Source organism: Bradyrhizobium sp. 159 (assembly GCF_023073795.1).
Lineage (GTDB): Bacteria > Pseudomonadota > Alphaproteobacteria > Rhizobiales > Xanthobacteraceae > Bradyrhizobium.
In genome coordinates this window covers 169,405-227,075 of sequence record NZ_JADPKE010000085.1, presented here as the reverse complement: position 1 = coordinate 227,075, position 57,671 = coordinate 169,405, and the positions used below count along the sequence as shown (strand labels likewise).

Here is a 57,671-nt window from a genome sequence, read left to right as displayed (position 1 = left end):
GCTGTCCGACGACGACAGGCTCGCCCTGCAGGCACTTGGCGAGGCCCTGAGGGCAAGAGGTCAGCTGCGGCCGGAGTTTCCGGGGCGGTCAGTGACGCTGAACGAGTGGCTGGACCAATGCTTCAAAATCGGGGGCGTCAGCCCGGTCGCTGCAAAGCCGATGCGGGATCTGCACCGCCGACAGGTGAAACTGCTCGCCAATAGATTGATCCTCGTTCAGGACCAGCTTGTGCGGATTATCGACCAGACGGCAAACGCCCATGCTGCAATTCCCATGGCAACACCCGCCGGACAATTTCCGCCTATCCCTCCGCGCCAAACCTGACCGGACCGGGACCGCCGTACCGCCCTTATAGGGGGGCGGTCCGGTCGGTCCGTATGGCCGGCGGCAGACCGGTCGGACCGTGGTCCGTGTTTGGTCCGGTCGGTCCGTTACATTTCAATGATTTAGAATTTCAACATCAAAATGAGGTGGAGAATGTATCATCAATTACGACCTCGTGGCTTTTGCTCGATAGCCCGACGTAGCTTTGTCTCCATACATCTGACAGATCATCTCGCCCTTACCTGCGGGTGGCGAGAGGACGACAAGTTGTTCCGGCGTGAACTCTTGTTTGCAGTGATCGCAATGTGCCTTTGCAGCCATGTTTTGCCGCCTTCCAAGCTGTTCATCGGCGCGAGCATCTTCGAATTCGCACCGGTTTTCTAGCGCCTTCGCGCCCACTCGCGCGACATCCGTTGCCGACTAACGGATTGTATATCTTCTACTCACATGCTAATATGCTGAATTAGCGTACCTTTCTAAAACATGATGCGCCTATGTTGCGCCCCTGGCCGGTGATGCAGGTCGAGGGCGCAATTCACATTGGAAAAATGCGAATGAAATCCGGCCCCAAATGCACCGTTTGCAGCCACGACGAAAGATGGCGAATCGAATTGCTGCGCGCAGGCGGCGCCTCGCTCGACAGCCTGGCTACGAAGTTCCGCTTGTCCAAGGATGCCATCGGCCGGCACTGGCACAATCACGTCAGCGCCGAAATGAAGGCATCCTATCTCGTCGGGCCGGCGCAACTGGCCGACCTGGCAGCCAAGGCAGCCGACGAGGGCGCCTCTGTGCTCGACCACTTCCGGGCCGTGCGCACCATGCTCATGTCGCAGCTCGCCGCCACCACCGAGGCGGGTGACGCCCGCGGCGCCGCGATCGTGGCCGGCCAGCTTGTCGGCGTGCTGGAAAAGATCGGCAAGGTCACTGGCGAGATCGCCACGATCGCGCAAGGCACCATCAACATTCAGAACAACGTGGCGATCGTGAACAGCCCGCAATTCGCCAAGGTGCAGGCAGCCATCCTGCGAGCCCTGGCGCCGCACGGCGCCGCACGCGCGGCCGTGGTCGCGGCCCTGCACGAACTTGACGCCGAGACGGCTGAGGGGGGCAGGGCGCCCATGGTGATCGATGCCATCGCCTTGCCGCCGCCGTGTCCTGTACCGCTGCCGGAGCCCATCCAATGACCAGCATAGCCGCCGCGCTGGCGGACGCATTGGAGGACGGCGGATGGCACGCCAAGGCCCGTCCGAGCCAGCTACCGCCGCCGGGTGACTGGAACGGGTGGATGATCCTGGCCGGCCGCGGCTTCGGCAAGACTCGAGCCGGGGCAGGGTGGGTGCACGATCTGGTCGACACTCGGCAGGCCGGCCGCATCGCCCTGGTCGCCGCCACTGCCGCCGACGCGCGCGACACGCTGGTCGAAGGTGTCTCAGGGCTGCTCAACACCGCGCCGCCGTGGAACAGGCCGATCTACGAGTCGAGCAAGCGCCGGCTGACCTGGCCCAATGGTGCCGTCGCGACGACCTTTTCCAGTGAGGAAGCTGACCGGTTGCGCGGCCCGGAGCACGACGCCGCATGGGCCGACGAGCTGGCGGCGTGGACGGACGTGCAGGGCACCTGGGACATGCTGCAATTCGGCCTGCGCCTCGGCAAGCGCCCGCGCTGGCTGGTCACGACGACGCCGCGGCCGATCAAGCTGCTCAAAGAGCTATTGGCGCGGGAAGGGAAAGACGTCCTGGTTACCCGCGGCTCGACCTTCGAGAACGAGGCCAACCTTGCCCCGACGTTCCTCGCGGCTATCCGCCAGCGCTATGAAGGGACGCGCCTTGGTCGACAGGAGCTGAATGCAGAATTGCTCTCGGATAACCCGGGCGCTCTCTGGCAAATGGATTGGCTGGACCGCGATCGCGTTTCGGCGGCACCGGAGCTGCGCCGCATCGTCGTGGCGATTGATCCGGCCGTGTCCAACAACGAAGGATCGGACGAAACCGGCATCGTTGTAGCCGGTGTGACTCAAGATGGAGCAATCTACGTTCTCGAAGATTGCTCTGGCCGCTACGCGCCCCACGAGTGGGCGGCGAAGGCGATTGCCGCCTACCGGCGCCACAAGGCGGACCGGATCCTAGCCGAGGTCAACAACGGTGGCGCGATGGTCGAGGCGACCATTCGAGCGCTCGACTCGCGTGTGAGCTTCAAGGCGGTGCATGCCAGCCGCGGCAAGGTGGTGCGCGCAGAGCCGATTGCTGCACTGTACGAGCAGCGCAAGGTTCACCACGTCGGCGGATTCGATGTGCTCGAAGATCAGATGTGCGCGTTCACGTCGGATTTCGATCGCGCCAAGGTCGGCTATTCGCCGGACCGCGTGGACGCTCTGGTGTGGGCGCTCACTGAATTGAGCGAGCCGCTGCACACGGTGATTAGGACCGAGCTGCGGATTTGATGCGCCCATGACGGGTCATGTGGGCCGCTTGCCTTCGATAATCTCAGCATCCGCGTGCTGCAGCCACTTGTCTCGCACGCCCGATTGCTCGTTCCAGTATGTCCGCAGCTTTTCAACATCGGTCGGACGAACAAAAGGCTGATCTAAGTGTTCGAACTGGTCAAATTGTGGAGTAGGGAGACCTCCCGCACCGTTTCCGTAGAGGATCGTGCCTCCAACGGTATGAGCGATCTTTACGAGAATCCTTTGGGCAGCCTCAATCTGGTTCAGACTAGCGTGGACTAGATTGTCCGGCCGATTCTCGGCGTCGGCCGCATGGGCGATCAACTTGTGCCGTAACTGCAACAGCCCTTTGATGCTGGGATCATCTAGCCCTGCGGATAGTGCATCAAACACTGTGACCTGAATCAAGTCGTCGCGCGATCGATCCGCGGCAGCAACGCCACTCAAACGATCGAAGAGTGCGTGCATTCTCTGCGTGATACCCCACGCCTCCGGGCCTGTCGTCGACGCCCAACCTACCTTGGGGCCAGGCGTCGACATTAGTGCAGAGTAAAAGCGCTCTCTTGCCGGCATAGGATCATACGGTAGTCCATCGTTGCAGACGAAGATTTCTCGGGTGAGGAGTGACCGATGATCTATTAAATCATCGACGAGTCGTCTTATTGAAATGATGGTTTTTTGAGGCTTCGATGCGTTGCGCTCCACCAACTTTGAAATAGCAAGCACTTGAGTTGATAGATAGCCGACATCGAGAAACTCTCCCAGGATCGGCGCGACTGCTGCCGTTGGAGTTTGTCGGGGGGCAAGCCGACGTGCCTCGTTGAAGCACCTGTAGACAACATCATTCCACTGCATCGCGCTGAGTTGTTGCGAAATCGAGTGTATCGGATCTTCGTCCAATAAGCGCAGCCACTCGGATCGCTTGGCTCGGTATAAAATCAGGCGATCCTTGCGAACAACATCGCATGCTTCCGGAGCAAAACCGTAGTCTGACATTAGCGGTCGGTCCTTGGTCTATCCCGCTGCTTTGCCGGATTCGATCGTCACTCGAAGCGAGCCGTCCTCGCCATAGGCTGCCTGCATCCTTTTGTTTAAGTCCATTTGCAGTTCAGCGACAGCAGGATCTCCGGCCACGCTCTTGATCGCCAATGGAAGGTTGAACTCACCCTTGAATAATGCCGCCATGCCGATTCTGATCGCGTTTGCATCTTCCTCCATTTTCCCATGGGCATTCGGGAAATAGATCCGGTTCATTTGGGCCGCGCTGAATGAATAGCCTACTCGTTGACCGATCGCCGCCAGCAGCTTCGTGAAAAGATCGATTCTGCGTTGACCCCACAGGGCATCCACTTCAGTACTCTTCGTAAGGTGCTCGAAGTATTCTTCCCATGCGTCGATGATCGGTTTGTCACCGTAGAAATCGATTGGCACTGCATTTATCGCTTCGACGTGCGCAGCTGTTAGGTTGGCGGCGCGTGTCGCCATGAGGGTGCGGAAGATGTTGAATCTACGGTCCCGCTTTTCGCGATAGCCCTCAATCCACTTCTGCGCCTGAACGGCCAGAATGGGGCCGATCAGTGTGCATGCGGCGATAACAATGTCTGACATTTTCAAAAATGAAGCGGCTTCCTCAGCCATGGTCCTCTCCGGCGAATCAACGAGTGGATAGTGGCACCGACGGTGCGCACCTGGTCCAGCATCATTGCGCTATCCGACCTATTCACAGGCTTGTTGCGCCTCGTGTCGCGCCGAGTCGCCGGGAGTTGTTGGCAGTCCTTGGAATTATTGAGGAATTTTGTGCAACAAGCGCAACACAAGATCGGCGATCATTATTGCCTTAAATACTTGATTTTATTGGCGATCCCGGCAGGACTCGAACCTGCAACCCGCGGAGTAGAAATCCGCTACTCTATCCAGTTGAGCTACGGGACCGTCTTCAGCCGCCCCGGTTTTGAGGGCCGGCTGTTCACCTCCATGCCAATAGGAAAATTCTTGCCTTTCGCCAAGTCTGAACCGAACCGTTTTCCTCAGAGCGGCGACAAAGCGGAACGGTGGCGTGTCAGGGTGCCGGGTCGAGCGGCAGCGCGACGGACGATGGATCACATCTCCGGGAACGCTGAATAGCTTCCGGGACACGGGCGCCCCCCGACTGGTCTCTGGTATTGATGCGCCGTCAGGACACGTGCGCGGAGGTATCTTGATCGGTCTCCTCTGAGCTTGCGTTGTCATGGCGAAGCGACGATTTGCACCCTTGGTTCCATCGCCTTGAGTCCGTCACCTTTCCGCGCACTTCATTTTGCCGCCGCGGCGCTCGTCCGCGATTTCCGGGAGTCCCTCATGATCGGTCTGATCCGCGCCGTCACACTCTGCGCCACGCTGGCGCTCGGCCTTGGCGCAGCGCAAGGAGCCGACAAGGCGTTCAAGCGCGACGATCTTGCCGATTCCGCGATCAAGCTGGAAGCCCAGATCAAGAGCGAGGCGGGACCGGTCGCCAAGTCCATTGCGACGCTGCGCACCGACGCCGACGCCGCATTCCGGCGCAACGACTATCGCACCGGCCTTTCGGTGCTCGGGCAGATTGCGGCGATCACGCCGGAGGATACCGGCAACTGGCTGCGGCTCGCCAAGGTCATCTTCCAGATCTCGCCGAAGAGCTCGAGCGAGCAGACGTTCCTCTGGGAGCGTGCGTCGACCGCCGCCTACATCGCCTATATGCGTGCCGGGAATTCGGGCGAGGAGGCCGACGCGCTCGCCGCGCTCGGCAAGTCGCTGGCCGAACGCAAGCTGTGGCGGCCGGCGCTGGATGCGATGCGGCTGTCGCTGGACATGCGCGAGGTCGCCGACGTCCGCGGCCCGTATGAAAAGCTGCGCGATGAGCATGGTTTTCGGCTGCTCGACTATACCGTGGACTCGGATTCGGCGAGCCCGCGCGCCTGCTTCCAGTTCTCTGAGGAGGTGGCCAAGCGGACCGACTTTGCGCCGTTCCTGGCGTTGGCCGGCACCGACAGGCCGGCGCTGTCGGCCGAGGGTAAGCAGCTCTGCGTCGACGGGCTGAAGCATGGCGAGCGCTACAACATCAACCTGCGCGCCGGGCTGCCGTCGGCCGTGAAGGAGGGTCTGCCGAAATCGGCCGAATTCAATGTTTATGTGCGCGACCGGAAACCCTTCGTGCGCTTCACCAGCCGCGCCTATGTACTGCCGAGGACCGGCCAGCGCGGCATTCCCGTGGTCAGCGTCAATACGCCCGCCGTCAGCATCAACGTGTTCAGGATCGGCGACCGCAACCTGATCAACACGGTTGTGGACAGCGACTTCCAGAAGACGTTGTCGAAATATCAGCTCACCGATCTCGGCGACGAGCGCGGTGTCAAGGTCTGGTCCGGCCAGCTCGCGACCGCGACGACGCTGAACCAGGACGTCACCACCGCATTCCCAGTCGATCAGGCGCTCGGCGAGCTTCAGCCTGGCGTGTACGTCATGACCGCCGGGGCCAAGGGGCCAGGCTCCGACGATGATTACCAGCTCGCGACGCAATGGTTCATCGTCTCCGATCTCGGTGTGTCGGCCTATTCCGGCAACGACGGCATCCACGTCTTCGTCAACTCGCTGGCTTCGACCGATCCGGTCGGCAAGGCCGAGGTGCGGCTGGTTGCCCGCAACAACGAGATCTTGGCTAGCCGCAAGACTGACGACAGCGGCCACGTGCTGTTCGAGGCGGGGCTCGCGCGCGGTGAGGGCGGGCTGTCGCCGGCGCTGCTGACCGTAACTGGCGACAACGCCGATTATGCCTTCCTCAGCCTCAAGACGAGCGCCTTCGACCTTTCCGACCGCGGCGTCTCCGGGCGCGCGGTCCCGGCCGGTGCCGACGCCTTCGTCTATGCCGAGCGCGGCGTCTACCGTTCCAGCGAAACCGTCTATCTCACTGCGCTCTTGCGCGACGGACAGGGCAATGCCGTGACCGGCGGGCCGCTCACGCTAGTGATCGAGCGTCCCGACGGCGTCGAATTCCGCCGCGCCGTGCTGTCCGACCAGGGCGCGGGCGGCCGCACGCTCGCCGTGCCGCTCAACTCGGCCGTCCCGACCGGGACCTGGCGAGCGCGCGCTTTCACCGATCCGAAGGGCGCCTCGGTCGGCGAAACCACCTTCATGGTCGAGGATTACGTCCCCGATCGGATCGAATTCGACTTGTCCGCCAAGGACAAGCTGATCAAAGCTAATGCTCCAGTGGAGCTGAAGGCGGACGGTCATTTCCTCTATGGCGCGCCGGCCTCGGGCCTTCAGCTCGAAGGCGACATGCTGGTCGCGCCTGCGAGCGAGCGTCCGGGCTTTGCCGGCTACCAGTTCGGCGTCAACGACGAGGAGACCACCTCGAACGAGCGCACGCCGCTGGAGAACCTGCCCGGGGCCGACGCCAATGGCGTTGCGACCTTCCCGGTGACGCTGGACAAGCAGCCGGCCTCGACCCGGCCGCAGGAGGCGCAGATCTTCGTCCGCATGGTCGAGACCGGCGGTCGCGCCGTCGAGCGCAAGCTGGTGCTGCCGATCGCGCCCGCGACCGCCATGATCGGCATCAAGCCGCTGTTCGGCGACAAGAACGTCGCCGAAGGCGACAAGGCCGAGTTCGACGTCGTGTTCGTCTCGCCCGAGGGCAAGACGCTCCCCCGCGACGGCCTCCGCTACGAGCTCCTGAAGATGGAGTCGCGCTATCAGTGGTATCGCCAGAATAATTACTGGGAGTACGAGCCGGTCAAGTCGACCTCGCGCGTCGCCGACGGCGATGTCGTGATCGCCGCCGATAAGCCGTCGCGGATTTCGCTGAACCTCCAGCCCGGCCGCTATCGGCTCGATGTGAAGTCGAACGACGCTGACGGCCCGGTGACCTCCGTGCAGTTCGACGTCGGCTGGTACTCTGATGGCAGCGCCGATACGCCGGACCTGTTGGAGACCTCGATCGACAAGCCGCAATACGCCTCCGGCGACACCATGACAGTGTCGGTCAATGTGCGCAGCGCCGGCAAGCTGACCATCAACGTGCTCGGCGACCGCCTGCTGACGACGCAGACCATCGACGTCAAGGAAGGCACCGCGCAAGTCAAGCTTCCGATCGGCAAGGACTGGGGCACCGGCGCCTACGTCGTGGCGACGCTGCGCCGTCCGCTCGATGCGGCCGCCCAGCGCATGCCGGGCCGGGCGATCGGCCTGAAATGGTTCGGCATCGACAAGCAGACTCGCACGTTGCAAGTGAAGCTGACGCCGCCGGCGCTGATCCGGCCGAACTCGACGCTGAAAATCCCGGTCAAGCTCGACGGGCTCAATCCGGGCGAGGACGCCAAGGTCGTCATCGCCGCAGTCGACGTCGGCATCCTCAACCTCACCAATTACAAGCCGCCGGCGCCGGATGATTACTATCTCGGCCAGCGTCGCCTCAGCGCCGAGATCCGCGATCTCTACGGGCAACTCATCGATGGGATGTCGGGCACCCGCGGCCAGATCAAGTCCGGCGGCGACGCCGGTGCGGGCGAGCTCCAGGGCTCGCCGCCCACGCAAAAACCGCTGGCCCTGTATTCAGGCATCGTCACGGTCGGCGCTGACGGCACCGCAGGAGTTAGCTTCGACATTCCGGAGTTCGCCGGCACCGCGCGCGTGATGGCGGTGGCGTGGACCGCCACGAAACTTGGTCGCGCCAACACCGATGTCGTGATCCGCGATCCCGTGGTGCTGACGACGACCCTGCCGCGGTTCCTGCTCAATGGTGATCGCGGCACGGTCAATCTGGAGATCGACAATGTCGAGGGCCAGGCCGGCGACTATGTCGTCAACGTGAAGGCGGGCGGCCCGGTGAAGATGACTGGCAATCCCGCCATCACGGTCAAGCTTGTCGCCAAGCAGCGCAACGCGTTCTCGCTGGCGATTGATGCAACGGCCGCGGGGCAGGCGACGCTCGACGTCGACATCAAGGGACCGAACGGCCTTATGCTCGCGCGTCACTATGCGCTCGACGTCAAGGCGGCGACGCAGGTGTTGGCGCGGCGCTCGATCCGTACCCTGGCGAAGGGCGAGAGCCTGACGCTGACCGCGGATATGTTCTCCGATCTCGTGCCGGGCACCGGCAGCGTCTCGGTGTCGGCCAGCCTGTCGACCGCGCTCGATGCGGCGACGATCCTGAAAGCGCTCGACCGCTATCCCTATGGCTGCTCGGAGCAGATCACGAGCCGCGCGATGCCATTGCTCTATGTCAATGACCTCGCCGCCGGGGCGCACCTCGCCATGGATACCGAGGTCGACCAGCGCATCCGCGACGCGATCGAGCGGCTGTTGGCGCGCCAGGGTTCGAACGGTTCGTTCGGCCTGTGGTCGGCCGGGGGCGACGATGCCTGGCTGGATGCCTATGTCACGGACTTCCTGACCCGCGCCCGCGAAAAGGGCTTTGCAGTGCCGGACGCGCTGTTCAAGAACGCGCTCGACCGCATCCGCAACTCCGTCGTCAATGCCGACGAGCCAGAGAAAGACGGCGGCCGGGAGCTCGCCTATGGCCTCTATGTGCTTGCCCGTAATGGCGCAGCTCCCATCGGACACCTCCGCTATCTCGCCGACACCAAGCTCGCCAACCTTGCGACGCCGATTGCGAAGTCGCAGCTCGCGGCGGCGCTCGCGCTGGTCGGCGATCGTAACCGCGCGGAACGCGTCTATGGCGCCGCACTCGATAGCCTCGCGCCGAAGCCCGCACTCGAGTTCGGCCGCACCGACTACGGTTCGCAGCTCCGTGATGCTGCGGCGCTGGTCTCACTCGCCAGTGAAGGAAACGCGCCGAAGGCGACGCTGACGCAGGCGGTGTCGCGGGTCGAGACCGCGCGCGGGCTTACGCCCTACACCTCCACGCAGGAGAATGCCTGGCTGGTATTGGCGGCGCGCGCGCTCGCCAAGGAGAACCTGTCGATGGAAGTCGACGGCCAGCCGGTGAAGACTGCGCTCTATCGCAGCTACAAGGCTGCGACGCTGGAGGGCAAGCCGCTGAAGATCACCAACACTGGCGATGCGCCGGTGCAGGCGGTGGTCTCGGTGTCGGGCTCGCCCGTGACGCCGGAGCCGGCGGCGTCGAACGGCTTCAAGATCGAGCGCAACTACTTCACTCTCGACGGCAAGCCGGCCGACATCAGCAAGGTCAAGCAGAACCAGCGCTTTGCGGTGGTGCTGAAGATCACCGAGGCCAAGCCCGAGTACGGCCACATCATGGTGTCGGACTATCTGCCGGCGGGCCTCGAGATCGACAATCCGAAGCTGGTCTCGTCCGGCGATAGCGGTACGCTGGACTGGATCGAGGACGGCGAGGAGCCTGAGGATACCGAGTTCCGCGACGACCGCTTCACCTCGGCTATCGACCGCGCCTCGGACTCAAAGTCGGTCTTCACAGTCGCCTATGTCGTGCGCGCAGTCTCGCCCGGCAAATACGTGCTGCCGCAGGCCTATGTCGAGGACATGTATAATCCCTCGCGCTACGGCCGTACCGGGACGGGCACCGTCGAGGTGCGGGCTGCGAAGTGAGCAACGAGGATGAGTGACGCTCTGAACGCGCCAAATTCTCCGCCGTCATGCCCGGGCTTGTCCCGGGCATCTACGGCTTTTGGTGCCGCGGGCAAGAACGTGGATGGCCAGTACAAGCGCGGCGATGACGTAGCCAGCGGCAAGGGCCATCGCGTCCTCTCAGCCGTCGCCCTCACACTCATCCTCGCCATCGTCGGGTTCGTCGCCTGGGTCTACTCCCTCGGTCCGCTGCCACTCGACGAGGCGCGGCAGGTCTCGACCACCATCGTCGACCGCAACGGCAAGCTGCTGCGCGCCTATGCCATGGCCGATGGGCGGTGGCGGCTGCCCGTCGATGCCAGGACGAACGTTGATCCGACCTATCTTAAACTGCTGCTGGCCTATGAGGACCAGCGCTTCTATGCGCATGACGGCATCGACCCGCTGGCGCTGGGCCGGGCCGCATTGCAGCTTGCAACGCGCGGCCACATCGTGTCGGGCGGCTCGACCATTACCATGCAGCTTGCGCGGCTGATGGAGCCGCGGCGACAGCGCTCGCTCTATGCCAAGCTGCGGCAGATGGTTCGTGCGATCGAGATCGAGCGGAGCTTGAGCAAGGACGAGATCCTCGACCTTTATCTCGCGCTCGCGCCTTACGGCGGCAATCTCGAAGGCATCCGCGCCGCGTCGATCGCATATCTCGGCAAAGAGCCGAAGCGTCTGTCGCTGGCCGAGGCCGCGCTGCTGGTCGCACTCCCGCAATCGCCGGAGACGCGCCGGCTTGATCGGCATCCAGAGACAGCCCGCATTGCGCGTGATCGTGTGCTCGACCGCATGGTCTCGGAGCATCAGGTCAGCGCGGAGGATGCAAAGCAGTCCAAGGCCGTTGCCATTCCGAAGCTGCGCAAGCCGATGCCGATCCTGGCGCCGCATGCATCCGACACCGCGCTTTCCACGGCGAAGGACACGCCGGTCATCAGGCTGACGCTGGACGCGAACTTGCAGAAGGTGCTGGAGCCGCTGGCACGTGATCGCGCCATTGCGCTCGGGCCCAACATCTCGGTCGGCATCATCGTGGTCGACAATGAGAGCGGCGACGTGCTCGCCCGTGTCGGCTCGGCCGATTATTTCGACGAGAGTCGGGCAGGGCAAGTCGACATGACTCGCGCTATCCGCTCGCCGGGCTCGACGCTCAAACCTTTCATCTACGGGCTCGCCTTCGAGGATGGCTTCGTGCATCCGGAGAGCCTGATCGACGACCGGCCGGTTCGCTTCGGCTCCTACGCGCCGGAAAATTTCGACATGATGTTCCAGGGCACGGTGCCGGTGAAGAAGGCGCTGCAATTGTCGTTGAACGTGCCCGCCATCGTGCTGCTCGATCGCGTTGGCTCCAGCCGGCTGGCCTCGCGGCTGCGGCAGGCTGGTGGCAATCTCGTGCTGCCCAAGGACGAGGCGCCGGGGCTTGCCATGGGTCTCGGCGGTGTCGGAATCACGCTCCAGGACCTCGTCCAGCTCTATACGGGCTTCGCCCGGCTCGGCACCACCAAGCCGCTGCGCGAGGTCATGACTGACAGGGATGATCGCGAGCCGTTGCGGCTGCTCGATCAGGTCGCGGCCTGGCAGGTCGGCAACGTGCTTCTGGGCACACCGCCGCCCGAGAACGCCGCCCACAACCGGATCGCCTTCAAGACCGGCACCTCCTACGGCTATCGCGATGCTTGGTCGGTCGGGTTCGACGGCCGCATGACCGTCGGCGTCTGGGTCGGCCGGCCCGACGGCGCCCCGGTTCCCGGCCTGATCGGGCGCGTCGCTGCCGCGCCGATCCTGTTCGACGCGTTCGCCCGAACCGGCAAGACGCTCGCTCCGTTGCCGAAGCCGCCCAAGGGAACCCTGGTCGCCAGCAATACCAAGTTGCCGCTGCCGCTGAAGCGGTTCCGTCCCGTTGGGGAATTGGTGCGCACCGGCGGCGAGCAGGCGCTGCACATTCAGTTTCCGCTGAACGGCTCGCGGATCGACGTCGATCGATCGAGTGGTCGGGAGGGCGCGGCGATGCCGGTCAAGGTCGCCGGCGGCGTTCTGCCCATGATCGTCATGGTTAACGGAACCGCGCTTGGCGAGATCGACGGCCGTCGCCAGCGCCTGATCGATCCGCCCGGTCCGGGCTTTGCGCGGCTCACCGTCATCGATGCGACGGGCGCCGCGGACACAGTTGTCATTCGAATTCAATGACCCTGCCTCAAGCGGTTGTGGCGATGGCGGTTTCAGCGTAAGCGGAACCAATGGCCGAGACCTACCCGAGCCCCCGTTTTGGAGCACCCCGCGAGCCGAAAGCGCCCGTGAATCCGGGCAGCGGGCTCGTGCGCATGCTCGATATTGTCACGGCCAGTCACGCCCGTGCAGTCGGCTTTCTGGTGCTGAGTGCGCTGCTGCTGTTCCTGCCGGGCTTCTTCACCATCCCGCCTATTGACCGCGATGAAGCGCGCTTTGCCCAGGCCACCAAGCAGATGGTCGAGAGCGGCGACTATGTCGACATCCGCTTCCAGGAGGATGTCCGCTACAAGAAGCCGGTCGGCATCTACTGGCTGCAATCGGCCGCGGTCGAAACCGCCGCGGCGCTCAAGCTGCCGAAGGCCGAATTGCGCATCTGGGTCTACCGGCTGCCGTCGCTGCTGGGAGCGATCGGCGCCGTGCTCATGACCTATTGGGCCGCACTCGGCTTCGTCACCCGGCGTGCCGCGGTGCTGGCGGCGCTGATGATGTCCGCCTCGGTGCTGCTCGGCGTCGAGGCGCGGCTGGCCAAGACCGACGCGATGCTGCTGCTCTGCGTGGTCGCCGCGATGGGCGCGATGGCGCGGGCCTACCTGTCATGGCAACGCGCCGAGGACGAGACCCATCCGCCCTGGAGCTGGCCGGCGATCTTCTGGAGCGCGCTCGCCATCGGCATCCTGATCAAGGGTCCGCTGATCCTGATGTTCGCGGGCCTCACTATCGTCGCGCTCGCGATCCAGGACCGCGACGCCTCCTGGCTGCGGAAGCTGCGCCCGGTCTGGGGCCTGATGTGGATGCTGGTCCTGGTGCTGCCCTGGTTCGTCGCAATCTTCTGGCGCGCGGGCGAGGCCTTCTTCGCCGATTCCGTCGGCGGCGACATGCTGAGCAAGTTAGGGGCCCAGGAATCCCATGGCGCGCCGCCCGGTCTTTACCTCGCGCTGTTCTGGATCACGTTCTGGCCGGGCGCGCCGCTCGCGGCCATGGCGGCGCCCGCAGTGTGGCGAGCGCGGCGCGAGCCCGGCGCGCAGTTCCTGCTGGCCTGGCTGGTCCCGTCCTGGATCGTGTTCGAGGCCGTACTGACCAAGCTGCCGCATTACGTGCTGCCGCTGTACCCCGCGATCGCGATCCTCACCGCGGGCGCGCTGGAGCGGCGTGTGCTGTCGCGGTCCTGGCTGATGCGCGGCTCGGCCTGGTGGTTCGCGATCCCCGCGGCCGCCTCGATCATCGCCGTGGTCGGCGCCGTGATGCTGACGCGCCAGCCGGCCTTCGTGGCCTGGCCTTTCATCGCGGCGTCGCTGATCTTCGGCCTGTTCGCCTGGTGGCTCTACGACAACAATCGCGCCGAGCGCTCGCTGCTCAACGCGCTGGTCGCCGCGCTCATGTTGGCGGTGACGGTCTACGGAATCGTGCTGCCGTCGCTGACTCCGCTGTTTCCGAGCATCGAGATCGCGCGCGCGCTTCGCAACGTCACCTGCGTGGGACCGAAGGCGGCTGCTGCCGGCTATCACGAGCCGAGCCTGGTGTTCCTGACAGGCACGCAGACGCTGCTCACCGACGGCTCGGGCGCAGCTGACTTTCTGCGGCAGGGCAGCTGTCGCTTCGCCCTGATCGAGCAACGCTCGGAGCGTAGCTTCGTGCAGCGCGCCGAGGCGATCGGGCTGCGCTACAAGGTTGGCACGCGCATCGAGGGCTACAATTTCTCGCAAGGGCGCGCGATCTCGATCTCGATCTTCCGCTCGGAGGGCACCGAATAGATGCGGGCCCCGAACGACATTGGGCCGCCTGCAGGCTATCCCGCGCAATTGCTCGCCGTGTCCTGGCGCGCGCTGGCGCAGCTCGTGCGCACGCCCTCGCATTCGCGCCGCGCCGAGGCCGCCCGGAAGCTGGCGCGGCATTCGCTCTGGCTCAGCGCAGCAGGCGCAGCCCTGGTCATCGTGCTGATGGTCGGGCTCGACCAGACTGAGATCCAACTGATGCCGGCGCGCGGCACGCCAAGCCTCTGGCCGATCCGCATCCTCACCGACTTCGGCAAGGACGAGTATGTGCTGTCTCTCCTGGGCGCTGCGCTGGTGGTCGTGGCCTTCGTCGCGGCAGCACTGCACGGGACCCGCCGCGCGTTGCTGCTCGGCCTCGGCACGCGGCTGCAATTCATGTTTCTGTCGGTTGCCGTGTCGGCGTTCGCTGCCGAGATCCTGAAATATCTCATCGGGCGCGGACGTCCGTTCGTCGGCGGCAAGCCCGATCCGTTCAACTTCGTCCCGTTGGAGGGCACGGGTGCCTACGCCAGCCTGCCGTCGGGCCATGCGGTCGCCGCATTCGCCTTGGCGTTTGCAGTGTCGGCATTGTGGCCGCACCTGCGCGTATTCATGTTCACTTACGCGATCGTGATCCTCTTGACCCGCTTGGTGCTGCTCGCGCATCACCCGAGCGATGTCGTCGCCGGCGCCATGGTCGGCCTGGTCGGTGCCATGGCGGTCCGCTACTGGTTTGCGGCCCGAAAACTAGGCTTTGCCATCCGGGCGGACGGCACCATCGTGCCAATTGCGGGGATGGTCTCCGGCCGCCTCAAAAGGGTTGCCCGCCGGACATCCGGCCCATAAAAGCGGCTGCCTGCCGGACCGCCGGTTCCACGGTGCAGGCCCATTCCAACCCACGAGCCTCGATTTGTCGACGTCCCAGCCTTCGGTTTCCATCGTCGTTCCCGTGCGCAACGAAGCCGAGAACATCGCGCCCTTGATCGAGGAGATCATGGCGGCGCTCGATGGCCGCTGGGCCTATGAGATCATCTATGTCAACGACGGCTCGACGGATGCGACCGGCGAGCGGCTCAGCGCCATGATGAAGCAGCGGGACAATCTGCGTCAGCTCCGCCATGCGAGATCGGGCGGCCAGTCGGCGGCGGTGCGTAGTGGCGTGCGTGCGGCGCGCGGGATGATCGTGGCCACGCTTGACGGAGACGGCCAGAATAATCCGGCGTTTCTGCCGGACCTGATCGCGGCAGTCGAGAAGGGAGCAGGGCGGGTCGGGCTCGCCGCCGGCCAGCGGGTCGGGCGCAAGGACACCGGCTTCAAGAAATTTCAGTCGCGCGTGGCGAACGGCATTCGCAACGCGATCCTGAAGGACGGCACGCGCGACACCGGCTGCGGCCTGAAGGCGTTCCGGCGCGACGTCTTCCTGATGCTGCCCTATTTCGACGGGCTGCATCGCTTCCTGCCGGCGCTGGTCCGCCGCGAAGGCTACGACATTGCCTATGTCGACGTGATCGATCGGCCGCGCCGCTCCGGCGTGTCGAATTATGGCTTTTTCGACCGGCTGTGGATCGGCATCATGGATCTCGCAGGCGTGTGGTGGCTGATCCGGCGCAAGAAGCCGACGCCAGATGTGACCGAGGTGAACGCATGATCATCCAATACGGTCAAGCGCTGAGCAACTATCTCTACGACGTCTTCGTCGCCAAGTTCGATTTCTGGCTCGCGTTCGGCCTCGTCGCGCAATTGTTCTTCACCGCGCGCTTCCTGGTGCAGTGGATCGCGAGCGAACGCGCCGGCAACAGCGTGGTGCCGATGGCGTTCTGGTTCTGCTCGATGGGCGGCGGGCTGATGACGCTGGTCTATGGCGTCGTGAAGCGCGAGCCCGTCATCATCCTCGGACAGTCGCTCGCGACCATCATCTACATCAGAAACATCATGCTGATCTGGAAGAACCGCGGCAGCGCCTCGAAGACGCTGGATCGCTGACCGGAGACGCTAGTGCGGCAGCGCCGACGCCGCGCCTGACGCGGGCAGGGCAGCTGCTTCGGCCGCACTCCTCCGATAGGGCTCACCTGCCGCGTCCAGCACGGGGTAGGCGACCGAGCAGATATGCGAGTGGATGCGACGCAGATCACGCAGCACGTCCAGATGCAGCGACGTGGTCTCGATGGTCTCGGGGCGGCCCTTCCGCAGCCGGTCCAGATGGCGCTCGACCGCAGCAAGCTCGGTGTTGCGCAGCGCCGTCTTCTCTACCAGCAGCTTGCGCGCCTCATTGGCGTCGCCCGACATGAAGACGCCGAAGGCGATCCGCAGCGAATCCATCGTGCGCTTGTGGAAAGCGGCGAGCTCCTCAGCCCCTTCGGCCGAGAATTGGAAGCGCCGCTTGATCTTCTTGGTGGCGAGCTCGCTCAGGCTCTTGTCGATGATGTCGCCGATATGCTCGAGGTTGATGGCGAAGGAGATGATCTCCATCGCGCGCCGCCCTTCGCTCTCGTCGAGGCTGCCTCGCATGAGTTTTGTGACGTAGAGCTTGATGGCCTCGTCCAGGCCGTCGACGAGATTGTCCGTCTTCGAGACCTGGTCGACCAGTGCGCGGTCGCCCGTCATCATCGCGGCCATCACCTTGCGCAGCATGACCTCGACGAGATCCCCCATGCGCAAGGTCTCGCGGGCGGCGTCGGCCAGCGCCAGTGACGGTGTCTCCAGTGCGGTCTCGTCGAGATAGCGCGGGCGGGCCGGATCGGCCTCCTTGACGCGATCGGGCAAGAGGCGGGTCAACAGACGCGACATGATATCGAGCAGACCGATGAAGAGGACGGCGGTGCCGGCATTGAAGGCGATGTGGAAGGCCGCCGTCAGCTTGGCGAGATCGGGCTGCCAGGCGTGCATGTGCTCGGCGATCGCGCCGAGGAAGGGCAGGACGAGAGCAATCCCGATCGCGCGGTTGATGAGATTGCCGACCGGCAGGCGGTAGCTCGCGGGATCGTCGCGCCTGGCGCCCTCGAACACCGGATTGATGGCGCTGCCGAGATTGGCCCCGAGCACCAGCGCCAGAGCCGCGGCAGGCGAGATGAACTGCGAATAGGCCAGCGACATGATCAACAGGACGCTGGCGACGCTCGAATGTACAGCCCAGGTGACGAGAGCGGCGATAAAGATGCACAGAATGGGGTCGCCTGTTATGGCCGACATCACGACGCGCACGCCGCGTGCGTTCTCCGCCGGCGCCAACGTGTCGAGCAGGATGTGCAGCGAGAGCAGCATCAGGCCGAGGCCAATGCAGACTCGGCCGATGTCCTTGATCCGGGATCGCGGGCCGGAGCGGAAGGCGACCAGGCCGAGCACGAACAGCACCGGGGCAACGGCTGCGATGTTGAACGACAGCACCTGCACGATCAGCGTCGTGCCGACATTGGCCCCGAGCATGATGGCGAGGGCGGCAGCGAGGCTGACGAGGCCCTCGGCCGCGAACGAACTGGTGATCAGCGCCGTCGCCGTGCTGCTCTGGAGCAGGGCGGTGAGCCCGAGGCCGGCAGCGAAGGCGCTGACGCGGTTGCTCAGCGCCTTGCCGAGCAGGCGCCGAAGGTCGGGACCGAAGGCGCGCAAGATCCCGCTGTGGACCATGTGCAGGCCCCACAGCAACAGCGCCACGCCGCCCATGAGATCGAGCAGAACCAACGTTCCCATGCTCCGTGTCCGGATTGGAGTCGATTGGTGAGGCTAGCGCCAAACGTCGGCGGATCAAACCATTTGTTGGCGCGTCGGCGTTAACGTTTACGGCGCGTGCACGTTCCCCCGGCGCGCGATGGCGCGTCCGCCGGCACGATGCCTTGTGAGCAGGCTCACATTGCCGCTTTCAGTGCAGCGAAGCCGCGATCGAGATCGGCCTTGAGATCATCGACGCTCTCGAGCCCGATGTGCAGACGCAGCGTCGGGCCGCCCGGCGCCCATTTGGTCGCGGTGCGATAGCTGTCGCAGTCGAACGGAATCACGAGGCTCTCGAAGCCGCCCCAGGAGAAGCCCATGCCGAACAGTTTGAGCGTGTCGAGCATGGTGTCGACTGCCTTCTGCGGCGCCGGCTTAAGCACGATACTGAACAGGCCGGACGCGCCGGTGAAGTCACGCTTCCAGATCGCATGGCCGGGATCGGTTTCGAGTGCCGGATGCAGCACGCGCGCGACCTCCGCCCGGCTAGCCAGCCAGCGCGCCATGTCGAGTCCCGAACGATGATGCTGCGCCAGCCGCACCGACAGCGTGCGCAGGCCGCGTAGCGCCAGGAAGACGTCGTCGGGGCCGGCGCAGACGCCGAGCAGGCGGATGCCTTCGGCGACCATCGGCCAGGTCTTTGCGTTGGCGGAGATGGTGCCGAACATGATGTCGGAATGGCCGCCGATATATTTTGTGGCCGCCTGCATGCTGATGTCGACGCCCTGTTCGAGCGAGCGGTGATAGAGTGGTGTCGCCCAGGTATTGTCGTCGATGACGAGCGCGTCGCGCCCATGCGCGACCTCGGCGATGGCGCGGATATCTGGCATTTCGAACGACTGCGAGCCTGGCGCCTCCACCAGCACCGCGCGGGTGTTGGGCTTGAACAGCTTCTCGATCCCGGCGCCGATCAGCGGATCGAAATAGGTGGTCTCGATGCCATAGCGGGTGAGCATGCCGTTGCAGAAATTGCGCGAGGGCCGATAGACGTTGTCGCAGACCAGGAGATGGTCGCCGGCGTTCAGCACCGAGAGCAGGGTGGTCGAGATCGCCGACAGCCCCGACGGCACGATGCCGACGCCGGCGCATTGCGGCCCCTCCAGCGCCATCAGCGTCTCCTGGAAAGCCTTGGTGGTGGGGGAGCCGTGGCGGCCATAGGTGAACTCGCCGCGATGGGCGTGCAGGTCCTCGGCGGTCGGATAGAGCACGGTCGAGCCGTGAAACACAGGCGGATTGACGAACCCCTTCTGCGCCTTGGTGTCGCGGCCGGAGGTGACCAGCCGGGTCTCGGCATGCTGCTGGGAGGGGTGCGAGGAATCCATGCGTCTGCTTTCAAAACCGCGTTTCCGCCCGGCGCGTCGCGCCCGCGGGGCTGGCCGAAAGGCCGCCGTCGTTAATAACAGAATACAGAAGAGTCCCGTCAACCCCTTGACCCGGCACGCCAGTCGTTCTGTGATGCGCAGGTGCTATTCAGTCGCCGCATGTTGAGGGGCCTGCTGCGACCTTCGATCCATCGCCTGAACGGACTTCGCGTCACAGCCATCATGGCGGGCGCCTCGTCGGCGGGACGAAGGTATGGCCTCCCGGGATCGGCGGGTGTTCGGCTAGGTTTTCCAGCATGAGTCTTGCAAGACTAGCCTAGGTACGATTAGCCCTGGCAGAGATGACCCCAAAGAGAACGTTCCCGACCTTGAGACGATTTCGAAAGGCCCAAAGTCCATGAAACGCGTAACCCTGGCTCTCACTCTTGCTCTCGCCGCCGGCCTCTCGGCCCAGGCCGCCGATGCGCAAACGCTCAAGACCGTCAAGGACCGGGGCATGCTGTCCTGCGGCGTCAGCCAGGGGCTGCCGGGCTTTTCATCGCCGGACGACAAGGGCAATTGGACGGGGCTCGACGTCGACGTCTGCCGCGCCATCGCCGGAGCGATCTTCAACGATCCGACCAAGGTCAAGTACGTGCCGCTGTCCGCCAAGGACCGCTTCACCGCGCTGCAATCCGGCGAAATCGATGTGCTCTCGCGCAACACCACCTGGACCATCTCGCGCGACACCTCGCTCGGCGCCAACTTCACCGGCGTGACCTATTATGACGGGCAGGGCTTCATGGTGAAGAAGTCGCTCAAGGTGAACTCGGCGCTCGAGCTCAACAGCGCATCGGTCTGCGTGCAGACCGGCACCACCACAGAGCAAAATCTCGCCGACTATTTCAAAGCCAACAACATGAAGTACGAGGTGATCGCGTTCGGCACCAACGACGAAACGGTCAAGGCCTATGAGGCCGGCCGCTGCGACGTCTTCACCACCGACCAGTCGGGGCTGTACGCCAATCGCCTCAAGCTCGCCAATCCCAACGACCATATGGTGCTCCCCGAAATCATCTCGAAGGAGCCGCTCGGGCCGATGGTGCGCCACGGCGACGACCAGTGGTTCGACATCGTGAAATGGACGCTGTTTGCGATGATCACAGCTGAAGAGCTCGGCGTGACCTCGAAGAACGTCGACGAGAAAGCGAAGCTGGAAAGCCCGGAGCTGAAGCGCGTGCTCGGCAGCGACGGCAATTTCGGCGAACAGCTCGGCCTGACCAAGGACTGGGTGATGCGGATCGTGAAGGCGGTCGGCAATTACGGCGAAGTGTTCGACCGCAACGTCGGCGCGGGCTCGCCGCTCGCCATCAACCGCGGTCTCAACAACCTCTGGAACAAGGGCGGTCTCCAGTACGCGCCGCCGATCCGCTGATCATCCTGATCCGCAGCTCGCGGCGATGAGCACCGAGGCCCGTAAACCGCCGCCCCAGATTGCGCTGAAGGTCAGGCGCGTGCTGGGCGGCAAGGCAGGCTGGAACGGCATTGCCGTCCAGTTTGCCTTCGCGGCGATCCTGGGCTGGATCGGCTATGAGATCGTCTCCAATGCCCGCGCCAACCTCGAAAATCAGCACATCGCCGCCGGATTCGGCTTCCTCCGGAACAATGCCGGCTTCGACGTCAATCAGACTCTGATCTCCTACACCGGCTCGGACACGTTCCTGCGCGTGTTCGTGGTCGGGCTTCTGAACACGCTCGTGGTCTCCGTGGTCGGCATCGTCTTCGCCACCGTGATTGGCTTCATCGTCGCGCTGTGCCGGCTGTCGCCGAACTGGCTGTTGTCGCGCGTCGGCGAGATCTATGTCGAGATCATCCGCAACCTGCCGCTGCTGTTCCAGATCCTGTTCTGGTACCTCGCGGTGCTGGCGGCGTTGCCCAATCCGCGGCAGAGCATTTCGCTGCTCGGCATTGCCTTCCTCAGCAACCGGGGCCTTGTCGTTCCCAGCCCGATCGGCCAGAGCGGTCTCGAGCCGTTCCTGGCGATGCTGGCGCTCGGCTTCGTCGCGGCGCTGGCCCTGCGCATCCACGCGCGGCGCGCGCTGTTTCAGGAGGGGCGGATGATCCGGATCTGGCCCTATGTGCTGGGTCTGCTGTTCGGGCTGCCGCTCGCTACCATCTTGGTGTTCGGTTTGCCCTTCACCTTCGAGCTGCCGCAGCTCAAAGGCTTCAATTTCGCCGGTGGCTCGCGCATCATCCCGGAGTTCGTGGCGCTGACCTTGGCGCTATCGACCTATACCGCCGCCTTCATCGCCGAGATCGTGCGCGCCGGCATCCTGTCCGTCCACAAGGGGCAGATGGAGGCGGGGTCCTCGCTAGGCCTGAGCCGCGGCACCACGCTCCGTCTGATCGTCGTGCCGCAGGCCATGCGCGTCATCGTGCCGCCGCTGACCAATCAATACCTCAACCTGACCAAGAATTCTTCGCTTGCCGTCGCGATCGGCTATCCTGACCTGGTGTCGGTATTCGCCGGCACCTCGCTGAGCCAGACCGGACAGGCGATCGAGATCATCGCGATGACGATGGGCGTCTACCTCCTGATCTCACTCGTCACCAGCGCGATCATGAGCGTCTACGGTTGGCGCGTCAGCCGGAGCCTAGGCGCATGAGCGATGTGGCGACGTCCGCCTTCGTCCGTCAGGACCTGGTTGCTGAGCGTCCCGCGCCGGTCCAGACCACGGGCTTCATCGGCGTGCTACGCACCCGCTTGTTCAACTCGCCGACCAACATCCTGCTCACGATCGTGGGCGCCCTGCTGCTCTGGTTCACCATCGTTCCCTCCGTCAAGTTCCTGATGGTCGATGCGGTCTGGACCGGCAAGGATCGCACGGCCTGCCTCACCGAGAACGTCGGTTTTGCGGTCGGCGCCTGCTGGCCTTACATTCAGGCCAAGCTGCCGCAACTGATCTACGGCTTCTATCCCGAGGCCGAGCGCTGGCGGGTCAATCTCACGTTCGTCTTGGCGGTGGTGCTGCTGGTGCCGCTGCTCATTCCCAGGCTGCCGGCGAAGAGTTTGAATGCCGGCCTGTTCTTCATCGCCTTTCCGGTGGTCGCATTCTTCCTGCTGCACGGCGGCGGCATCAAGGGATTTGGCCTGAGCTGGACGGTTGGCCTGCTGCAATTGTTCGACGAAAGCATCATCGGCGCCGGGCAGGCGATGCTCAATCTCAGCAAGACGTCAGCGGTCGCACCGCTGCTGTGGGCCGTCGGGAGCCTGATCGTACTGGTCGGCACGGCGATCTCCTGGCTGATCTTTCCGCTCGTCTGGCTGCGTGATCATGTCCAGGGGACGGGGGAGCCAGTCTGGGCCGATTTCGCCACCACGGCCGTGATTGTCTGCTTGATCGCCTTCCTTCTTGGCGGCGGCGTTCGTACCGGCGGGCGGGCTCTGGCATCCAGTATCGCCACCTTCATTGGCATCGCGATCGTCATCAAGCTGATGGGGCTCGATCGTGGTGGGTTGCCGATCGTGTCAACCAACTTGTGGGGTGGCCTTCTGGTGACGCTGGTGGTCTCCGTCACCGGCATTGTGACCTCACTGCCGATCGGCATCGCGCTGGCGCTCGGCCGCCGCTCCACCATTCCGCTGATCCGGATATTCTCGATCGCCTTCATCGAGTTCTGGCGCGGCGTGCCGCTGATCACCGTGCTGTTCTTTGCCACCTACATGCTGCCTTTGTTCCTGCCCGGCAATTTCACCGTCGACGGGCTCGTGCGCGCCCTGATCGGGATCGCGCTGTTCACGGGCGCCTATCAGGCCGAGAACGTCCGCGGCGGGCTGGCCGCGATTCCGCGGGGGCAGGGCGAGGCGGCGGCCGCCCTGGGGCTATCCTGGTGGAAGACGACCTCCCTGATCGTGCTGCCGCAGGCGCTGCGCCATGTCATTCCGAACCTCGTCAACAGCTTCATCTCGCTGTTCAAGGACACCTCGCTCGTGTCGATCGTGGCGCTGTTCGACCTCCTCGGCTCGCTCCGCGCCTCGTTCTCGGATCCGAAATGGTCGACGCCGTCGACCGCGTTTACCGGCTTTGCCTTCGCCGGCATCGTCTACTTCATCTTCTGTTTTGGAATGTCGCGATATTCGCTGTTCGTCGAGCACCGCCTCAACGCTCACCGCCGCACCTGATGGAGCTCACCATGTCCGACCCCATCGTCAAGATTTCCGGCCTCAACAAATGGTACGGCGACTTTCACGTCCTGCGCGACATCGACCTGGAGGTCCGCAAGGGCGAGCGCATCGTGATCTGCGGGCCGTCGGGCTCAGGCAAGTCGACGCTGATCCGCTGCATCAACGCGCTCGAGGAATTCCAGGAGGGCGAGATCGTCGTCGACGGCATCGAGCTCGGGCCGAACCTCAAGCATGTCGACGCGGTGCGACGCGAAGTCGGCATGGTGTTTCAGAGCTTTAATCTGTTTCCGCATCTCACGGTCCTCGACAATTGCACGCTGGCGCCGATCTGGGTGCGCAACATCCCCAAAAGGGATGCCGAGGCGACCGCCATGAAATTCCTGGAGCGCGTCAAGATTCCGCACCAGGCCCACAAGTTTCCCGGCCAGATGTCGGGCGGCCAGCAGCAGCGCGTCGCGATCGCTCGTGCGCTGACCATGAACCCGAAGGTGATGCTGTTCGACGAGCCGACCTCGGCGCTCGACCCCGAAATGGTCAAGGAGGTGCTCGACACCATGGTCGATCTCGCCGAGGAGGGCATGACCATGCTGGTCGTAACCCACGAGATGGGCTTTGCCCGCGAGGTCGCCAACCGCGTGGTGTTCATGGACGCCGGCCAGATCATCGAGGCCAACACGCCGAACGAGTTCTTCGCGGCCCCGCAGCACGCCCGCACCAAGCTTTTCCTGAGCCAGATCCTGCGCTGACCCCGGGGAATCCCGGGGGCGTCCTCGGCAGCTGACCGGCAGGCCCCGGCCGCGAATCAGTTAGACTCCTTTCCGGGCAATCCTCCGGAGAGACACCTTGCAGAGCAGCGGCGGCGCGCGCGCATTCCAGAACGCGCGATTGCAGAAGAAACTGATGAAGCAGGCGGACGCCATCCTCTCCGCCGCGGCCGCCGCCTATGGCCAGGGCAGATATGCCGAGACCGAGGCGCTCTGCCGTGAGATCCTGAAAGCGATTCCGGATCATGTCGATTCCATGCACCTGCTCGGCATGTGCGCCCATGACCGCCGGCGCCTTGAGTTCGAGCGTGTGATCGAGCTCGACCCGCGCTTGCACGATGCCCATAACAATCTCGCCACCGTGCATTTCGATCTTGGTGACTACGAAGAGGCGCGGCGGTGTCAGGAGAGGGCCATCGCGCTGAAGCCGAATTTCGCGGTGGCGCTGACCAATCTCGGCAACACGCTGATGCATTTAGGACTGTACGGACAGGCGCTGGAGCTGCACGAGCGCGCCATCAAGTTGAAGCCGGATTACGCTGATGCATTCTGCAATCGCGGCATGGTCGAGATCTTGCTTGGACAGGTCACTCGCGCCAAGGAAAGTTTCGAGCGCGCCCTGCTGTTTCAGCCGCGTCACGCGGAGGCCATCGTCGGCAAGGGCATGGTCAGCATGGAGCTGCGGCACCACGAAGAGGCGGCGGCCAAATTTGCCATGGCGCTCGCGATCAAGCCCGACTCGCCAAGGATCCTGGCCCAGCGCGGGCGGCTCAGTTACGAGCTGCAGCGCCTGGAGCAGGCGCTTGCGGATTTCGAGGCGGCGCTTGCGATTTCGCCCAAGCTCGAACTGGCTCTCCGGGGGAAGGCACAGGCCTGCCTCGTCATGGGAAAGACCGCGCAGGCGATGGCCGCCGCTACGACCTTGATCGAGCGAAATCCGCGCTCCGAGATCGGGTTGGCGCTGATGGGCTTCGCTTATTCCAACCAGGGGGAGATGGACGCCGCGATCGAATATCTCGATCGTGCGCTGGCCATCCGACCGGACTATGGAGATGCGATCAGAGGCAAGATCTTCTTGCAGGACTACCGCGCCGACGCCGATTTCGCCGTCCAGCAGGCGGTCCGAAGAGACTGGTGGGACCTGATCGGCTCCAAGCTGCCGCGAAGGGAGCTGCCGAAGCGGCCGCTTGATCCGGAAAAGCGGATCGTGGTCGGCTATGTCGCCGCTGAATTTCGGCAACACTCGGCGGGGCTCACCCTGCTGCCGGTGCTGCGCCATCATGATCACGCCAGGTTTGAAATCATCTGCTACTACTCTTGGCCGGGAGAGGACGAGTACACAGCCAAGTTCAAGAAAATGGCGGACGTCTGGGTCGACGCCTGGCAGCTATCAGACGACGAACTCGCCGATCGCATTCAGGCCGACAATGTCGACATCCTGATCGACGTTTCGGGCCACACAACCGGTAACAGGCTGCAGGTGTTCGCGCGGAAGCCGGCCCCGATCCAGGCCACGGGCTTCGGACACGCCACGGGCACGGGCATGCAGACCATGGACTACGTGCTCGCGGATTCCATTTTCATTCCGCCATCGGTTCGGCATCTGTTTGCCGAAAGTCACGACCTGCCGTGCCTGATCACGATGGAGCCCGTCGCGGATCTGCAGCCTTCGGAGCTTCCGATGCTCCGCAAGGGTTACGTCACCTTCGGCGTGTTCAACCGCATCTACAAGATATCGGACGATGCGATCCGTGTGTGGTCGCGCCTGATGCGAGAGGTGCCGGGATCCAAGATTGTTCTCAAACATGGTCTGCTCGATGACCCATTGCTGCGCGATGGTCTGATCGCACGTTTCGCGGCCCAGGGCATTGCCGAAGAGCATATCACCTGCATGGGCTCCACTTCGCGCAACGACCATTTGTTGGCCTTTGCCAATATCGATATTTCCCTCGATACGTTCCCGCAAAATGGCGGCATCAGCACCTGGGAATCGCTCTACAAAGGCGTTCCCGTCGTGGCCAGGCTCGGCAACGGCGCTTCCTCGCGTGCCGGTGCCTCTATCGTGACGGCCGTTGGGCTCGGCGACTGGGTCGCCGAGGATGACGAGGGCTACATCGAGATCGCCCGCAAATTTGCGACGCAGCCTGATCATCTGGCGAAGTTGCGCGCGGAGTTGCCGGCTCAGATCGCAGCATCGCCCGCCGGCAATGTCGAGATCTACACGCGTGAGCTCGAAGCTGGTTATCGCCAGTTCTGGCGCGATTATTGTGCTGCCGCCTCGGAAAGCGGCGATGCTGCGTAGGCCGGTCGGGCAGATCCAGCCGCTCCCTGCCAGATGCCGCGCCGAGCCCCGGGAAATACCGGGGGGGTTGCCGATGCCGCCGACCAGCCGGCCCGGCATGCGAATCAGCTAGACTCGCTCCGGGCCATTTCCGGAGAGACATCTTGCAGAGCAGCGCCGGCGCGCGCGCATTCCACAATGCGCGCTTGCAGAAGAAATTGAAGAAACAGGCGGATGGCCTCATCTCTGCTGCCGCAAGCGCCTATGGCCAGGGCCGTTATGCCGAGACTGATGCGCTCTGCCGCCAGATCCTGCAGGCTGTTCCGGATCATTTCGATGCCACGCACATGCTCGGCCTGTGCGGGCAACAGGCCGGGCGGCTGGAAGAGGGGCAACAGCTGCTCGAGCGCGCGGTCGCAATCGATCCGCGTTCGCACGAGGCCCACAACAACCTCGCGACCGTGTACTTCGTCCAGCAGAAGTTCGGGGCCGCTCGCGCTTGTCTGGAGAAGGCGATCGCACTGAAGCCGAATTTCGCACCGGCCCTGACCGGTCTCGGCAACACCTTGCTCCACATGAACCTGCCCGAGCAGGCCATCGAGATGTACGATCGCGCCATCGGGCTGAAGCCTGACTATGCCGACGCGCTCTGCAATCGCGGCTTGGCCGAGCTGGCGCTGGGCCGGATCGAGCGCGCCAAGCAGAGTTTCGAGCGCGCCCTGCTGTTTCAGCCGCGTCACGCGGAAGGGCTCGTCGGCAAGGGCGTGGTCAGTATCGAGCTCAAGCACTACGACGAGGCGGAAGCCGCGCTCGAAACGGCCCTCGCCATCAGGCCCCGTTCGGCGAAGGTCCTGGCGCACCGAGGCCGGCTCCATCTTGCGCGGTCGCGCCCCGAACAGGCGGCGTCGGATTTTGATGCCGCACTCGCGCTTGCACCGAACCTCGAGGCAGCCTTGCGGGGAAAGGCGGAAGTCTCGCTGAGCATGGGAAAGACGGCGCAGGCGATCCTCGCCTGCAAGTCGTTGCTTCAGGAAAATCCGCGCTCGGCGGTCGCGTTGGCGCTGCTCAGCGCCTGTTTTGCGAACCAGGGCGAGATCGCAGCGGCGATCGAACATCTCGACGCCGCGCTGGCAATCGCACCGGATCCGGACCTGATTGCGCGGAAGATCTTCTTTCTCGACTATCTCCCCGACGCCGATTTCGCGGTCCAGCAGGGCGCGCGACGATATTGGGGCGAGACGATTGGCGCCAGGGTGCAGCGACGCAAGCTTTCGCCCCGGCAGGTCGATCCGGACAGGCGGATCGTGATCGGCTATGTCGCTGCCGAGTTCTGGTACCATTCGGCGGCATTCGCGCTGCTCCCGGTGCTGAGCCGCCATGATCGCGCCCAGTTCGAGATCATCTGTTATTCTTGCTCGCCGTCACAGGACGCGATGACCGCCAGGTTCAGGTCGGTGGCGGACGTCTGGGTCGATGCCTGGCAGCTATCGGACGAGGAACTCGCCGATCGTATTGAAGCTGACAAGGTCGATATCCTGATCGACGTGTCCGGTCATTCGACCGGCAACAGGCTGCCCGTGTTCGCGCGCAAGCCTGCCCCCATCCAGGTCACGGGCTTCGGACATGCCACGGGAACGGGGCTTCAGGCCATGGACTATGTGCTCGCCGATCCCGTCTTCATCCCGCAGTCTGCACGACATCTGCTGACGGAAAAGGTCTACGACCTGCCGTGCCTGATCACGATCGACCCGATCCTGGATGCGCCGCCTTCAGAGCTTCCCATGCTCCGCAAGGGCCATGTGACCTTCGGCGTATTCAACCGCATCAACAAGATCTCGGACGAGGCCATTCGCGTGTGGTCGCAAATCATGCGCGAGGTGACCGGGTCGAAGCTCATCGTCAAGCATACCCTGCTTGATGATCCGTTGGTGCGCGACGGTCTCCTCGCTCGATTCGTGGCACAGGGCATTGCCGAAGAGCATGTCACCTGCCTGGGCTCGTCCGAACGTGCGGAGCACCTGCGGGCGTTCATGGAGGTCGATATATCGCTCGATCCATTTCCGCAGAACGGCGGCATCAGCACCTGGGAATCGCTCTATGCCGGCGTTCCGGTCGTCGCCAAGCTCGGCCACGGTGCCTCGTCCCGCGCCGGCGCCTCCATCCTGACCGGTGCCGGTCTCGATGACTGGGTCGCCGAGGATGACGAGGGCTATGCGGCGATCGCCCGCAAGTTCGCGGCACAGCCCGGGGATCTGGCGAAGCTGCGCTCGGAATTGCCGGCCCGGACCGCGCATTCGCCGGCGGGCAATGTCGAGATCTATACGCGCAGGGTCGAGGCGGGCTATCGCCAGTTCTGGCGCGATTATTGTGCGGCAGCCTCGGAACGCGTCGAGGTCGCGTAGACCGCCCGCGCCGCTATCAGACGAACGGCGGTTTGATGTTGCTGCGCTTCTCCAGCCACTCGGGCACCGGAAGGTTCTTGGCGCGCATGAAGTCGGCGTTGAACAGCTTCGACAGGTAGCGGCTGCCGGAATCGCAGAGCACCGTGACGATCGTCTTGCCGGGCCCGAGCTGCTTCGCAAGGCGCATCGCTCCGACGATATTGATGCCGGTCGAGCCGCCGAGGCACAGGCCTTCGTGCTGGAGCAGCTCGTAGATCGCACTCACGGCTTCGGCGTCGGGAATGAGATAGGCGTCATCGACCTTGGCTGTCTCCACGATCGCGGTCGCGCGGTTCAGTCCGATGCCCTCGGTGATCGAGCCACCCGGCGTCGCCTTGGGATCGCCGGTCCTAAAATATTCGTACATGCCGGCGCCGTGCGGATCGGCACAGGCGATGCGGATGCTCTTGTTCCTCTCTTTGAGGTAGCGGCTGACGCCGGCGAGCGTGCCGCCGCTGCCGACCGAGCAGACAAAGCCGTCGACCTTGCCGCCGGTCTGCTCCCAGATCTCAGGTCCGGTGGATTCGTAATGCGCCTTGGCGTTGTCGAGATTGTTCCATTGGTCTGCGAACAGCACGCCATTGGGTTCGGTCTTGCGCAGCTCGTTGGCAAGCCTGCGGCCGACATGCTGATAGTTATTGGGATTGGCATAGGGCAGGGCCGGCACCTCGATCAGCTCGGCGCCGCACAGCTTCAAGAAATCCTTCTTCTCCTGGCTCTGCGTCTCCGGGATCACGATCAGCGTGCGGTAGCCGCGCGCGCTCGCAACGACCGCGAGACCGATGCCGGTATTGCCGGCGGTCGCCTCGACCACGAGGCCACCGGGCTTCAGCTCGCCACGCTTCTCGGCCTCCAGGATCATCCATTTGCCGGCCCGATCCTTCACCGACTGGCCGGGATTCATGAACTCGGCCTTGCCCAGGATGGTGCAGCCGGTCAACTCCGAGGCGCGCGTGAGCCTGATGAGCGGGGTGTTGCCGATGGCTTCGACAACGTCGTTGTTGATGGTCATGTCGGAGGAAATCACTGGCAAAGGGTTGATCAGGTTGGCCAGAACCTAGTGCTTGGGAGCCAAAAGGGAAAGGCTTTTGCGCTGCGGCGAAACCAGCCGAAGCGTCCGCCGCAGCACTGGATTTTGAGAGGGTAGAGCGGGCGATGATGTGCTCGGCCACGAGGGCGCGATATCAGGGAAGGATATCCCTGGCATCTATGAGAGTGCAGAAGATAACGGTCGCAAGAGTGGCTGCCGCGTCGATCTTCGCCTTCAGCAGGATGTCTCGATGCCGAAAGCGTCGATGGGGCGTGGAAGTTTGAGGAGATATCTACACGACGGAGACGGGCTCGTTTTCGGCCAATGACGACATCGTGAGACCAGCCGGCCAGGCGCCGAGACTGAGCTGAAGCCGCATGACGCCCATTGCGAGCGGTGCGCCCGGATCGGGTCGCGCCGGTGTGACGGCAATATCACATGAAATCTTAGTAAGCTTGAACGCGCTCCAGGAGGGGTCCGGAATTCAAGAAATCGCTGCCAGACAGGGACATTTCGCATTTGGCAGGTTCGATAGACGCTTGTCCGAGCCGCCCATCTCGCACCTGCGGCACTGTCCCGCCGTTGCGCACCCGGCTAGTATGAGTCTGAGGTTCCGCAGAAAGCATCACGCTGTGAACGAGTTGTCCAACGCCCCCCGACTCTGCCGCCGCGAATCGGTTAACCCGGCTTCGCGGTGGCGGCTCGATCTGCCCGGCGGGGGGTGGATGTGACACAGGATGTTCCTGCGATCGCCATGCGGCGATCTCCAGGGTCTGCGCCCCGGACGCGGCGCGCAGCGCGCTGGCTTGTGGCACTGTGTCTCGCGGCGAGTTCGGGCGCTTGCGTGCTGACGCAGGATCTTCCCGATCCGGCGCTCGATGTTCCCACGCAATACAAATACGCCGGCAAAGGGGATACGCCGCCATCGCTGGATTGGTGGCGTGGTTTCCGCTCCACGGAGCTGACGCAGCTCATGGAGGAGGCGCAGACCGTCAACCTCGACATCGCCGCTGCGGTCGCGCGCATCGTCCAGGCCGACGCCCAGGCGCGGCAGGCGGGCGCGGCGCTGCTGCCGAGCCTGTCCACGGCCGGATCAGAAACCTATTCACGCACCTCGGGCTCCAGCGCCTCCGGCCTGTCCATCGGCGGGCGCGAAGTCGTCAACTATTCGGCCTCGCTGAGCGCGAGCTACCAGCTCGACTTCTGGGGCCAGAACCGCGATGCGCTGCAAACGGCCGAGGAGACGGCGAACGCCAACCGCTTCGATCGCGACACGGTCGCACTGACGACGCTGGCGGCCGTCGCCAATGCCTATTTCCAGGTCCTGGCCTCACAGGACCGCATCAGGACCTCACAGCGCAACATCGCGAGCGCGCAGCGCATCCTCGATGCGGTGAGGGAGCGGCGCAGGGCCGGCACCGGCACCGATCTCGACGTCGCCCAGCAGGAGAGCGTGCTCGCGAACCAGAAGGCGCTGGTGCCGCCGCTGCGCCAGACGCTCGACCAGAACATCAATGCGCTGGCTGTCTTGGTATCGCGTCCGCCGGAGAGCGTGCGCGTGCTCGGCGGCTCGCTCGACCGGATCGCGATCCCCCGCGTCACGCCCGGCCTGCCGTCGGAGCTCCTGACGCAGCGGCCGGACATCCGCCGGCAGGAGGCACAGCTCGCCTCCGCTACCGCAAACATCGGCAATGCCCGCGCGCAATTCTTTCCGACGATCCAGCTGACCGGCAATGGCGGCTATCAGAGCTCGGCGCTGGTCTCGCTATTCCAGCCGCATGCCGCCTTCTTCCAGCTCGTCGGCAGTGCCACGCAGCCGATCTTCGACGGGGGCAGGATCCTCGGCAATTTCGAACTGGCCAAGGCGCGGCAGGACGAGCTGCTCCAGACCTACCGCAAGACCATCGTCCAGGCTTTTGCCGACGTCGACAACGCGCTGTTCTCGATCAAGCAGACCACGATCAAGCTGCAATTGCAGCGCGACGTCGTTGCCGCCTCGCGCCGCGCCTTCGATCTCTCCGAGCAGCAATTGCGCGCCGGCACCGCCGACATCGTGACCGTGCTCAACACCCAACTGACCCTGTTTCAGGCGGAAGACGCGCTGTCGCAGGCCCAACTCGCACGGCTCCTCGCCATCGTCAGCCTGTACCAGGCGCTCGGCGGCGGTTGGGAGCCGAGGATGGAGAAACCGGTCAATGCTCTTTAAGCCGGAGACTAAGAAGGACGCGACGGAGGGCACGGCGAAAAAGTCGCGCGGCCGCGGCCTGATCATGACCCTGATCACGCTCGCGATCCTCGGCGGCCTCGGTTATCTCGGCTGGACCGTCACGCATCAGCAGCAAGCGAACAACCGCAACCAGCGACCCGATCTGCCGGTGCCGGTGCTGGCGGCAAGCCCGCGCATCCAGGACGTGCCGGTTTATCTCGATGGCGTCGGGGCGATCCGCGCGCTCAATACCGTGACCGTGCGCTCGCAGGTGGATGGCAAGCTGATCGCGGTCAATTTCACCGAAGGCCAGGACGTCAAGAAAGGCGACGTGCTCGGCGAGATCGATCCGGCGATCTACCAGGCCCAATACGACCAAGCCGTCGCGAAGAAGGCGCAGGACCAAGCCCAGCTTGCCAACCAGCGCATCGACCTTGCGCGCTACGAGCAGCTTGCCGCCTCCAATGCCGGCTCGAAGCAGCAGGCGGACACCCAGCGCGCGCTGGTAGCCCAGACTGAGGCGCTGGTGAAGGCGGATCAGGCCGCGATCGACAATGCAGCGGCGACGCTGAGCTACACTAAGATCGTGGCGCCGATCTCGGGTCGGGCCGGCCTACGCCAGGTCGACCAGGGCAACATCATCCATGCCTCGGACACCACAGGGCTCGTGGTGATCACTCAGCTGCAGCCGATCGCGGTGTGGTTCAGCTTGCCGCAACAGCAGATCATGCGCGTCAACGCCGCGGCGGCGAAGGGGACGCTCGCGGTCGACGTGTTCGGCAATGACGGCATCACGGTGATCGATACCGGCAAGCTCACCGGCATCGACAACCAGGTCGACCAGACCACTGGCACGCTCAAGCTCAAGGCGGAATTTCCCAACGCCAATTACCAGCTCTGGCCGGGCCAGTTCGTCAATGTCCGCCTCAAGGTCGAGACCTTGACGCAGGCGCTGGTGGTGCCGACCTCTGCGGTGCAGCGCGGTCCGATCGGGACCTTCAGCTATGTCATCGGCGAGGACAACGTCGTCTCAGCCAAGCCCGTGACGGTGACGCAGCAGAACGAGCATGATGCCGTGATCGCCAGCGGCCTCTCGCCGAATGACAAGATCGTCACCACGGGTTTTGCCAATTTGTCCGACGGCTCCAAAGTGATCGTCGGCCGCGACGACCAGACCCCCTCGGCCGATCTAGCCCCGCGCAAGCGCTCGCGCGGGCCGGACGCTCAGAAGAAGGATGGTGCCAAAGAAGGCCAGAAGGAGGGACAAGGCAACGAGGGCGAGTTCCGCACCAAGCGGAAGAGCAGCGAAGGCGATCAGAAGGGGCAGACCGGACCGGCACCGGGGCCGGGCGCATCGGGAAGTGGAGCCAAGCAGCCATGATCCCGACAACAGCCGCCTGAAGCGGCAGGCGTAACCCATGGGTGTCTCCGAACCCTTCATCCGACGGCCGATTGCGACCTCGCTGCTCGGCATCGCGCTCTTGATCGGCGGTGCGCTCGGCTACTTCGCGCTGCCGGTCTCGGCGTTGCCGCAGGTCGATTTCCCGACCGTGCAGGTGACGACGCAGCTGCCGGGTGCGAGCCCCGACGTGATCGCCTCGCTCATCACCGCGCCGCTCGAGCGGCAGCTCGGCCAGATCCCGTCGCTGTCGGCGATAAACTCGACGAGCTCGTTCGGCGTCAGCCAGATCTCGCTTCAGTTCGACCTCAACCGCGATATCGACGGTGCGACCCAGGACGTGCAGGCCGCGATTAACGCGGCGGCCGGTGTGCTGCCCAAAACGCTGCCTTATCCGCCGACCTACGCCAAGGTGAATCCGGCGGACGCGCCGGTGATGACGCTGGCGCTGCGCTCGGACACGATCTCGCTGCGCGTGATGAGCGACATCGCGGACACCATTCTGGCGCAACGCTTGAGCCAGATTTCCGGCGTCGGACGGGTTTCGGTGCTCGGCGGGCTGAAGCCGGCCGTGCGCATCCAGGCCGATCTGGCGCGGCTGGCCGCCTATGGCATCGCCATGGAGGACCTGCGCACGGCGATCGCCAATGCCAACGTCTCCGGGCCGAAGGGATCGCTCGACGGCGCGCAACAATCCTACATCATTGCCGCCAACGACCAGATCGCCGCGGCGGACGCCTACAAGCCCGTCATCATTGCCTATCGCAACGGCTCGCCCGTGACCATCGCCGACGTCGCGCAGATCGTCGACGGCCTCGAGAACGACCGCACTGGCGGCTGGTACCAGGGCACGCCGGCGGTCATCATCGACATCCAGCGCCAGCCCGGCGCCAACGTCATCGACGTCGTCAGCCAGATCCGCGCCGAGATCCCCAAGGTGCAGCGCGCGATTCCTGCCGGCGTGAACCTCACCATCGTCTCCGACCGCACCGTCACCATTCGTGCTTCGGTCCATGACGTGCAGTTCACCTTGATCCTGAGCGTCGTGCTGGTGACCCTGGTGGTGCTGCTGTTCCTGCGTTCGCTACGGGCTACGTTGATCGCAGGCGTGGCGCTCCCGCTATCGCTGATCACGAGCTTCGGGATCATGTATTTTGCCGGCTTCAGCCTCGACAATCTCTCGCTGATGGCGCTGACGATCGGCACCGGCTTCGTCGTCGACGACGCCATCGTCATGATCGAGAACATCGTCCGCCACATGGAGAATGGCGAGAGTGCGATGGAGGCCTCGCTGAAGGGCGCCAGCGAAATCGGCTTCACGGTGATCTCGCTGACGGTATCGCTGATCGCGGTCTTCATTCCGCTGTTGTTCATGTCCGGTCTCGTCGGGCGCATGTTCCGCGAATTCGCGTTGACGCTGACCATCGCCGTCGTCACCTCGGCGGTGGTCTCGCTGACGCTGACGCCGATGATGTGCTCGCGTCTGCTTAAAGCCGCCCACGAGGAGCTGGCGGTGCCGGGCCTCGCCGCTGTCAGCCGTTTCATCGACCGCACCGTCGAGGCCTATCACCGGACGCTGCTGTGGGTGCTGGAACGCCAGCGCGCCACCTTGGTCGTAACCTTCGCCACGCTGGTTGCGACCCTCGTCCTCTATGTCGTCGCGCCAAAGGGCTTCCTGCCGCTCCAGGACACCGCCTCGATCACGGCGGTGACGGAGGCCGGGCCCGACGTGTCGTTCGCGGAGATGCAGAAGCGGCAAGCCGAGGCCGCCGCCGCCATCAAGGCCGATCCCGACGTGGTTGGCGTGGTCTCCGTGATCGGGGCGGGCTCGGTCAACCCGACCACCAATGTCGGGCGCCTCGTGATGACCTTGAAACCGCGCGGCGAACGGCGCGACGATGTCGCCGCGGTCGTGATCCGCCTGAAGGAGAGGGTATCAGGCATCCCCGGCATGACGGTCTATTTCCAGCCGGTGCAGGACGTGCAGATCTCGACCCAGTCGAGCCGCTCGCAATACCAGTACACGCTGACCGGCACCGATGCGACGCTGGTCTCGGAATGGGCGGGCAAGCTGGTGGCGGAGATGCGGCGGAATCCGCTGTTCCGTGACGTCTCCTCGGAGGCGCAGGAAGGCGGGCTGCGGGCGCAGCTCGACGTGGATCGCACGCGGGCGGGGCAACTCGGCGTCAGCCTCCAGGCCATCACCGACACGCTGAACGACGCCTTCGCGCAGCGGCAGATCTCGACTATCTACGGCCAGGCCAACCAGTACCGAGTCGTGCTGGAGGCGCTGCCGATGTACCAGCGCGACCCTTCGATTCTGTCAAAGCTCTATCTGCCGGGCGCCGCGAGCACCACCGTCGGCGCGCCAAGCGCCCAGGTGCCGCTGTCGGCCGTGGCGACGCTGAAGCGCACCACGGCGCCGCTCGCGATCTCGCACCAGGCGCAATTCCCCTCCGTGTCGCTCAGCTTCAATCTTGCGCCGGACGCGGCGCTGGGCGATGCCGTCGAGGCGGTCAAGACGATCGAGACCCGGATCGGCATGCCCAACAGCATCGTCGGCGTCTATGCCGGCGATGCCGCCGAATTCGCCAAGGCGCTGGCCGGCCAGCCCTGGCTGCTGCTTGCCGCCGTCATCACCATCTACATCGTGCTCGGCGTGCTCTATGAGAGCTACATCCACCCGATCACCATACTCTCGACGCTGCCCTCGGCCGGCGTCGGCGCTATCCTGGCCCTGGTGCTGTGCGGCCAGGATCTCTCGGTGATCGGCCTGATCGGCATCATCCTCTTGATGGGCATCGTCAAGAAGAACGCGATCATGATGATCGACTTCGCGCTGGAGGCCGAGCGCAGGCAGGGCATGTCGCCGAACGAGGCGATCGTGCAGGCCTGCCTCTTGCGCTTCCGTCCGATCATGATGACGACGCTGGCGGCGCTGTTCGGCGCGCTGCCGCTGGCGATCGAGAGCGGCACCGGCGCCGAGCTGCGCTTTCCGCTCGGCATCTCCATCATCGGCGGCCTGCTGCTGAGCCAGTTACTGACGCTCTATACCACCCCCGTGATCTACCTCGCGCTCGACCGCATCAACCGCCGCCTCGAGCAGGCGCTGCCGCCGGCCGAATCCGGCGGCCCGCCGATTGCCGGCGCGACCGAGGGGATGCAGTGATGGCATCGATCTCGGAGCCCTTCATCCGCCGCCCGGTCGCGACCACGCTGCTGTCGATCGGGTTGTTCCTGCTGGGTGTCGTCGCCTACCAGTTCCTTCCCGTTGCCTCGGTCCCGAATGTCGACTTTCCCGCCATCTTCGTCTCTGCCAGTCGCCCCGGCGCCGATCCGTCCGTGATGGCCGCGACCGTGGCCTCGCCGCTGGAACGGCGGCTCGGCGAGATCGCCGGCATCAACCAGATCACGTCCACAAGTTCGCTCGGCACGACCAACATCCAGCTCCAGTTCGACATCGGCCGCAACATCGACAAGGCCGCCCGCGACGTGCAGGCAGCCATCAACGCCTCGCTCGTCGATCTGCCCAGCGACCTGCCGACGCTGCCTCGCTTCCGCAAAGCCAACACGGCCGGCGCGCCCGTCTTCGTGCTCGCTTTGACCTCGAAGACGCTGTCGGCCAGCGCGATCTACGACGTCGCAGATACGGTCATCGCGCAGCGTATCTCACAGGTGCCTGGTGTCGGCGACGTCACGGTCTCCGGCGCCGACCAGCCGGCCGTGCGGGTGCAGCTCAATCCCGTCGCGCTGTCGAATGCAGGTATCGCCACCGACGACGTCAGGACCGCGATCATCAACGCCAACCCGCTCGGTCCCGTCGGCATCTTCAACGGCGAGCGCCAGAGCGAGACGCTGGCCCTCAATCGGCAGATGCGCACGGCGAAAGAGTTCCGCGACATCGTCATCAAAAGCTCCAACGGCAATTTCGTGCGGCTGTCCGACGTCGCCGATATCGAGGATTCCGTCCGCAACGCCCGCTCGATCGCCTGGTTCAACAAGCAGCCGGCGGTGCTGATCCAGATCACCAAGCAGGGCGACGCCAACGTCATCGGCACGGTCGATCGGGTGAAGGCGCTGATCCCCGCGCTGAAGCAGTGGATCCCGGCCGGCGTCGAGATCTCGACCCTGGTCGATCGCACCGGTACGATCCGCGCCAGCGTCCTGGATATGCAATGGACCTTGCTGGCAACCGCGCTCCTCGTCATGGTCGTGGTGTTCGTGTTCCTGCGGCGGCTGACGCCGACGATCGCAGCGGGCATCTCGGTGCCGCTGGCGCTGGCCGGCACCTGCGCCGGCATGTGGGTCGCGGGCTTCTCGATCGACAATCTCTCGCTGATGGCGCTGGCGATCTCCGTCGGCTTCGTGGTCGACGACGCTATCGTCATGATCGAGAACATGTTCCGCAATCTGGAGCACGGCATGCGGCCGTTTCGGGCGGCGCAGGAGGGTGCGAAGCAGATCGGATTTACCGTGGTCTCGATCAGCCTGTCACTGATCGCAGCGTTCACGCCGTTGATCTTCATGGACGGCATCGTCGGCCGTCTCCTGCGCGAATTCTCGCTGACGCTGACCTTCGCGATCCTGGTCTCGACGCTGGTGTCGCTCACGGTCACGCCAATGATCTGCGCCCATTACATCCGGCAGACCACGTCCGGCACCGCGACGTTGTTCGACCGCCTGATCGAGGGCTCGCTGTCGCGCATCGTCGCCTTCTACACCCGCACTCTGCGCACCGTACTGGAATTTCCGCTGCTGACGCTGCTCGTATTCTTCGCCACCATCGGCCTCACGGTGACGCTCTACATCAAGGTGCCCAAGGGCTATTTCCCGACCGATGATTCCGGTTTCATCATCGGCGCGACCCGCGCTTCGGCCGACATCTCGTTCCAGTCCATGCTCGGCCTCCAGCAGCGGCTCGCCGACATCGTGATGCAGGATCCGGCCGTCGCCGGCATCGGCTCGACCGTCGGTAGCGGCGGCGGCCCGGGGGCGGCGACCTCGAACCGCGGCACCATGTTCATCAGCCTGAAGCCGCCGGAGGAGCGCGAGCACGTCTCGACGCAGGTCGTCATCGACCGTCTCAGGCGCGCATTGTATCCCGTGCCCGGCATCCGCCTGTTCATGTTCGCCGCCCAGGACGTGCGCGCCGGCGGGCGGCAAAGCGATTCCGACTACCAGTACACGCTGACCAGCACCGATCTCGGCCTGCTGCAGAAATGGGCGCCGATCGTGGCCAAGCGGATGGAAAGCATCGAGGGCATCACCGATATCTCCAGCGACCGCGATCCCGGTGGGCTCCAGCTTACGCTCAGCATCGATCGCCAGAAGGCCTCGGCGCTGGGCGTCAGGGTCCAGGACATCGACAATGCGTTGAACAACGCTTTCGCGCAGCGGCAGATCGGAATCATCTACACCCAGCGCAACCAGTACATGACCGTGCTGGAGATCGACCCGAAATTCCAGGTCGATCCCTCCAATCTCGATCGCATCTATGTCGCCGGCGCCGGCGACGCTCAGGTCCCATTGTCGGCCGTGGTGCACGCAACGCGCGGACTTGCCGCGCTCGCGGTTTATCACTCGCAGTCGTTCCCCTCGACGACAGTCTCGTTCAACCTCTTGCCGGACGTGCCGCTCCAGGCCGCGACGCAAAATATCCAGCGTGCGGTCGAGGAATTGCACATGCCCGAGGGCATCCGTGGCAGCTTTGACGGCAATGCCGGCGATTTCGCCAAGACCAGCGGGCGTCAGCCGCTCCTGATCCTCGGTGCGCTAGTCGCGATGTATATCGTGCTCGGCGTGCTCTATGAGAGCCTTGCCCACCCGCTCACGATCATCTCCACGCTACCGTCAGCCGGCCTCGGCGCGCTGCTTGCGCTTCAACTGACCAATACGCCGCTGACCGTGATCGCCTTCGTCGGCATCATCCTGCTGATCGGCATCGTGAAGAAGAACGGCATCATGATGGTCGACTTCGCTCTCGATGCCGAGCGCCAGCGCGGATTGTCGTCGGCGGAGGCGATCTTCGAGGCCTGCCAGGCGCGCTTCCGCCCGATCCTGATGACGACAATGGCGGCGCTGTTCGCCGGCATTCCGCTGGTGGTCGCGACCGGCCCCGGCACGGAGCTGCGCCGACCGCTCGGCATCACCATCATCGGCGGTCTGTTCGTCTCGCAGATCCTGACGCTCTACACGACGCCAGTGATCTACCTCCTGATCGACCGTCTGAGACGGCGAACCGCGCCGCGCCCGCTGCCCGCGCCGGCGGAATAGGTTGTTGAAGCGTCGCTTGGAGCGTATAGCGGCGCCATGTCCAACCAGCCCGACACCGCTGCCGCGCCGACCGAGCCGATCCCCGAATGCCCGCACTGCCAGAAGCCGATGCCGCTGTGCATCTGCGACACCGTCACGCCCATTGAAAATCGGCTGTCGCTCCTGATCCTCCAGCATCCGCAGGAACAGGACAGGGCGCTCGGCACCGCGCGGCTGCTCGCTAAGCATTTCGTAGATGCCACGCTGCGCGTTGGCCTGTCCTGGCCGAGCCTGTCCAAGGCGCTGGGCCGGCCGGTCGAGAATGCCGCGCGGTGGGCCGTGCTCTATCTCGGCTCGGCTCGCGCCGCCGATCTCGAGGCCGAGGGCGAGATCGTCGCGCTCAACCGCAAGGGTGAGATCGCGGACAACCAGCGCGCGATCCTCGGCAAGCTCGAAGGCGTCGTGCTGCTCGACGGCACCTGGAGCCAGGCCAAGGCGCTGTGGTGGCGCAATCCCTGGATGCTGAAATGCCAGCGCGTGATCCTGAACCCGGCGCACCCCTCGCGCTACGGCCGCCTGCGCAAGGAGCCACGCCGCGACGGTCTTTCGACCATCGAGGCCGCGGCGACGATCCTCGCGGCCGTCGAGCGGCGTCCCGATATCGCCGACACCCTGCACGCCAGTTTTGAACGACTGTTGACACGCTACCGCGAGGTCCAGGCCGAGATGCCGGAACTGGCGCCCAAACCTGCCCCGAAGGGCCGCCGCGACTTCCGGCGTCGCAAACGAGCCTGACCCAAGCCTACATCGTGCTGCGCGTTCTCGCCTGCATCTACCAACCGACCGATGGGTAAAGGGACAGCTGGCCCATCGGGGTTGCCTAAACCCTTCATCCCCTATATTGCTCCGGCCTTACGGGGCCACGTGGCGGAGTGGTTACGCAACGGTCTGCAAAACCGTGTACACCAGTTCAATTCTGGTCGTGGCCTCCATTACAAGCTACGGAAACTGCTTGTAGACTTCATTCGGTCTCAGTTCCGCTGATCCGGCCGGCCAGCGGATTGCAAATTCTAGGTAGCGGCGCACAGCAAGACCGGTCCCACCGAGTTCGCGACAGTACGGCGGCCCGCTGATGTCTCTGGGCCGAGATTGCTGTTCGAAACGGCTCTGCGACGAGAGGCGTGTCGGTCAGTCGCGGTGACCCCCGGGCTAGTCTAGGACGCGCCGAAGCGCCCCCGAAGAGAATGGATTCTCCACCTAATCCTAGTGCAGCACGCGGGCGGCTTCGGCGAGCCGGACTTTCTCTCTGAGATCTTCAAGTTCCTCGATTGCGTCTAACAACGCGAGCAGCTTGTCGCGGGCAGCATGTGTCAAATTGGACTTCGGACGCTTTGAAATACGAGCTCGCTGTCCCATCAGTGCACGCCTCCATGCTTGGGCAGGTCCAATAGGCAAGGAGCGTGCCTGTCCCGCAAAACCACGCCTATCAATCGAGCGCTGGAAAGATCGTGGGTGGCATCGTCCGATCTATCCCGAAATCCGAGCTGGAGGGAGCTCGACTCATTCGTGGGGCGCGCGATGCTTAACAGCATCGTTCAAAAATCCCGCAAGGGCGGGACGCTTCCGTTTACGATGAAGGTAGTCAGCAGGCTGCGTACCAGCCGTCCGGAAAGGGGAGGAGAGGCCAGGCGCCCTCATTATCATTGGCGGCCCTGGGCGTTGCGACGCACGACCACGAACGGGGCACGAATTCCTCCTTCGGCGCGGGCGTGCAATCTTCGTGAATCATGGCGCCCCCGACGGCATCCAGCAGCAAGTTGAATTCGGCTTCGCTCATCGCACCCTCCGGAAAGCAGACGGCCCAATATCGCAAAGCCGGCTTGTTTCCCGATTGACCCGGTCGTTCGCATTTTAACGATCCGGCGCTCGGGTCCCGATTGGTTAGCGAGTCCTGAAAATCCCCTTGGAACTTAGGTTCCTGAGCCTTGCCCGCAGTGTGAAAGAAGTCACATCGCCCCGGCTTTATTTCTCGCAAACGTTGTCGCGACCCCGGCCAACGCCGCCGGGCGGGCAGAGCAGAACGGGAGAGCGGTCATGAAGGTGAGGTTCTTGCGGTTTGCAATTGTGAAGAGCCGGGCGCGCCGCGCCTCGACGGTCGGGCTTTTCCTGACGATGTTTGCCTCCGCCGCCCATGCGCAGGGAACGCCGGAGCAGCGCCGGGCCTGCACGCCCGACGTCTACCGTCTCTGCGCCGGCGAAATCCCCAACGTCCGTGCCATCACCGCGTGCCTGCGACGTCACCGGGCCAGCCTGAGCGAAGCGTGCCGCGGCGTGTTCGACCAGGCCGGCGGGTAGTCGTCTCTGTGGATTTGTGCGCAGCAAGTGGCGTGCGCGCCACGCAAATCTGTTGAATCCGCGCTTGTGAATATGCTGCGGACAGGCTGTTGAGTGATCGAAAAGCCAACGTCGGTCCGCACGCGTCGATCCCAATGACGGAACGTCTCGGACTACGTTTTGCTCCATCGGAGCTTCGCCTCTACAGAAATTCTGACTTAGCGCATTGTCCGGCCACCTCATCCCAGTCAGAGGGGACGAGAAACCTAAGTTCGCCGCCTGCCATTATTGCGAACGCATTGCGAAGGACGACGAATTCGTCCTTTGCAAGCGCAACTGGCTTTGTTATACGCAGCCGCGCGCGAACGACTGGTTCGCCTTTTCCTCGGTAGCTCAGCGGTAGAGCATCCGACTGTTAATCGGATGGTCGCTGGTTCGAATCCAGCCCGGGGAGCCAAATTTTATCGCCGGTTCAATGAGTTGCGATAGCGCCGTCATGTGCCGCGCGATTTCGTTGCGGCAATATCTGAACTGCTTCCACGATCCTGGCGCGCAATCAAACTCAACCAGACGTGTGCAATAGCGCCTTGGCGCCATGAGGACGGCGCCAAATCGACTCAATTCAAATCGAGCTTGCCCCGTGCCGGATCCTTACGGAGCTGATTCCCATGCCAGACATCCAGATCGACCGTTCTCAAAGGGGACCCTCGATCCTGCCGGCCGACATTCCCGAACTCAGCGACGACGAATGCATCGCTTGTCTTGCGCGTGCGGTCGAGGCACCCGATTCGGCACGGCTGGACGAGGTCGCCGCTCTGATTGGCCGCCTCGCGGTGGCGATCGAATGATGCGTCCCGCACCCTGATCCTGATGCGGTGAGCTGCGCAAGCCCATGGGGCTCCTCGCGGCCAACGGCCATGTTGCGTTTTCGGCGGGCATGTTTCAAAGATGCCGCCAATTCATCTCCGCGGCATCGTCCGCATTCCAGGGTCCGCAAATGTCCGGTTTCTCGACTGCGCGCCAAAAAATGGTCGATGGCCAGGTGCGCACCAATGACGTTACCGACCGTCGTATTCTCGATGCCATGCTTACGGTTCCGCGCGAGGCCTTCGTGCCGGCCAGCAGGCAGGCGTTGGCTTATCTCGACCTCGACCTCGATGTGAGCGAGGGCGGCGCCAAGCGGTTCCTGATCAAGCCGCAACTGACCGGCAAGCTGCTCCAGGCCGCCGAAATCGGCCAAGGAGACAATGTGCTGATCGTCGGCTGCGCGACGGGCTATCTGGCCGCGCTTGCCGCCAAGCTCGCGCGCCAGGTCACGGCGACGGAATGTGATCCGGGCCTGGCGGCGAAGGCCAAGGACGCCTTCGCTGCCCTTGGGCTCGCCAACGTTACCTGCAAAGTCGCCTCCTGCAGCGAGGGTGATCCGTCCACCGCTCCTTATGACGTGATCGTCCTCAATGGCGCTGCCGAGATAACCCTGGAGGGGCTGCTCGGGCAGCTGAAGGAAGGCGGGCGCCTCGTGGGAGTGTCGGCCGAATCCAGGCCGCCGCGGGCCATGATCGTGACAAAGACTCATGGTGAATTCGGCCATCGGGCGTTGTTCGACGCCGCCGCCCCGGTCCTTCCCGGGTTGGAACGGGCCGCCGCCTTCGTTTTCTGAGGCCCGGAGCCGAAAAATCCCGTTCTGAATCAGAAGTGTGGCCGGGATGCTGCACGTGAAGAGTTTCCACCGAGAACTACCCTGAGGTGGTTCCGCCGCGACAATCCCCGTCCTATGTTGCGGCGGGGCAACGACTCCACTCGGTAGACGGTACCCAGCTCGCGGGCACGAGCCGGGCGTTAGAATGAACGGAATTTCAGGGATGCATGGGGTGAAGCTCTTCACCGGAGCTGCGGTTTCGGTCCTGCTGCTGTCGCTAGCCGGGCCGACGCCTGCCTTGGCGGACACGATCGAGTCCGCGCTGGTGCGCGCCTATCAGAACAATCCGCAGCTCAACGCACAGCGTGCCCAGGTGCGCTCGACCGACGAGAACGTGCCTCAGGCATTGTCGGGATATCGCCCCAGAGTCGCGCTGACGGCGAGCGCCGGTTATCAATATCAGGACACGCTGACCGCGCCGGGCAGCGCCCCAATCAATGGCACCACCGTTCCCCGCAGCGCGGGCCTGACGGTTTCGCAGACGCTCTACAACGGCAACCAGACGGCCAACAGGACGCGCGCGGCAGAGAGCCAGGTGTCCGGTGCTCGCGAAGCGCTGCGCAGCCTCGATCAAAGCGTGCTGCTTCAGGCTGCAACGACCTACATGGACTATCTGCGCGATGCCGCCACGCTGGAAGTCCAACGCAGCAACGTGCGCGTGCTCGAGCAGACGCTGAAGCAGACCCGTGACCGCTTCAATGTCGGCGAAGTGACGCGTACCGACGTCGCCCAATCGGAAGCGCAACTCGCTGCCGGCAGGACGCAGGCGCTTACCGCCGAAGCCAATCTCACCACGACGCGCGCGAATTTCCGTCGCATCATCGGCAACGAGCCGACAAACCTCGCGCCGGGCTCTCCGGTCGACCGGTTCCTGCCTGCGACGCTCGCGTCGGCCGTCGAGCTCAGCTTGGTCGAGCATCCCAACGTCACGGCCGCAATGTTCGGCATCGACGTCAACTATCTGCAGGTCAAGGTCGCCGAAGGCGCGCTGCTGCCCACGGTCACGTTGCAGGCCAGCGCAACGCAGGCCAATGAACAGTCGCTGATTCAATACAGGTCGTTTAGCGCAGCCGCGGTCGCACAGGCCTCGTGGCAGCTCTATGATGGCGGCAATCAATATGCGCTGATCCGTCAATCCAAGGAAAACCTGGCGCAGCAGCGTCTCAATCTCGAAACCACGCGCGACCAGATTCGTGCGACCGTGGTTCAGTGGTGGGGGTCGTTGCAGGCCGGTAAGGCGCAGGTGCAGTCTGCGCAGGCGCAAGTTGCGGCATCCGAGATCGCGCTGAATGGCGTGCGCGAAGAAGCCAAGGCGGGTCAGCGCACCACGCTCGACGTCCTCAACGCGCAGCAGGCCTTGGTCAACGCGCGCGTCGCGCTGGTCACCGCGCAGCATGACCGCGTGGTTGCATCCTATAACGTTCTCGCGGCTGTTGGCCGCCTGTCGCCGCAGGTGCTCGGCCTCGCGACCACGGTCTACGATCCCTCCGTGCATTACCAGCAGGTCCGCGACAGCTGGGCCGGTGTACGCACGCCTGACGGACGCTGATGTCCGTAGTGATCCGGTCGGTCTCGCGAAGTGCCGAGGCCGACTGGCGCTTTGCTTGCAATCATCAAAATCCCTGACATAGCCTTGCCAAGAAGATGCGGGTCGATTCGCCCGTATCGATGCCGTGTGCGTAAAGCTTGAGTGCCGGGGGCAGGGGCGCACCGCCGCACGTTGAGCCGTGATCTGGGGACAAGTCGGGCTGCTGCGACGAAAATCGTCGGGCCGCCGGTCCGGAACCGGCCAATCCTGCCGTGCTTGGTGTAAAACAACGCATGCGAGGGCGTTGATGATGTGGAGTCGGAGATGACGCAGCCTGCAAAGGTTACAGAACCCTCGATGGAGGAGATTCTGGCCTCGATCCGGCGCATCATCGCCGACGATGAGGCCAAGCCTCCGCCGACAGAAGCCGCAAAACCCGAGAAGGCTGCGGCGCCCGCCGCGCCAAAGCCGCAGGCGATGAACGACATTCCGCCATCCAAGGTCGCTCCGCCCAAACCCGCCGCCGAGAAGCCCGCACCGCCGCAGGCTGCAAAGCCGGCGCCGCCGCCGTCCGCAGCTGCGGCGGACGCATCCAATAGCCAAGACGACATCGACGCGCTGCTGGCCGGGCTCGACGCAGCCACGCCTGCGCCGGAGGTCCGCGCTCCCGAGCCGGAGCCGGAGCCCGACGTGCTCGAGTTGACCGACGAGATGGCGATGGACCCGACACCGCCTCCGCCGCCACCCACCTTCCACAAGGTCGAGCCGCGCGACGATCTCGAATTCACGGAATCGCCGCAGCCGCGCCCCCCGTCGCCGCCGTCCTACACGCCGGTGGACTACGATGCGCCGCCGGTGCCGCCGCAACAGCCGATCCTGGCGCAATCGACGGTCTCCGCGGTCGAATCTGCCTTCAACTCGCTGGCCCACACGGTTCTGAGCAGCAATGCGCGGACGCTGGAGGATCTGGTCAAGGAGATGTTGCGTCCGATGCTGAAGTCCTGGCTCGATGACAATCTGCCGGGCCTGGTTGAACGCATCGTGAAGGCCGAAATCGAGCGAGTCTCGCGCGGCGGCCGCTGAGGAGGGCCGTGCGGCCAAGATAAAGCCCTGCTCCGGCGTCATATTCGGCCTGCGGCCCGGGCCGAAAACGCCTGTCGTCGAGCTTCCCGTTGACTTGAACCGCGCGCGCGGCTTTCTAACAGCCCCATGATCGAGAAAAATTACCAGCCCGCCGATATCGAAACCCGCATGTCCGTGGTGTGGGAGGACAGCCTTGCCTTCAAGGCCGGCCGCCCCGACCGCCGCGACGCGGTGCCGTTCACCATCGTGATCCCGCCGCCGAACGTGACGGGCTCGCTGCACATGGGCCACGCCCTCAACAATACGCTTCAGGACATCCTGTGCCGGTTCGAGCGCATGCGCGGCCGCGACGTGCTGTGGCAGCCCGGCACCGACCATGCCGGAATCGCGACCCAGATGGTGGTCGAGCGCCAGCTGATGGAGCGTCAAGAGCCCGGCCGCCGCGAGATGGGCCGCGAGAAGTTTCTGGAGCGGGTCTGGCAGTGGAAGGCCGAGAGCGGCGACACCATCATCAATCAGCTCAAGCGACTCGGCGCGTCTTGCGACTGGTCGCGCGAGCGCTTCACCATGGACGAGGGCCTGTCGAAGGCCGTCGTCAAGGTGTTTGTCGAGCTGCACCGCGAGGGGCTGATCTACAAGGACAAGCGGCTGGTGAACTGGGACACCAAGCTCTTGACCGCAATCTCCGACCTCGAAGTGCAGCAGGTCGAGGTCAAGGGCAGCCTCTGGTATCTGCGCTACCCGATCGAGGGCAAGACCTTCAGCCCCGAGGATCCCTCGAGCTTCATCGTCGTCGCCACCACGCGCCCCGAGACCATGCTCGGCGACACCGGCGTGGCCGTGCATCCCGATGACGAGCGTTATCAGAAGCTTATCGGCAAGAACGTCATCCTGCCGTTGGTCGGTCGCAAGATCCAGATCGTCGCCGACGACTATTCGGATCCGGACAAGGGCTCGGGCGCGGTGAAGGTGACGCCGGCGCACGACTTCAACGATTTCGAGGTCGGTAATCGCCGCGGCCTGCGCCGGATCAGCGTCCTCGACAGGGAGGGTTCTCTCGATCTCCTCGACAACGAGGATTATCTGCGTGACTTGCCGGAAGGCGCCGGGCAGTTCGCCGAGGAATTCCACAAGGTCGACCGCTTTGTCGCACGCAAGCGCATCGTCGAGCGATTGGAATCGTTCGGCTTCGTCGAGCGGATCGAGCCGCACACCCACATGGTGCCGCATGGCGATCGTTCGAACAGCGTGATCGAGCCGTATCTGACCGATCAATGGTATGTCGATGCCAAGACGCTGGCGAAGCCCGCGATCGCGGCGGTGCGTTCGGGCGAAACGACGTTCGTGCCGAAAAACTGGGAAAAGACCTATTTCGAGTGGATGGAGAACATCCAGCCCTGGTGCATCTCGCGCCAGCTCTGGTGGGGCCACCAGATCCCGGCCTGGTACGGTCCGGATGGGAAGGTGTTCGTCGCCGAGACCGAGGAGGAGGCCGTCAGCCACGCGCTCGGCTATTACGTCGAGCAGGAGGTCATCACGGCCGAGCAGGGGCGTGAGATGGCGCTCGATCGCAACAAGCGCGAAGGCTTCATCACGCGCGACGAGGACGTGCTCGACACTTGGTTTTCGTCGGCGCTGTGGCCGTTCTCGACGCTCGGCTGGCCCGACGACACGCCCGAGGTGCAGCGCTATTATCCGACCAATGCGCTGGTGACCGGCTTCGACATCATCTTCTTCTGGGTCGCCCGCATGATGATGATGGGCCTGCACTTCATGAAGGAGGTGCCGTTCTCGACCGTCTACATCCACGCCCTCGTCCGCGACGAGAAGGGCGCCAAGATGTCGAAGTCGAAGGGCAACGTCATCGATCCTCTCCATCTGATCGACGAATATGGCGCGGACGCGCTCCGCTTCACGCTGGCCGCGATGGCGGCGCAGGGCCGCGACATCAAGCTCGCCACCAGCCGCGTCGAGGGCTACCGCAATTTCGCGACCAAGCTCTGGAATGCTTGTCGCTTCGCGGAGATGAATCACTGTGCCGTTCCCGACGGCTTCGAGCCGGCGAAGGCGAAGCAGACGCTGAACCGCTGGATCGCGCACGAGAGCGCGCACACCACGCGCGAAGTGACCGAGGCCATCGGAGCCTATCGCTTCAACGATGCCGCCGGCAGCATCTACCGCTTCGTCTGGAACGTCTATTGCGACTGGTATGTCGAGCTCGCCAAGCCCGTGCTGCTCGGTCCCGACAGTCCCGCCAAGGACGAAACCCGCGCCATGGTGGCCTGGGCGCGCGACGAGATCCTCAAGCTGCTGCACCCCTTCATGCCCTTCATCACCGAAGAGCTGTGGGAGGTGACGGCGAAGCGCGATGGCCTGCTCGCATTGGCGCCGTGGCCGCTCAAGCCGGTTGAGCCGACGCCGGAGCAGCTTGCGATGCTCGCCGCGACGACGGGACCGACCGATCCGCTCGTCTCGCCGGCCTGGGTGCTGCCGATCTTCGACCATGCCGACTTCAGCGATCCCGCGGCCGAGGCCGAGATCGGCTGGGTGATTGATCTTGTCACCCAGATCCGTTCGGTGCGTGCCGAGATGAATATCCCGCCGGCGACGCTGACGGCGCTGGTGCTCGTGGGCGTTTCGGCAGAGACGAAAGAGCGCGCGCCGCGCTGGACCGACGTCATCAAGCGCATGGCGCGGCTCTCCGACATCTCTTTCGCCGACCGCGCACCTGACGGCGCCGTTCAACTGCTTGTGCGCGGCGAGGTGGCCGCGCTGCCGCTGAAGGGCGTAATCGACGTCGGCGCCGAGCGCACGCGTCTCGACAAGGAGATCGGCAAGGCCGACGCCGACATCAAGCGCGCCGAGTCCAAGCTGGCCAACGAGAAGTTCGTCGCCAACGCGGCCGAGGAGGTCGTCGAGGAGGAGCGCGAAAAGCGCGAGGCGGCGCTGGCCCGCAAGGCCAAGCTGCTGGAGGCGCTGGAGCGGCTCAAGCAGGCGTCTTAATCTGGTCCTCATTCCGGGGCGGCTCGAAGGGCCGAACCCGGAATCTCGAGATTCCGGGTCTGGTCCTTCGGACCATCCCGGAATGATCGTTACTTCGGAAACGGCTTGCTCAAAAATTTCGAGCCCTTGATGCCATAGCGCCAGGGCAGCTCGACCGCCTTGGTGATGCCGATCCGAATCCCGGCAGCGACCTCGACATCCTCCGTCCGCGCGTGCAGGGCGATCGGCGGCCGGTCCAGCGGCAGCGCGTTGTGCGCGATCGTGATGCCGAGCGCTTCGGTCAGCTTGCCCGGGCCCGAGCACAGCGCGTGCAAATCCTGGAGATGGCGGCGGCGTCGCATCGCGGCTAAGCCATGGGTCGGCTCCAGCGCGCGGATCAGCACGGCGCTGGCCGAACCTTCCTCCTCGCAGACGAAGTTCACGCACCAATGGATGCCGTAGGAACGGTAGACATAGGCGTAGCCGGGCGGCCCAAACATCACCTGGTTCCGAGGCGTCGGCCCGCGATAGGAATGCGCGGCCGGGTCGGTATGATGATAGGCCTCGACCTCGACGATGATTCCACCGACGCCGTCGACCAGCATGGTGGCGCCGATCAGGTCGGGCGCGACCTCGTGGACGCTGCGGTCGAAAAAGGTCCGCTTCAGCGGCTTGCCAAGCCGCAACGGAGAGGCATTCGATCTTGGAGCCATTCGAGGTGAGAATCGCCTGAGAACAGAGCAGGATATTGCCCATATCTGCCATGTTCGCTGAAGCGGGGCGAGCCGGGTTGCGATGCTCAGCCGGACCGACTAGGTAGGACCTGAACAGACCGGACACCCCATGGTCGTTATTGTCGATACCATCACGAACCCGCAGCGCCCGCGCCACCCTGAAAAGGTGAACCGGCCCGATTCCACTTCGCCGCCGAAGCCGGACTGGATTCGCGTGCGCGCGCCCAATACCCGCGGCTATGCCGACACCCGCAACATCGTGCGGGCCAACGGCCTGCACACGGTGTGCGAGGAAGCGGGCTGCCCGAATATCGGCGAGTGTTGGGACAAGAAGCACGCGACCTTCATGATCATGGGTGACACCTGCACCCGTGCCTGCGCCTTCTGCAACGTCAAGACCGGCCTGCCCAACGCGCTCGATGCGTCCGAACCGCAGCACGTCGCCGAGGCCGTGGCCAAGCTGGGGCTGGCGCACGTCGTCATCACTTCGGTCGACCGCGACGACCTCGCCGACGGCGGCGCCGAGCATTTTGCCCAGACCATTCGTGCGATCCGCGCCGCGTGTCCTTCGACCACGATCGAGATCCTGACGCCGGACTTCCTGCGCAAGGAGGGGGCACTCGAGGTCGTCGTTGCGGCGAAGCCCGACGTGTTCAACCACAATCTCGAGACCGTGCCGTCGCGCTATCTCACGGTGCGGCCCGGCGCGCGCTATTTCCACTCGATCCGGTTGCTGCAGCGGGTTAGGGAGCTCGATCCCACCATCTTCACCAAGTCCGGCATCATGGTCGGCCTTGGCGAGGAGCGCCACGAGGTGCTCCAGGTAATGGACGATCTGCGCTCTGCCGAGGTCGATTTCCTGACCATCGGCCAGTATCTCCAACCCACCCGTAAGCATCACGCCGTGATGCGCTTCGTGCCGCCCGACGAGTTCGCCTCCTACGAGAAGGTCGCCTACACCAAGGGCTTCCTGATGGTGTCGGCGAGCCCGCTGACCCGCTCGTCCCATCATGCCGGCGAGGATTTTGCGAGATTGAAGGCCGCGCGGGCAGATAACGCCCGCTGAACCGCTATGCCCAAATTTTCGAGCAAGCGCCGTGTCAGTCACAGCGCATCCGAGATGTTTGATCTGGTCGCCGACGTCGAGCGATACCCGGAATTCGTGCCCTTGTGCAGCGCGCTGAGGGTGCGTCAGCGCATGACGAAGCCCGACGGCACCGAGGTGCTGGTCGCCGACATGACGGTGTCGTTCAAGCTGGTCAAGGAATCCTTCACCAGCCGGGTGACACTCGACCGCGCCAATCTGAAAATCCTGGTCGAATATTTGCAAGGTCCTTTCAGAAATCTTGAAAACCGCTGGACGTTCGAGCCCAAGGGTGAGGGCGTCTGCGACGTCGGTTTCTTCCTCGCCTATGAATTCAAGAGCCGCATGCTCGCGATGCTGATGGGCTCGATGTTCGATGCCGCCTTCGCGCGCTTCTCCTCTGCGTTCGAAAAACGCGCGGACGCGATTTATGGCCGGCCGAAGCTGGCGTCGACGTAGGCGCACTCTTTCCACCGTCATTGCGAGGAGCTCTTGCGACGAAGCAATCCAGGCTGCGTCCGCGGAGACGTCTGGGTTTGCTTCGCTTCCGCCTTCGCTCTCCGAGCTTCGGTGTACAAGCCGCTGGGAAATGACTGAGGATGAGCATCCAGGTAGCTTTTCCAATTGGCATCTCAATCGCAGACACACCTGCGCGTTCTCGCGGCTTTTCTCGTCCGAGCTTTGCTTCGTCGCGACACCCTCTTGAAGTCAGAGGGCGCAGGGAAGGCCGGATGCCGGCTGGGCACCCGCGGTCCACTGTGCGAAGTTGCGCTAGGAAGAGCTGCACAGCGGCATTCAGGTGAAGCCAAACAACTGGCCTTCCCTGCGCAGTGGTTTGACGGCTTATGCCGAGCTCTCCCCGGGGAGCGATGCACTATTGCCCCCGTCGCCTTGCGGATCGCTGATGCGCGCGCCCGGTTGGACGACACGCATCACCGCAAGACTTGACGCACAGGCCCCGGGCGTCAGGACGACACGGTTTTGCCGTACGCTGATAGCAACGGTCGTTTGCGCGCGGCGATCGCTCACGGTTGCCCGCCCTGCGATGCCCTTCGCGCCGGTGCTGCCAGCGCCCACCACGGCCCAGCCCGCGTTTCGTGACGATCGCGATACGCCCCTCTGACCGGGATGAGGTGGCCACACAATGCGCCAAATCAGAATTTCTGTAAAGGCGAATATTTTGACGCATGTGGGTTGACCCCGCGGTTGTGTGTCTTGCCCGACGGGCAACACAAAGGATTGTGGCCCAGAGCAGCGCAATCTGGGCTACCAGGTTGGTGTTCCCATTGACATCCGCCGGGATCATTTCGCGCCGCCGCGAGTTCTTCACGGATTCGTCCGGGTTGGAGCTGCCATGACCATCAATTTCGATACGTTGAAAGCATCGCTCGTCCTGTATGGCTTGAACGTGATTTACGCGATCCTGCTGTTCGCGGTCGGCTGGTATCTGTCCGGCGCAATGCAGCGCTTCGTCACGCGCGTCTTGAGTGTCACGCACCGCGTCGATCCGCTGGTGACCTTGTTCGTCGCCAGTGTGGCTCGCTATGCCGTGCTCGCGGTGGTCGGCATCGCCCTGCTCCAGCTCTTTGGCATCCAGACCGCGAGCCTCGTTGCCGTGCTGGGCGCGACTTCACTCGCCATCGGCCTTGCGCTTCAAGGCACGCTCTCCAACCTCGCCGCTGGCGTGATGCTGCTGCTGTTTCGTCCCTTTCACATCGGCGACGACGTCGAGGTCGCCGGCAAGGCGGGGAAGGTGAAGTCGTTGTCGCTGTTCATGACCGAGCTGGTCGCGCTCGACAACACGCAGATCTTGTTGCCGAACGGGCAGGTGTGGGGCGCGGCCATCATCAACCACAGCGCCTATCCAGGTACGGGCGACGTCAAGGTGGCGTTTCCGGTCAGGGCAGGCGCGGTCAATGCGTTGGCCGACCAGATCCTGAAGGAGCTGCGCGACGATCCCCGCATCGACGACAGGACCGCGCCCTCGGTCAATGTGTCAAAAGTGATCGCTGCCGATCCCGCAGCACCCGTCGTGGAATTGACGGTGAGCGCGAAGGTCAATCCATCAGATGCCGATGCGGTTAGACAGCGCGTGCTCGATCGTGCGAGCGCGGTGCTGTCGGCGGCCTGAGAGCGCCTCAGCCCCGCGGCGAGCGCGGCGGCCTGCGCTTCACCGCGTGTCGGCGTGGCGAGCGGGTGACGCGGGGACGCAGACGGCTTGCGGCTGCGGGGCGCGGCTTGATCTGGACTTGCGGGCCGCGGGCGAGGTCCATCAGCATGCGCAGCGCCTCGACTACGGAGCGCGCGCGCACGGCGCTGCGGCCGATCGCGCCGAAGCGGTGTTCGCGATGGATGATGCGGCCGTCGCGCGCCGCCGCTGCGAAGTGGACGAGGCCGACCGGCTTGCCGGGCGTGGCGCCGCCGGGGCCGGCAATTCCGGTAATGGCAACCGCGAGATCGACATCGGCGCGCTCCAGGGCGCCAATCGCCATGGCGGTTGCGGTCTCCTTGCTGACCGCCCCGAAATTGGCGAGCGTGCTCGCCTCGACGCCGAGCATCGCGCGCTTGGCGTCGTTGGAATAGGTGACGAAGCCGCGGTCGATCACGTCGGAGGAGCCGGGGATGTCGGTCAGCGCGCCGGCGACGAGGCCGCCGGTGCAGGACTCGGCCGTCGCGATCGTCAGCTTGCGCATCCGGCACAAATCGAGCAGCGAGCGGGAGAGGGCGCGTGCGTCGCTGCCGCCCATGGTCCTACAGGCTCCAGGGCAGGCGGATGGTGGCGCTCGCGGTGGCCGCGATGCCTTCCTCGCGGCCGGTGAAGCCGAGCCGCTCGCTGGTCGTCGCCTTCACCGCGACGCGGGAGATGTCGACGCCGGAGATCTCGGCGATGCGCGCGCGCATGGTGTCGCGCAAGGGACCGATCTTCGGCCGCTCGCAGATCAGCGTCACCTCGAGATTGGCGACGCGGCCGCCGCGGGCCGCGACGCGCTCGATGGCATATTTCAGGAACTGGTCGGACGAAGCACCCTTCCACTTCGCGTCGCTCGGCGGGAAGTGCGAGCCGATGTCACCGTCGGCGAGCGCACCGAGAATGGCGTCGACCAGCGCATGCAGGCCGACATCGCCGTCGGAATGGGCCAGAAAACCCTTGGTGTGAGGGACGCGCACGCCGCAGATCATGACGTGGTCGCCGTCGCCGAAGGCGTGCACGTCATAGCCCGTGCCGGTCCTGATATCGCCGAGCTGGGCGGCCAGGCGCGCTTCCTCGCGCACGAAATCCTCGGGAGTGGTGAGCTTCATATTGGCAACATCGCCTTCAAAGGTTGCAACCGTCAATCCTGCCCATTCGGCAATGGCGGCATCGTCGGTGAAATCCGAGCGTCCGTCCTTTGCCGCGCGACGATGCGCCTCGAGGATGACGTCGAAAAGAAAGGATTGCGGCGTCTGCGCGATTCGCAGCCGCGCGCGGTCCGGCGTGCCCTCGACATGGCCGTTCTCACCGGTGAGCTTGATCGTGTCGGTGACGGCAATGGCGGGGATCGCTGCGCCGGTGCGGCTCGCCGCCTCGATCGCACGGGAGATCACGCCTTCCGAGACGAAGGGGCGGGCGGCGTCATGGATCAAGACGATATCGGGCTTGTGCCGTGCGAGCGCTTCGAGGCCGGCGAGCACCGAGGCTTGGCGGGTGGCGCCGCCGTTGGCCGGCGGCTCGTGCTTGAGACCTGCGACCGCTGCCGTGAACATGGCGGTGTCGTCGGGATTCACCACCGGCTGCACCGCAAACACCTCGGGGTGGCGGCTGAAGGCTTCCAAGGCGCGATGGATCACGGGCACACCGCCGATCTCGCGATATTGCTTCGGTCCGCCGGCGCCGGCGCGCAAGCCGCGTCCGGCTGCGACGAGGACGGCCGCGGTGCGTTGTGATTTCGCCATAGGACTCAAATATTCAGTTGGTGATGACGAGTCGGGGAGTGGGGTGATTTGATGGCATGCCTCTAGCACGGCAGGGCCGCAAAAAAAGGGGTTTCCGCGCCTTGTGGGCAACAGCATTTTGCTGCACTGCACTTGAAAGATTTGCAAAACTGTCTAAACTGTAGGCATGACGCTTGACTGCACAAGAATTGTGCGCAAGATGGATCATGGCAGGCGCGATGAGGCCCTGTCCAGTCAACGAGACCCCTGTGACCGGCTCGGCAATATCCGGCTCTAAGCCGTTGAAAATAGGCGAAATTGATGTCGCCACCCCGGTCTTCCTGGCGCCGATGTCGGGGGTGACTGACTCGCCCGTTCGCCGGCTGGCGGCGGAGCTTGGGGCGGGTCTCGTCGTGTCGGAAATGACAGCCAGCGATGAGCTCGCCAACGGCCACCGGATGTCGCGGTTGCGTTGCGAAGCTACGGGAATCGGTCCGCATGTGGTCCAGCTCGCCGGCTGCGAGCCGCATTGGATGGCCGAAGGCGCCCGGATCGCTGAGGCCGAAGGCGCCGACATCATCGATATCAACATGGGCTGTCCGGCCCGCCACGTCACCGGCGGCCAGTCCGGCTCGGCCCTGATGCGCGACCTCGACCATGCCGTCGGCCTGATCGAGGCGACGATCGCCGCAGTGAAGGTGCCGGTGACACTGAAGATGCGGCTCGGCTGGGACGACCGCAGCCGCAACGCGCCGGAGCTGGCGCGGCGCGCGGAAGCATCAGGCGTCAAGCTCGTCACCGTGCATGGCCGCACCCGCTGCCAGTTTTACAAGGGCGAGGCCGATTGGGATGCGATCCGCGCCGTGCGCGAGGCCATCTCCATTCCGCTCGTCGTCAATGGGGACATCACGTCCCATGAGAAGGCGCTCGCGGCGTTAGAGGCCTCCGGCGCCGATGCCGTGATGATTGGCCGCGGCGCGCAGGGCCGGCCCTGGCTGCCGGGCCAGATCGGCCGCCGACTGAAGGGCGGGGCAGAGGAAGCAACGCCGGCGCTCGAGACGCAGCTGCATTATGTCCGCACGCTCTATGAAGGTGTTTGCGCACTATACGGCTTGCGTATTGGCCTCAGGCATGCGCGCAAGCATCTGGGCTGGGCGCTCGACGTCGCGGCGGAGGTCAGCGGCGCGCCGGCCGAGACGCTGAAATCGTGGCGCCAGAAGATACTCACCTCGGAGGATCCGCGCCGCGTTCACCAATCGCTGCAAGACGCCTTCGACGACTTCGCATGGAGGGCCGCTGCATGAGCTCAGCCGCCGAACATCGCCGGCCGTCCGACAGCGATGCGATCCTGGATGCGCTGCCCAATCCCGTGCTGATGATCGGCCCGGACGGCAAGATCGTCGCCGCCAACATCGCGACCGAAGCCTTCTTCGAAATCTCGACGCAGTTCTTGAAGCGGCAATCGCTCAAGGAGCTGGTGCCGTTCGGCAGCCCGCTGCTGGCACTGATCGACCAGGTGCGCTCGTCGAACTCGCCGGTCAACGAATACAAGGTTGATCTGGGCACACCGCGCATGGGCGGCGACCGCCAGGTCGACCTGCATGTGGCTCCGCTCACCGAGCGGCCCGGCCACATCGTGGTGATGCTCCAGGAGCGCAGCATCGCCGACAAGATGGACCGCCAGCTCACCCATCGCAGCGCCGCGCGCTCGGTGATCGCGCTCGCCGCGATGCTGGCGCACGAGATCAAGAATCCGCTGTCGGGAATCCGCGGCGCGGCGCAGTTACTGGAGCAGCAGGCCTCGTCCGAGGACCGCATGCTGACGCGCCTGATCTGCGACGAGGCCGACCGCATTGTGACGCTGGTCGACCGCATGGAGGTGTTCGGCGACGAGCGCCCCGTCGTGCGCGGTCCCGTGAATATTCACTCTGTGCTCGATCACGTGAAGCGGCTGGCGCAGTCCGGCTTTGCCCGCAACATCCGCTTCATCGAGGATTACGATCCTTCGCTGCCGCCGGTGCTGGCGAATCAGGACCAGCTGATCCAGGTGTTCCTCAATCTCGTCAAGAACGCCGCCGAAGCCCTGATCGATGCGCCCGACGCCGAGATCCAGCTCACCACCGCGTTCCGCCCCGGCGTGCGCCTGTCAGTCCCCGGTCAAAAATCCCGGGTATCCCTGCCGCTCGAATTCTGCGTGAGAGACAACGGACCAGGCGTGCCAGACGACCTTCTGCCCAACCTGTTCGATCCCTTCGTGACCACCAAGCAGACCGGCTCGGGGCTGGGCCTCGCGCTGGTCGCAAAGATCGTCGGCGATCACGGGGGCATCATCGAATGCGAATCTCAGCCGCGCAAGACCACCTTCCGCGTGCTGATGCCGATGTATTCCACATCGGCGAAACATGCCGATCAAAGCAGTCGCGCCGACTCTGCCGGGAAGCC

Annotated in this window: 42 protein-coding genes and 3 tRNA genes (2 of these 45 only partly in view); 33 read left to right on the top strand and 12 right to left on the bottom strand. The window is 64.4% G+C overall.

What is annotated here, in order from left to right; genetic code table 11:
- The 3 genes from IVA96_RS24175 to IVA96_RS24165 all read left to right on the top strand — a co-directional run.
- Positions 1–325: the final stretch of an AAA family ATPase gene (locus IVA96_RS24175; RefSeq protein ID WP_247419584.1), read on the top strand. 1,442 nt of this gene lie to the left of the window's left edge; only the last 325 of its 1,767 coding nucleotides appear in the window; its start codon lies off the left edge, out of view; it ends in the stop codon at positions 323–325.
- 554 nt (positions 326–879) lie between these two features.
- Positions 880–1,509, top strand: coding sequence for a hypothetical protein (locus IVA96_RS24170; RefSeq protein ID WP_247419581.1), 630 nt, complete (start codon positions 880–882; stop codon positions 1,507–1,509).
- On the top strand, positions 1,506–2,765 hold the full coding sequence (locus IVA96_RS24165) for a terminase family protein (RefSeq protein WP_247419578.1): 1,260 nt from the start codon (positions 1,506–1,508) through the stop codon (positions 2,763–2,765). Before IVA96_RS24170 ends, IVA96_RS24165 begins: the two co-directional genes overlap by 4 nt.
- 15 nt (positions 2,766–2,780) lie before the next feature.
- On the opposite strand, the gene IVA96_RS24160 is transcribed toward IVA96_RS24165, so the two are convergent.
- From IVA96_RS24160 to IVA96_RS24150, 3 genes are all read right to left on the bottom strand, one after another.
- Positions 2,781–3,764 carry a hypothetical protein gene (locus tag IVA96_RS24160; protein ID WP_247419574.1) on the bottom strand — a complete coding sequence of 328 codons (984 nt, stop codon included), beginning with the start codon at positions 3,762–3,764 and terminating at the stop codon, positions 2,781–2,783.
- An 18-nt stretch (positions 3,765–3,782) separates the two neighbouring features.
- Positions 3,783–4,406 carry a DUF6680 family protein gene (locus IVA96_RS24155; protein WP_247419571.1) on the bottom strand — a complete coding sequence of 208 codons (624 nt, stop codon included), beginning with the start codon at positions 4,404–4,406 and terminating at the stop codon, positions 3,783–3,785.
- 217 nt (positions 4,407–4,623) lie between these two features.
- A tRNA-Arg gene (locus tag IVA96_RS24150) sits at positions 4,624–4,700 on the bottom strand.
- 405 nt (positions 4,701–5,105) lie between these two features.
- Here IVA96_RS24150 and IVA96_RS24145 point away from each other — a divergent pair.
- From IVA96_RS24145 to IVA96_RS24120, 6 genes are all read left to right on the top strand, one after another.
- Positions 5,106–10,310 (top strand): alpha-2-macroglobulin, encoded by a 5,205-nt coding sequence (locus tag IVA96_RS24145; RefSeq protein WP_247419570.1) that lies wholly within the window; start codon positions 5,106–5,108, stop codon positions 10,308–10,310.
- A gap of 9 nt (positions 10,311–10,319) precedes the next feature.
- Positions 10,320–12,518 carry a penicillin-binding protein 1C gene (gene pbpC / locus IVA96_RS24140; RefSeq protein WP_247419569.1) on the top strand — a complete coding sequence of 733 codons (2,199 nt, stop codon included), beginning with the start codon at positions 10,320–10,322 and terminating at the stop codon, positions 12,516–12,518.
- Between the two features lie 50 nt (positions 12,519–12,568).
- Positions 12,569–14,311, top strand: coding sequence for a glycosyltransferase family 39 protein (locus tag IVA96_RS24135; protein ID WP_247281053.1), 1,743 nt, complete (start codon positions 12,569–12,571; stop codon positions 14,309–14,311).
- Entirely contained in the window at positions 14,312–15,157 is an 846-nt protein-coding gene (locus IVA96_RS24130) for a phosphatase PAP2 family protein (RefSeq protein ID WP_247281054.1), read from the top strand.
- Between the two features lie 64 nt (positions 15,158–15,221).
- Positions 15,222–15,959, top strand: coding sequence for a glycosyltransferase family 2 protein (locus tag IVA96_RS24125; RefSeq protein ID WP_247419568.1), 738 nt, complete (start codon positions 15,222–15,224; stop codon positions 15,957–15,959).
- Positions 15,956–16,294, top strand: coding sequence for a lipid-A-disaccharide synthase N-terminal domain-containing protein (locus tag IVA96_RS24120; protein WP_061881543.1), 339 nt, complete (start codon positions 15,956–15,958; stop codon positions 16,292–16,294). The genes IVA96_RS24125 and IVA96_RS24120 overlap by 4 nt, the downstream gene beginning before the upstream one ends.
- 9 nt (positions 16,295–16,303) lie before the next feature.
- Here the strand turns inward: IVA96_RS24120 and IVA96_RS24115 are convergent, their stop codons facing one another.
- Positions 16,304–17,995 (bottom strand): Na/Pi cotransporter family protein, encoded by a 1,692-nt coding sequence (locus IVA96_RS24115; protein ID WP_247419567.1) that lies wholly within the window; start codon positions 17,993–17,995, stop codon positions 16,304–16,306.
- A 155-nt stretch (positions 17,996–18,150) separates the two neighbouring features.
- The gene (gene metC / locus IVA96_RS24110) at positions 18,151–19,335 is read right to left on the bottom strand and encodes a cystathionine beta-lyase (protein ID WP_247281057.1); all 1,185 of its coding nucleotides are present in this window, start codon (positions 19,333–19,335) and stop codon (positions 18,151–18,153) included.
- A 397-nt stretch (positions 19,336–19,732) separates the two neighbouring features.
- On the opposite strand from metC, the gene IVA96_RS24105 reads away from it, so the two are divergent.
- The 6 genes from IVA96_RS24105 (at position 19,733) to IVA96_RS24080 (ending at position 28,947) form a co-directional block, all read left to right on the top strand.
- The gene (locus tag IVA96_RS24105; protein WP_247419566.1) at positions 19,733–20,749 is read left to right on the top strand and encodes an amino acid ABC transporter substrate-binding protein; all 1,017 of its coding nucleotides are present in this window, start codon (positions 19,733–19,735) and stop codon (positions 20,747–20,749) included.
- A gap of 25 nt (positions 20,750–20,774) precedes the next feature.
- The gene (locus tag IVA96_RS24100) at positions 20,775–21,980 is read left to right on the top strand and encodes an ABC transporter permease subunit (RefSeq protein WP_247419565.1); all 1,206 of its coding nucleotides are present in this window, start codon (positions 20,775–20,777) and stop codon (positions 21,978–21,980) included.
- Positions 21,977–23,497, top strand: a complete 1,521-nt coding sequence (locus IVA96_RS24095; protein ID WP_247419564.1) for an amino acid ABC transporter permease — start codon at positions 21,977–21,979, stop codon at positions 23,495–23,497. The genes IVA96_RS24100 and IVA96_RS24095 overlap by 4 nt, the downstream gene beginning before the upstream one ends.
- Positions 23,498–23,508: 11 nt before the next feature.
- Positions 23,509–24,246, top strand: a complete 738-nt coding sequence (locus IVA96_RS24090) for an amino acid ABC transporter ATP-binding protein (protein WP_247281061.1) — start codon at positions 23,509–23,511, stop codon at positions 24,244–24,246.
- A 97-nt stretch (positions 24,247–24,343) separates the two neighbouring features.
- Positions 24,344–26,566 carry a tetratricopeptide repeat protein gene (locus IVA96_RS24085; RefSeq protein ID WP_247419563.1) on the top strand — a complete coding sequence of 741 codons (2,223 nt, stop codon included), beginning with the start codon at positions 24,344–24,346 and terminating at the stop codon, positions 26,564–26,566.
- Positions 26,567–26,709: 143 nt separating this feature from the next.
- Positions 26,710–28,947 carry a glycosyltransferase family 41 protein gene (locus IVA96_RS24080; protein WP_247419562.1) on the top strand — a complete coding sequence of 746 codons (2,238 nt, stop codon included), beginning with the start codon at positions 26,710–26,712 and terminating at the stop codon, positions 28,945–28,947.
- Positions 28,948–28,963: 16 nt separating this feature from the next.
- On the opposite strand, the gene IVA96_RS24075 is transcribed toward IVA96_RS24080, so the two are convergent.
- Positions 28,964–29,998: a cysteine synthase A gene (locus IVA96_RS24075; protein WP_247419561.1), complete on the bottom strand. Its 1,035-nt coding sequence runs from the start codon at positions 29,996–29,998 to the stop codon at positions 28,964–28,966.
- A 772-nt stretch (positions 29,999–30,770) separates the two neighbouring features.
- Here IVA96_RS24075 and IVA96_RS24070 point away from each other — a divergent pair.
- The 6 genes from IVA96_RS24070 (at position 30,771) to IVA96_RS24045 (ending at position 40,865) form a co-directional block, all read left to right on the top strand.
- Positions 30,771–32,222 carry an efflux transporter outer membrane subunit gene (locus IVA96_RS24070; RefSeq protein ID WP_247419716.1) on the top strand — a complete coding sequence of 484 codons (1,452 nt, stop codon included), beginning with the start codon at positions 30,771–30,773 and terminating at the stop codon, positions 32,220–32,222.
- Positions 32,212–33,603: an efflux RND transporter periplasmic adaptor subunit gene (locus IVA96_RS24065; RefSeq protein ID WP_247419559.1), complete on the top strand. Its 1,392-nt coding sequence runs from the start codon at positions 32,212–32,214 to the stop codon at positions 33,601–33,603. Before IVA96_RS24070 ends, IVA96_RS24065 begins: the two co-directional genes overlap by 11 nt.
- Before the next feature lie 37 nt (positions 33,604–33,640).
- Positions 33,641–36,790 (top strand): efflux RND transporter permease subunit, encoded by a 3,150-nt coding sequence (locus IVA96_RS24060; protein ID WP_247419558.1) that lies wholly within the window; start codon positions 33,641–33,643, stop codon positions 36,788–36,790.
- A complete protein-coding gene (locus IVA96_RS24055) occupies positions 36,790–39,894 on the top strand; it encodes an efflux RND transporter permease subunit (RefSeq protein WP_247281068.1) in 3,105 nt (1,034 codons plus the stop codon). Before IVA96_RS24060 ends, IVA96_RS24055 begins: the two co-directional genes overlap by 1 nt.
- A 36-nt stretch (positions 39,895–39,930) precedes the next feature.
- Positions 39,931–40,668, top strand: a complete 738-nt coding sequence (locus IVA96_RS24050; protein WP_247281069.1) for a tRNA-uridine aminocarboxypropyltransferase — start codon at positions 39,931–39,933, stop codon at positions 40,666–40,668.
- Positions 40,669–40,791: 123 nt separating this feature from the next.
- A tRNA-Cys gene (locus IVA96_RS24045) sits at positions 40,792–40,865 on the top strand.
- A gap of 271 nt (positions 40,866–41,136) precedes the next feature.
- Here IVA96_RS24045 and IVA96_RS24040 read toward each other — a convergent pair.
- Complete coding sequence (locus tag IVA96_RS24040; RefSeq protein ID WP_247281070.1) at positions 41,137–41,289, bottom strand: hypothetical protein; 153 nt, start codon at positions 41,287–41,289, stop codon at positions 41,137–41,139.
- A 226-nt stretch (positions 41,290–41,515) separates the two neighbouring features.
- Positions 41,516–41,710 carry a hypothetical protein gene (locus tag IVA96_RS24035; protein ID WP_247281071.1) on the bottom strand — a complete coding sequence of 65 codons (195 nt, stop codon included), beginning with the start codon at positions 41,708–41,710 and terminating at the stop codon, positions 41,516–41,518.
- Between the two features lie 257 nt (positions 41,711–41,967).
- Here IVA96_RS24035 and IVA96_RS24030 point away from each other — a divergent pair, with 257 nt between their 5' ends.
- From IVA96_RS24030 to IVA96_RS24000, 7 genes are all read left to right on the top strand, one after another.
- Positions 41,968–42,228 carry a hypothetical protein gene (locus IVA96_RS24030; RefSeq protein WP_247281072.1) on the top strand — a complete coding sequence of 87 codons (261 nt, stop codon included), beginning with the start codon at positions 41,968–41,970 and terminating at the stop codon, positions 42,226–42,228.
- A 361-nt stretch (positions 42,229–42,589) separates the two neighbouring features.
- A tRNA-Asn gene (locus IVA96_RS24025) sits at positions 42,590–42,664 on the top strand.
- A gap of 211 nt (positions 42,665–42,875) precedes the next feature.
- Entirely contained in the window at positions 42,876–43,055 is a 180-nt protein-coding gene (locus tag IVA96_RS24020; protein WP_247419555.1) for a hypothetical protein, read from the top strand.
- Between the two features lie 149 nt (positions 43,056–43,204).
- Complete coding sequence (locus IVA96_RS24015; RefSeq protein WP_247419552.1) at positions 43,205–43,867, top strand: protein-L-isoaspartate O-methyltransferase; 663 nt, start codon at positions 43,205–43,207, stop codon at positions 43,865–43,867.
- Between the two features lie 202 nt (positions 43,868–44,069).
- Positions 44,070–45,455: a TolC family outer membrane protein gene (locus tag IVA96_RS24010; RefSeq protein ID WP_247281128.1), complete on the top strand. Its 1,386-nt coding sequence runs from the start codon at positions 44,070–44,072 to the stop codon at positions 45,453–45,455.
- A gap of 303 nt (positions 45,456–45,758) precedes the next feature.
- Positions 45,759–46,517: a DUF2497 domain-containing protein gene (locus tag IVA96_RS24005; RefSeq protein ID WP_247281075.1), complete on the top strand. Its 759-nt coding sequence runs from the start codon at positions 45,759–45,761 to the stop codon at positions 46,515–46,517.
- A gap of 126 nt (positions 46,518–46,643) precedes the next feature.
- Positions 46,644–49,520, top strand: coding sequence for a valine--tRNA ligase (locus IVA96_RS24000; RefSeq protein WP_247419550.1), 2,877 nt, complete (start codon positions 46,644–46,646; stop codon positions 49,518–49,520).
- An 89-nt stretch (positions 49,521–49,609) separates the two neighbouring features.
- On the opposite strand, the gene IVA96_RS23995 is transcribed toward IVA96_RS24000, so the two are convergent.
- On the bottom strand, positions 49,610–50,212 hold the full coding sequence (locus IVA96_RS23995) for a DNA-3-methyladenine glycosylase (RefSeq protein WP_247281077.1): 603 nt from the start codon (positions 50,210–50,212) through the stop codon (positions 49,610–49,612).
- A 130-nt stretch (positions 50,213–50,342) separates the two neighbouring features.
- Here IVA96_RS23995 and lipA point away from each other — a divergent pair, with 130 nt between their 5' ends.
- The 3 genes from lipA (at position 50,343) to IVA96_RS23980 (ending at position 53,448) form a co-directional block, all read left to right on the top strand.
- Positions 50,343–51,299 carry a lipoyl synthase gene (lipA, locus tag IVA96_RS23990; protein ID WP_247419547.1) on the top strand — a complete coding sequence of 319 codons (957 nt, stop codon included), beginning with the start codon at positions 50,343–50,345 and terminating at the stop codon, positions 51,297–51,299.
- 6 nt (positions 51,300–51,305) lie between these two features.
- A complete protein-coding gene (locus IVA96_RS23985; protein ID WP_247419544.1) occupies positions 51,306–51,776 on the top strand; it encodes a type II toxin-antitoxin system RatA family toxin in 471 nt (156 codons plus the stop codon).
- Positions 51,777–52,671: 895 nt separating this feature from the next.
- Entirely contained in the window at positions 52,672–53,448 is a 777-nt protein-coding gene (locus IVA96_RS23980; RefSeq protein ID WP_247419542.1) for a mechanosensitive ion channel domain-containing protein, read from the top strand.
- Positions 53,449–53,455: 7 nt separating this feature from the next.
- Here the strand turns inward: IVA96_RS23980 and IVA96_RS23975 are convergent, their stop codons facing one another.
- Genes IVA96_RS23975 through IVA96_RS23965 form a run of 3 tightly spaced genes read right to left on the bottom strand, consistent with a single transcriptional unit; the run spans position 53,456 to position 55,560 of the window.
- Positions 53,456–54,064 (bottom strand): CinA family protein, encoded by a 609-nt coding sequence (locus IVA96_RS23975; RefSeq protein WP_247419538.1) that lies wholly within the window; start codon positions 54,062–54,064, stop codon positions 53,456–53,458.
- 4 nt (positions 54,065–54,068) lie between these two features.
- Entirely contained in the window at positions 54,069–55,250 is a 1,182-nt protein-coding gene (locus IVA96_RS23970) for a bifunctional 2-C-methyl-D-erythritol 4-phosphate cytidylyltransferase/2-C-methyl-D-erythritol 2,4-cyclodiphosphate synthase (RefSeq protein ID WP_247419535.1), read from the bottom strand.
- A 13-nt stretch (positions 55,251–55,263) separates the two neighbouring features.
- On the bottom strand, positions 55,264–55,560 hold the full coding sequence (locus IVA96_RS23965) for a hypothetical protein (protein ID WP_247419725.1): 297 nt from the start codon (positions 55,558–55,560) through the stop codon (positions 55,264–55,266).
- Here IVA96_RS23965 and dusB point away from each other — a divergent pair.
- Together dusB and IVA96_RS23955 are read left to right on the top strand one after the other, a co-directional pair.
- Positions 55,532–56,533, top strand: coding sequence for a tRNA dihydrouridine synthase DusB (gene dusB / locus IVA96_RS23960; protein ID WP_247419533.1), 1,002 nt, complete (start codon positions 55,532–55,534; stop codon positions 56,531–56,533). The two genes, IVA96_RS23965 and dusB, sit on opposite strands and share 29 nt — an antisense overlap.
- Positions 56,530–57,671, top strand: the 5' portion of a protein-coding gene (locus IVA96_RS23955; RefSeq protein ID WP_247419531.1) for a nitrogen regulation protein NR(II). The gene runs 28 nt beyond the window's last position; 1,142 of the gene's 1,170 nt are visible here — the first part of the coding sequence; it begins with the start codon at positions 56,530–56,532; the stop codon falls past the right edge of the window. Before dusB ends, IVA96_RS23955 begins: the two co-directional genes overlap by 4 nt.

What these genes read in the sequence shown, in the direction of transcription:
- IVA96_RS24170 (WP_247419581.1), top strand. Translation starts at nt 880, where the DNA reads ATGAAATCCGGCCCCAAATGCACCGTTTGCAGCCACGACGAAAGATGG.
- IVA96_RS24165 (WP_247419578.1), top strand. Translation starts at nt 1,506, where the DNA reads ATGACCAGCATAGCCGCCGCGCTGGCGGACGCATTGGAGGACGGCGGA.
- IVA96_RS24160 (WP_247419574.1), bottom strand. Translation starts at nt 3,764, where the DNA reads ATGTCAGACTACGGTTTTGCTCCGGAAGCATGCGATGTTGTTCGCAAG.
- IVA96_RS24155 (WP_247419571.1), bottom strand. Translation starts at nt 4,406, where the DNA reads ATGGCTGAGGAAGCCGCTTCATTTTTGAAAATGTCAGACATTGTTATC.
- IVA96_RS24145 (WP_247419570.1), top strand. Translation starts at nt 5,106, where the DNA reads ATGATCGGTCTGATCCGCGCCGTCACACTCTGCGCCACGCTGGCGCTC.
- pbpC (WP_247419569.1), top strand. Translation starts at nt 10,320, where the DNA reads ATGAGTGACGCTCTGAACGCGCCAAATTCTCCGCCGTCATGCCCGGGC.
- IVA96_RS24135 (WP_247281053.1), top strand. Translation starts at nt 12,569, where the DNA reads ATGGCCGAGACCTACCCGAGCCCCCGTTTTGGAGCACCCCGCGAGCCG.
- IVA96_RS24130 (WP_247281054.1), top strand. Translation starts at nt 14,312, where the DNA reads ATGCGGGCCCCGAACGACATTGGGCCGCCTGCAGGCTATCCCGCGCAA.
- IVA96_RS24120 (WP_061881543.1), top strand. Translation starts at nt 15,956, where the DNA reads ATGATCATCCAATACGGTCAAGCGCTGAGCAACTATCTCTACGACGTC.
- IVA96_RS24115 (WP_247419567.1), bottom strand. Translation starts at nt 17,995, where the DNA reads ATGGGAACGTTGGTTCTGCTCGATCTCATGGGCGGCGTGGCGCTGTTG.
- metC (WP_247281057.1), bottom strand. Translation starts at nt 19,335, where the DNA reads ATGGATTCCTCGCACCCCTCCCAGCAGCATGCCGAGACCCGGCTGGTC.
- IVA96_RS24105 (WP_247419566.1), top strand. Translation starts at nt 19,733, where the DNA reads ATGAAACGCGTAACCCTGGCTCTCACTCTTGCTCTCGCCGCCGGCCTC.
- IVA96_RS24100 (WP_247419565.1), top strand. Translation starts at nt 20,775, where the DNA reads ATGAGCACCGAGGCCCGTAAACCGCCGCCCCAGATTGCGCTGAAGGTC.
- IVA96_RS24095 (WP_247419564.1), top strand. Translation starts at nt 21,977, where the DNA reads ATGAGCGATGTGGCGACGTCCGCCTTCGTCCGTCAGGACCTGGTTGCT.
- IVA96_RS24090 (WP_247281061.1), top strand. Translation starts at nt 23,509, where the DNA reads ATGTCCGACCCCATCGTCAAGATTTCCGGCCTCAACAAATGGTACGGC.
- IVA96_RS24075 (WP_247419561.1), bottom strand. Translation starts at nt 29,998, where the DNA reads ATGACCATCAACAACGACGTTGTCGAAGCCATCGGCAACACCCCGCTC.
- IVA96_RS24070 (WP_247419716.1), top strand. Translation starts at nt 30,771, where the DNA reads ATGCGGCGATCTCCAGGGTCTGCGCCCCGGACGCGGCGCGCAGCGCGC.
- IVA96_RS24065 (WP_247419559.1), top strand. Translation starts at nt 32,212, where the DNA reads ATGCTCTTTAAGCCGGAGACTAAGAAGGACGCGACGGAGGGCACGGCG.
- IVA96_RS24060 (WP_247419558.1), top strand. Translation starts at nt 33,641, where the DNA reads ATGGGTGTCTCCGAACCCTTCATCCGACGGCCGATTGCGACCTCGCTG.
- IVA96_RS24055 (WP_247281068.1), top strand. Translation starts at nt 36,790, where the DNA reads ATGGCATCGATCTCGGAGCCCTTCATCCGCCGCCCGGTCGCGACCACG.
- IVA96_RS24050 (WP_247281069.1), top strand. Translation starts at nt 39,931, where the DNA reads ATGTCCAACCAGCCCGACACCGCTGCCGCGCCGACCGAGCCGATCCCC.
- IVA96_RS24040 (WP_247281070.1), bottom strand. Translation starts at nt 41,289, where the DNA reads ATGGGACAGCGAGCTCGTATTTCAAAGCGTCCGAAGTCCAATTTGACA.
- IVA96_RS24035 (WP_247281071.1), bottom strand. Translation starts at nt 41,710, where the DNA reads ATGAGCGAAGCCGAATTCAACTTGCTGCTGGATGCCGTCGGGGGCGCC.
- IVA96_RS24030 (WP_247281072.1), top strand. Translation starts at nt 41,968, where the DNA reads ATGAAGGTGAGGTTCTTGCGGTTTGCAATTGTGAAGAGCCGGGCGCGC.
- IVA96_RS24020 (WP_247419555.1), top strand. Translation starts at nt 42,876, where the DNA reads ATGCCAGACATCCAGATCGACCGTTCTCAAAGGGGACCCTCGATCCTG.
- IVA96_RS24015 (WP_247419552.1), top strand. Translation starts at nt 43,205, where the DNA reads ATGTCCGGTTTCTCGACTGCGCGCCAAAAAATGGTCGATGGCCAGGTG.
- IVA96_RS24010 (WP_247281128.1), top strand. Translation starts at nt 44,070, where the DNA reads ATGCATGGGGTGAAGCTCTTCACCGGAGCTGCGGTTTCGGTCCTGCTG.
- IVA96_RS24005 (WP_247281075.1), top strand. Translation starts at nt 45,759, where the DNA reads ATGACGCAGCCTGCAAAGGTTACAGAACCCTCGATGGAGGAGATTCTG.
- IVA96_RS24000 (WP_247419550.1), top strand. Translation starts at nt 46,644, where the DNA reads ATGATCGAGAAAAATTACCAGCCCGCCGATATCGAAACCCGCATGTCC.
- IVA96_RS23995 (WP_247281077.1), bottom strand. Translation starts at nt 50,212, where the DNA reads ATGGCTCCAAGATCGAATGCCTCTCCGTTGCGGCTTGGCAAGCCGCTG.
- lipA (WP_247419547.1), top strand. Translation starts at nt 50,343, where the DNA reads ATGGTCGTTATTGTCGATACCATCACGAACCCGCAGCGCCCGCGCCAC.
- IVA96_RS23985 (WP_247419544.1), top strand. Translation starts at nt 51,306, where the DNA reads ATGCCCAAATTTTCGAGCAAGCGCCGTGTCAGTCACAGCGCATCCGAG.
- IVA96_RS23980 (WP_247419542.1), top strand. Translation starts at nt 52,672, where the DNA reads ATGACCATCAATTTCGATACGTTGAAAGCATCGCTCGTCCTGTATGGC.
- IVA96_RS23975 (WP_247419538.1), bottom strand. Translation starts at nt 54,064, where the DNA reads ATGGGCGGCAGCGACGCACGCGCCCTCTCCCGCTCGCTGCTCGATTTG.
- IVA96_RS23970 (WP_247419535.1), bottom strand. Translation starts at nt 55,250, where the DNA reads ATGGCGAAATCACAACGCACCGCGGCCGTCCTCGTCGCAGCCGGACGC.